The sequence below is a fragment of the Burkholderia sp. 9779_493 genome (genome assembly GCF_015712215.1).
Taxonomy (GTDB): domain Bacteria; phylum Pseudomonadota; class Gammaproteobacteria; order Burkholderiales; family Burkholderiaceae; genus Burkholderia; species Burkholderia cenocepacia.
Genome location: NZ_JACCQA010000047.1, coordinates 1 through 42215 on the forward strand (window position 1 = coordinate 1; position 42215 = coordinate 42215).

The following is a 42215-nucleotide window of genomic DNA, read 5'->3' on the forward strand; positions in this document are numbered from 1 at the left end:
CCCTCTTCGATTGCGGATCGACACACGTTCACATCGGTTTCGCCGCTTTTGGAACCGGTTCCAGTCAACTTGGCCGACGTTCACCTCTGTAAAACGAGGGTTATCCCGGATGCTGATGCCCGCTCAAATTTGTATGATGACCACATCACCTTACAAACCTGAGCATCATGTTCGAGAAAATTCCCGCCCGGGCGATGAGCGACCATGTCGCGCAGCAACTGCTCAAGCAGATCGAAGTGGGCAGCTTCTCGGCCACCGGCAAGCTGCCGACCGAGGCCGTGCTCGCGCAGGAATTCGGCGTGAGCCGCACCGTGATCCGCGAGGCGATCTCGCGGCTGAAGAACGAAGGCGTGGTCGAGCCGCGCCAGGGCAGCGGCGTGTTCGTGAACCAGCACGGCGCGATCCGGCCGCTGCGGATCGACTACGCGGAAGCCGTCGAGGCGAGCTCGCTGCCGCATCTGCTCGCGGTACGCCGCGCGATCGAGGCTGAGGTCGCGGCCGAAGCCGCGCTGCACCACACCGCCGACGACATGGCCGACATCGACGACGCGCTGCGCAAGATCGACGAAGCGGTGGCCGAAGGGCGCGACGGTGTCGCGGAAGACGTCGCGTTCCACCGCACGATCGCGGCCGTCACCGGCAACCCGTATTTCCTGAAGACGTTGCAGTTCCTGAACCAGTACCTCGAAGCCGGCGTGAAGGTCACGCGGCGCAACGAAGCGACGCGCGAGGACTTCTCGCGGCAGGTGCGCGAGGAGCACGCGGCGATCGCCGACGCGATCCGCGCACGCGACCCGATGGCCGCCCGCAACGCGGCGCGCACGCACATGTACAACGCCGCCCGCCGTCTCGCGGAAGCCGGCATCTGCTGAAAGCCGGCGGCGCGGCCGTTCCCGGCAGCGCCGCCGTCACGAACCTCCCCGAATCGATCAAGGTTGACCATGTCACGAAATGTTGGAGTCATCGGCCTCGGCGCGATGGGCCTCGGCGTCGCACGCTCGCTGCTGCGCGCCGGGCTGCGCGTGCACGCATGCGACGTGCGCGACACCGTGCTGCAGGCGTTCGCCGCCGAAGGCGGCATCGCGTGCGCGACGCCGGCCGAACTCGGCGCGCAATGCGACGTCGTCGTCACGCTCGTCGTCAATGCCGCGCAAACGGAAACGGCGCTGTTCGGCGAACACGGCGCGGTCGCGGCGATGAAGCCGGGCGGCGTCGTGATCGCGAGCGCGACCGTCGCACCCGAATTCGCGGTCGCGCTCGGCGCACGCATCGAGGCAGCCGGCCTGCAGATGCTCGACGCGCCCGTGTCGGGCGGCGCCGCGCGCGCGGCCTCCGGCGCGATGACGATGATGACGTCGGGCCCGGCCGCCGCGTATGCCGGCTGCGAGGACGTGCTCGCCGCGATCGCCGGCAAGGTGTACCGCCTGGGCGACGCGCACGGCATCGGCTCGAAAGTGAAGATCATCAACCAGTTGCTGGCCGGCGTGCATATCGCGGCGGCCGCCGAGGCGATGGCGCTGGGCCTGCGCGAAGGCGTCGATGCCGACGCGCTGTACGACGTGATCACGCACAGCGCCGGCAATTCGTGGATGTTCGAGAACCGTGTGCCGCACATCCTGAACGGCGACTACACGCCGCTGTCGGCCGTCGACATCTTCGTAAAGGATCTCGGCCTCGTGCTCGATACCGCGCGCCGCAGCAAATTCCCGCTGCCGCTGTCGGCCACCGCGCACCAGATGTTCATGAGCGCGTCGAGCGCCGGCCACGGCGGCGAGGACGATTCCGCCGTGATCAAGACTTTCCCCGGCATCACGCTGCCGCCCGCCCGCTGATTCGAACGACGCTTTTGCCATGACCGCTTCCGCTTCCCGTCCCCTGCTCGGCTGCATCGCCGACGATTTCACCGGCGCGACCGATCTCGCGAACATGCTCGTCAAGAGCGGCATGCGCACCGTGCAGACGATCGGCGTGCCCGCCGACGGCGCTGCTGCCGACACGATCGTCGACGCCGACGCGATCGTCGTCGCGCTGAAGTCGCGCACGATTCCCGCCGCCGACGCCGTCGCGCAATCGCTCGCCGCGTACGAATGGTTGCGCGCGCAAGGGTGCCGCCAGTTCTTCTTCAAGTACTGCTCGACGTTCGATTCGACCGACGCGGGCAACATCGGGCCGGTGGCCGACGCGCTGCTCGACGCGGCCGGCGGCGACTTCACGGTCGCGTGCCCGGCATTCCCCGAGAACGGCCGCACGATCTATCGCGGCCACCTGTTCGTCGGCGACGTGCTGCTGAACGAATCGGGGATGGAGAATCATCCGCTCACGCCGATGAAGGACGCGAACCTCGTGCGCGTGCTGCAACGGCAGACGCAGTCGCCGGTCGGCCTGATCCGCTACGACACGATCGCGCTCGGCGCGGCCGCCGTGCGCGCGCGGATCGACCAGCTGCGCGCCGAAGGTGCGCGTTTCGCGATCGCCGACGCGCTGTCGGACCGCGATCTCTACGTACTCGGCGAAGCGTGCGCAGGCCTGCCGCTCGTCACCGGCGGCTCGGGCATCGCGCTCGGCCTGCCCGCGAATTTCCGCCGCGCGGAGCAACTGCCCGAGCGCGACAACGCGGCGTCGCTGCCGCGCATCGACGGCCTGTCGGCGATACTCGCCGGCAGCGCGTCGAAAGCCACCAACGCACAGGTCGCCGCGTGGCGTGCGACGCGGCCGAGCTTCCGCATCGATCCGCTCGCGGCCTCGCGCGGCGAGCCCGTCGTCGAGCAGGCGCTCGCGTTTGCGCGCGCGCACCTGCCGCAGCCCGTGCTGATCTACGCAACGGCCACGCCCGACGAAGTGAAAGCCGTGCAGCAGGCGCTCGGCGTCGACGCGGCCGGCCATCTCGTCGAAAGCACGCTCGCGGCGATCGCCCGCGGGCTGCGCGAACTCGGCGTGCGCAAGTTCGTCGTCGCGGGCGGCGAAACGTCCGGCGCGGTCGTGCAGGCGCTCGACGTGAAGTCGCTGCAGATCGGCGCGCAGATCGATCCGGGCGTGCCGGCCACGGCCACCGTCGACGCGCAGCCGCTTGGCCTCGCGCTGAAATCCGGCAACTTCGGCACGACCGACTTTTTCGACAAGGCGCTGCGCGCGCTGGACGGAGCCGCACGATGAGCGACGAAGCCAAACTGCGCGAAGAGATCTGCGTGGTCGGCGCAAGCCTGTACGCGCGCGGCCATGCGGCCGGCAGCGCCGGCAACATCAGCGCGCGCCTGCATGACGGCTGGCTGATCACGCCAACCGACGCCTGCCTCGGCCGGCTCGACCCGAACGACATCGCGAAAGTCGGCGCCGACGGCCAGCCCGTCTCGGGCGGCAAGCCGTCGAAGACGCTCGCGCTGCATCGCGGCATCTATGCGCGCAACGCCGCAGCAAACGGCGTCGTCCACACGCATTCGACGCACCTCGTCGCATTGACGCTCGCGGGCGTGTGGCGCGACACCGACGTGCTGCCGCCGATCACGCCGTACTACGTGATGAAGGTCGGCCACATTCCGCTGATCCGCTACCGCCGCCCCGGCGACCCGGCCGTCGCGGCCGAAGTCGCGGCGCTGGCCGACCAGGTGCGCGGCGTGCTGCTCGATCGCCTCGGCCCCGTGATGTGGGGGCCGTCGGTATCGCACGCGTCGTATGCGCTCGAGGAGCTCGAGGAAACCGCGCGGCTGTGGCTGATGACGCAGCCGAAGCCGGAACCGCTGTCCGACGCCGCGCTCGACGAACTGCGCCAGACCTTCGGCGCGCGCTGGTAACGCGTCGCCGTCCGGATCACGCACCGCTTCCCATGCCCGCCGTGTGCGCGGGCCCTTCCGTCAGCACACACACGATCCGGCGGCGTACGCGCCGCCGGTACACGATAGTCCAGGAGACGACGATGACTGCTCTCGACGCGGCCGCAAGCCGCTCGCCCGCCGCGGCCGCCCAATCGGGCGAACTCGACCGCACCTACAAGAAAGTGTTCTGGCGCATCGTGCCGTTCCTGATGCTCTGCTACGTGGTCGCGTATCTCGACCGCGTGAACGTCGGCTTCGCCAAGCTGCAGATGTCGCAGGATCTCGCATTCAGCGAAACCGTGTTCGGGCTCGGCGCCGGGATTTTCTTCCTCGGCTACTTCCTGTTCGAACTGCCGAGCAACATGCTGATGCACCGCATCGGCGCGCGCATCTGGATCGCGCGGATCATGATCACGTGGGGGCTGCTGTCCGCGCTGTTCGCGTTCGTGAAGACGCCCACGCAGTTCTACGTGCTGCGCTTCCTGCTCGGCCTCGCGGAAGCCGGCTTCTACCCGGGCGTGATCCTGTACCTCACGTACTGGTTCCCGTCGCACCGCCGCGCGAAGATCATCGCGGTGTTCATGTCCGCGATTCCGGTGTCGGGCATCTTCGGCAACCCGCTGTCGGGCTGGATCATGGAACGCTTCCACGGCGGCTCGGGCTTCCACGGCTGGCAATGGATGTTCATGATCGAAGCCGTGCCGGCCGTGCTCGTCGGCATCGCGACGATCCTGTATCTCGACAACAGCATTCGCAGCGCGAAATGGCTCGACGAGCGCGAGAAGCAGTTGCTCGAAGACGAGATCGCCGCGCAGCCGCAGGAACAGCAGAAGCACGGCCATTCGCTGAAGGCCGTGTTCTCGGACCCGCGCATGTGGTGGATGTCGCTGATCTACTTCGCGTTCGTCACCGGCCAGTACGGGCTCACGTTCTGGATGCCGACGCTCGTGAAATCGACCGGCATCACCGATACGCTGCAGATCGGCCTGCTGTCGGCGATTCCGTTCGTCGTCGCGATCGTCGTGATGAACCTGTTCGGCCACAGCGCGGACAAGCGCCGCGAACGCCGCTGGCACCTGATCGTGCCGGCGCTGATGGGCGCGATCGGGTTTGCGGTCGCCGCGTCGTACTCGCACAATACGGCGGTGTCGATCGTGTTCCTGTCGCTCGCGGCAGGCGGCGTGCTGACCTGCGCACCGCTGTTCTGGTCGCTGCCGACCGCGTTCCTCGCCGGCTCCGCGGCCGCGGCCGGGATCGCGATCATCAACTCGGTCGGCAACCTCGCCGGTTTCGCGAGCCCGTACGTGATCGGCTACCTGAAGGACGTCACGCACAGCACGTCGTCCGGCATGTACGTGCTCGCGGCGATGCTCGTGCTCGGCGCGATCGCGGTATGGCTCACGCCGCCCAAGCTCGTGAACCGCTGATCCGCCGCCGGCCGATTCATCATTCGACGCGGGGCGCATAGCGCCCCGCTCCCTTCATTCACAGGACCCGCTGCCATGCCCCGCTTCGCCGCCAACCTCTCGATGATGTATACCGAGCATGCGTTCCTCGAACGCTTCGCCGCTGCCGCCCATGACGGTTTCAAGGCCGTCGAGTACCTGTTCCCGTACGACTTCGCGGCCGAGGACATCCGAGCGCGCCTCGACGCGCACGGCCTCGAACAGGCGCTGTTCAACGCGCCGCCGGGCGACTGGGCCGCGGGCGAACGCGGCATTGCGTCGCTGCCGGGCCGCGAGGACGAATTCCGCCGCGGCATCGACCAGGCGCTCGACTATGCGCGCGTGATCGGCAACAGGAAGCTGCACGTGATGGCCGGCATGGTCGCGCCGGGCGCCGACCGCGCGCGCCATCGCGACACCTACCTGGCGAACCTGCGTCATGCGGCGCAGGCGGCGGCCGCGCACGGCATCACGATCCTGATCGAGCCGATCAACCAGCGCGACATGCCCGGCTATTTCCTGAGCCGCCAGGACGACGCGCAGGCGATCCGCGCGGAAATCGGTGCACCGAACCTGAAGGTGCAGTTCGACTGCTACCACTGCCAGATCGTCGAAGGCGATCTCGCGATGAAGCTCAAGCGCGATTTCGCGGGCATCGGCCATATCCAGATCGCGGGCGTGCCTGAACGCCACGAGCCGGATGTCGGCGAACTCAACTACCCGTACCTGTTCGCGCTGATCGACGCACTCGGCTACGACGGCTGGATCGGCTGCGAGTATCGGCCGAAGGCCGGCACGTCGGAAGGCCTCGGCTGGCTCAAGCCGTACCTGTAATTCAAGCATTCCTCAGAGGGCAACCAACATGAAAGTACTGATCACCGGCGGCGCCGGCTTTCTCGGCCAGCGTCTTGCGCGCAAGCTGCTCGAGCGCGGCGAATTGACCGGCCCGGACGGTCGCAGCGAGAAGATCGACGAGCTGGTGCTGCTCGACGTCGTCAAGGGCAGCGATTTCGGCGATGCGCGCGTGACGTCGATCGTCGGCGACATCGCCGATCGCGCGGTGCTCGACAGCGCGATCGACACGCAGACGGGCGCGATCTTCCACCTCGCGGCGATCGTCAGCGGGCAAGCCGAAGCCGATTTCGATCTCGGCATGCGGATCAATCTCGACGCATCGCGCACGCTGCTCGAAGTGTGCCGCGCGCGCGGCCACCAGCCGCGTGTCGTGTTCACGAGCTCCGTCGCGGTGTACGGCGGCGCGCTGCCCGACGTCGTGCAGGACGACACCGCGCTGAACCCGCAATCGTCGTACGGTGCCGAGAAGGCGATCGCCGAACTGCTGCTGTGCGATTACGCGCGGCGCGGCTTCGTCGACGGCCGCGTGCTGCGGCTGCCGACCATCAGCGTGCGGCCCGGCCGCCCGAACGCGGCCGCGTCGTCGTTCGCGAGCGGCATCATCCGCGAGCCGCTGAACGGCGAGGAAAGCGTGTGCCCGGTGCCCGGCTCGACGCGGCTGTGGCTGCTGTCGCCGCGCGGCGCGATCGAAGCGCTCGTCGCCGGCTGTGAACTCGACAGCGCGAAGCTCGGCAACAAGCGCGTGATCAACCTGCCGGGGCTGTCGGTGTCGGTCGACGAGATGATCGCGGCGCTGCGCGACGTCGCGGGCGACGAGGTCGTCAAGCTGATCCGTCATGCGCCCGACGAACGCGTCGAGAAGATCGTCGGCAGCTGGCCGGGCCGCTGGGATACGTCGCGCGCGGAAGCACTCGGGCTGAAGGGCGACGCGTCGTTCGCGGACGTGATCCGCAGTCATATCGCGGACGAACGGCGCTGATTTGCGCCGGGCCGGGCCGGGCCGCGTCGACGCGGCCCGGCCGGACTTTCCGACGCGCCACGACGCGCGTCGCGTCCCGCCCGCGTGCCGGCCTACCCGGACGCTTCGCGTCGAGCGCGAGCGCCGGCATGAAGCACGCATCGGCGCCGGGACGACACCGCACCCCCGCTCCACACGATTCGTATCCGCGCGACCCGCAGCGCGCGCGCCTCGCTCTGTCGCGATGCCGGCGGTCTCTCGCAACACGGGGACATGTCGGCCCCTAGTTGCCGACCTGCGCCGGCATGCCGGATTCGGCCGCCGGCGTCGCCGACGCCGCCATGCGCGCCCGATCCTGCTCGGCGAGCTTCGCTTCCGCGGCCTGGATGTCGGCCGGATACTCGCCGTCGTCGCCCTTCGCCGGGTCGTACCCGGCCGCTTCGAGACGCATCAGTTCGTCGCGGACCTGCGCACGCGTCAGCGGGGCGGCCGCTTGCGCGAACGCCGACTGACCGGCGAGCGCACCGATCATCATCAGTAGTGCGACATATGTTTTCATCATGAACTCCTTCAACGTGATGTACCGATCAACCATGGGGCAGGCGTGAGCTGCGCATGCAGGCGGGTGGATCAGCTGCCGAAATAGATCGTGCAGAAGCTCGCGGGGCCGACGCATGCGGCGGTGCCCGGACGCGGCGACATCGCCGCCGGCTTGCCCGCTTCGGACGACAAGGCCGGATCGCTGCCGACCGCCGTGCTGGCCTGCCGCTGCGGCATCCGCTCGGCTTGATGCTGAAACAGCGGGCTCACATCCGGATACGACGTATCGGTCACGAAGCGCAACCCGTTGTTTTCGGCATCGATCAGTTCCTGCCGGACCTGCTCGCGCGTGAGCGCCTGTGCCGACGCTTGCGTCGCGACACCTGCGAGAGACATTGCCGCCACCGTGGCGGCCACCAGCCAGTGCGTATTCATGTTCCACTCCTTCATCGATCAACGAGACGACGTGCTACACCCGTATGACGACGGAGGGGTCGTGTTTATTCCCGGCTTGCCATTCGCGCCGGCCGGACATTCAACTGTCATTCATTCGTCAGCCGGCGTAACCTGACGTAACGCAATGCCCGTCGCGCTTCGGGCAGACTGACCAGCACTTCATCCGGACCGCCCATCGATCGCCCATGTCCGCCGCCTACGACCATGCAGCCGCCCTGCTGCGCACGCTGTACGACCGCCATATCGACAGCGGTGCGGTGCTCGACGCGGCCGCATTCCCGGATGCCGAGCGTTTCGTGCGCGCGTGGCCCGCGATCCGCGCGGAGGCGCTGGCGGTAGCACGCGACATGCCGCGCATCCCGCGCTTTCACGAAATCATGCGCGAGCAGTACGACATCTCGGCCAACGACGCACGCGACTGGCGCATGTTCATCATGCAGGCGTACGGGCAGCCGTTTCCGCGCAACCTGTCGCGCTGCCCGACCGTCGCGTCGCTCGTCGCGGCGTCGCCGGACGTGCTGTCCGCGTCGCTGTCGTTCCTCGCGCCCGGCAAGCACATCCCGCCGCATCGCGGGCCGTTTCGCGGCATCCTGCGCGGGTATCTCGTGCTGTCGATGCCGACGCGCGCGGACGGTACACCGGCCGCCGTGCTGAAGGTCGATGGGCACGAATACCGGCTCGACGAAGGCCGCTTCCTGCTGTGGGACGACACATTCACGCACGAGGTGTGGAACGACAGCGACGCGGTGCGCATCGTGCTGCTGCTCGATATCCGCCGTCGCGGGATGCCGCGCTGGCTCACTTGGCTGTCGAATGCGGTGATCGGCGTCGTGCGGCTGGGGATCCGGATCCGGGGGCGGTCGATTCCGGTGTAGCCGCCGCCACCCTGCACGGCGCCTTCAATGCACCTTTCGGCGCGCGCCGGATCGCCTACACTACAAGCCGTCCCTTCGTGCGGCTCCTGCCAGCTACCGCCATGGCGCACCTCTTCTTCGCCGCGTCGATCCAGCGGCATGTCGAAACGCCCGAGCGCGACATCGACGCGCACACGGTCGGCGAAGCATTCGACACCATTTTCAGCGAGCAGCCACGGTTGCGCGGCTACATCGTCGACGACCAGGGCGCGCTGCGAAAGCACCTGTCGGTGTTCATCGACGGCCAGCCGATCCGCGACCGGCAGCGCCTGTCCGATGCGCTCGGGACCACCAGCCGCGTGTATGTCGTGCAGGCGCTGACCGGCGGATAAAGGGACCGATGCACGGGCGCATCCCCATACCAAGTGCCGCCGTACCAAGGCGAACCATCCGGAGACATCGCACATGAACGATCGACTGCTCGTCGCCACCCGCAAGGGCCTGTTCGTCCTGCAACCGGACGGCAACGGCGGCTGGACGCCCGGCGAACCGCATTTCATCGGCGAGCCCGTCAGCATGGCGCTCGCCGATCCGCGCGACGGCACGCTGTACGCGGCGCTCAATCTCGGTCATTTCGGCGTGAAGCTGCATCGGCTGCGCGCAGGCGCCACCGACTGGGAGGAATGCGCGGTTCCGGTTTATCCGCCGCAGCCAGCCGATGTGTCGCCTGCCCGTGCCGACACGCGCGCAGGCAGCGGCGACACCGACGACGAGCCTGCCGGATCGCCGCAACCGCCGTGGACGCTGCAGCAAATCTGGTCGCTCGAAGCCGGCGGCGCGGACGAACCCGGCGTGCTGTGGGCCGGCACGATTCCCGGCGGCCTGTTCCGCTCCGACGACCACGGCGACTCGTGGGTCCTCAACCGCGCGCTGTGGGATCGCCCCGAACGCGCCGAATGGGGCGGCGGCGGGTACGACGCGCCGGGAATCCATTCGGTGATGGTCGATCCGCGCGACAGCCGGCACGTCACCGTCGGCGTCTCGTGCGGCGGCGTCTGGCAGACCGTCGACGGCGGCGCGACCTGGCGCGTCACGGCGGAAGGCATGGAAGCCGACTACATGCCGCCCGAGCGGCGCGGCGAGCCGAACATGCAGGATCCGCACCGCGTCGTGCAGTGCGCGGCCAACCCGGACGTGCTGTGGACCCAGCATCACTGCGCGATCTTCCGCTCGACCGACGGCGGCGAACACTGGCGGCGCATCGAGGCCGAGCCGTCGAGCTTCGGTTTCGCGGTGGCCGTGCATCCGCACGAACCGGATACCGCGTGGTTCGTGCCGGCCGTGAAGGACGCGTGCCGGATCCCGGTGAACGGCCGGTTCGTCGTCACGCGCACGCGCGACGGCGGCCGCAGTTTCGAGAGTCTGTCGAACGGGTTGCCGGCCGCGCCGGCGTACGACCTCGTGTACCGGCACGGGCTCGCGGTGGACGATTCCGGCAGACGCCTCGCGATGGCGTCGACGACGGGCGGATTATGGACGTCCGCCGATGGCGGCGAGCACTGGCAACAGATATCGGCGCACTTGCCGCCGGTCTATTGCGTCAGCTTCGGGTAGCGGCGCGGCGCTCATCGGGCGCGATCCGCGCCACCGCGTCGCGGGTCCGGGCGATTTCCGCTTCGAGCCAGTCGAGAAACCGCCTGACCTGCGGCTCGCGCTCCCGCCCCGGCCGGCACAGCGCGACGAAGCGCGCGCCGTCGAGCCGCACCGCGGGATCGATCGGCATCAATGCGCCGCGCTCGACATGCTCGGCGGCCAGCACGGAGCTGAGCAGCGCGACACCCTGCCCGTGCAGCACGGCCTGCAACGCGTAATGCTCGTCGTCGTAATGGCGAAACACCGCGCGTTCGAGCCACGCTTCCCGGCCCGCCGCACGGCACCACGACGCCCAGTCGACCGACACGGGCAGCGGCGTGTCCCACACGGTCTCGATCAGGTCGAGCGGCGCGTCCGTGCGATGCGCATCGAACCCGGCGGCCGCATACGCGCCGAAGTACTCGTCGATCAACGCAATCTCGTGCAGCGCGGGAAACTGGCGCGACGTCGCGCGAATCGCGAGATCGATCCGTGCATCGCGTTCGAGATCGACGAGCGCGTTTCCGGTTTCGACCTTGATGTGCAGATGCGGATCGACGCGGCGAAACGCACCGAGACGCGGAATCAGCCACATCGCGGCAAAGGCAGGCGTCGTGGTCAGCACGAGCGTGCGCTCGTCGGCCGCCTCCGGACGCACCGCGTCGAGCCCGCGGCTCAACGCCAGCAACGCATCGTGACTCGCGCGAAACAGCCGCTCGCCTTCTTCGGTCAGCCGCACGCCGCCCGCGCCGCGCTCGAACAGCAGCACACCGACGCGGCTCTCGAGCGCCTTGATCTGGTGCGACACGGCCGCCGGCGTCACGGACAACTCGTCCGCGGCAGCCTTGAACGTGCCGAGCCGTGCCGACGCTTCGAATACACGTAATGCGGTCAGGGGAATTTTCGAGAACACGGAGCCTCGCGGGCCGGATGCGGCCGGGTTGAATTGGATTCAATCCGGGTGAGATTAGGTGAATTGAAGCGGGTGCGCAACGCGGCTAGCCTTGCGGGACGTTGCGGCATGGCGCCGCCGTCGAACCGGAGGAACCCGTGCAAGGCCTACCGCGCAGGATCACGCAGGCGGTGCTCTACGAAGCGATCGCCATTTCCTGCATCTCGCCCGTGATCGCGGCGATCTTCAAGCAGGACCTCGTCTACTCGGGTGCGCTGTCGGCGACGATGTCGGCGATCGCGATGCTGTGGAACCTGATCTTCAACGCACTGTTCGAGCGCTGGGAAGCGTCGCGCCGACAGCCGGCGCGTACGCTCGGGCGGCGCATCCTGCACGCCACCGGATTCGAGGGCGGACTGATCTTCATCCTCGTGCCGGTCGTGTCGGGGTGGCTCGACATCTCGTGGTTCGACGCGTTCGTCGTCGACATCGGGCTGTTCGCGTTCTTCTTCTGCTACGCGTTCGTGTTCCAGTGGGCGTTCGATCGCGTGTTCGACGTGCCGGCGGCGACGAAGGGATCGTGAGTCGGGCGCTTACGCCCCCGCGGCAATTTTCGGCAACTGCCAGCCGAAGCGCACCGCCGCCATTCGCAGCGCAAAGCACGCGACGCCGCCCAGCACGGCCGCGACGACGGGCGGGCAACCGAGTCGCCGGCACGACACGACGACGACCGCACCGAGCAGCGCCGCGCTCGCGTAGATGTCGGTGACCAGCACGACCGGTATCCGTGCGAGCAGCAGATCGCGCACCACGCCGCCCCCGCAGCCGGTCACGGCGCCCATCAGCGTGGCGATGAACGGGTGGACGCGAAATTCCAGCGCCTTCACCGCGCCCGCGACCGCGAACAGCGCGAGGCCGGCCGCATCGAGCGCCGTCAGCAGCGACGGCGGGAACGACGCGACCCGCGCATGAAACACGAATGCGAACAGCCCGGCGGCGAACGCAAGCGCCGGATAACGCCAGTCGCTCACGGCGCTCGGCGGGCGGGCGCCGATCAGCAGGTCGCGAATCACGCCGCCGCCAAGCGCGACGACGAGCGACAGCACCATCACCCCGAACAGGTCGAGTCCGGCGCCGATCGCCGCATTGGCGCCCTCGATCGCGAACACCGCCGTGCCCGCGAGATCGGCGGCGAGCACGACTTGCTCGATGCGCTTCATGCGAATGAACGGCCGCGGTGCGGGATCGCCCGGTTGCAGCCAGCATCGACCGAAGCGGTCGCGCCATTCGGTCGCGTGGCGGCTGCCGATTGCCATCCGGATGTATCGAGCGTGCTGCGGGTCATTGCCGTCTCCTCGATCGGGATCGAGCAGTCTAGCGCATCGCCGGCCGGCGGTCGGGCCAAGCGCGAAGCGGGCAGCAAAAAACCGGCGCAAGCAGGGCACCCTGCTTGCGCCGGCTCATCATGCACGTCAGGTTTTGGGTCGCAACCGCCAAGCCCGACAGGTCACCGTCAATGCACGCCGAGGTACGCCTTCACCGCCGGCAGGCCCGGCTTGCCGTCGAGCGTCGTCACGCCCGCGAGCCACTTGTCGAGGGCTTGCGGATTCGCCTTCAGCCATTCGGCGGCGGCCTTGTTCGGATCCTGCTTGTTCATGATCGGCACCATCACGTGGTTCTCGATCGACGTCGTGAACTGCAGGTTCGACACGAACTTCGCGACGTTCGGGCAGCGCTGCGAGTAGTCGGGCGGCGTCGCCGTCAGCACCTTCGCCTCGCCGTAGTTCGGGCCAAACACGTCGTCGCCGCCGGTCAGGTAGTCGATCTTCATCTGCACGTTCATCGGATGCGGTTCCCAGCCGAGGAACACGATCCACTGCTTGTCGCGGATCGCGCGATTCACCTCGACCAGCATCCCGGCCTCGCTCGACTCGACCAGCTTGAACTTGCCGAGGCCGAACTGGTTGCCGTCGATCATCTTCTTGATCAGCGCATTGCCGTCGTTGCCCGGCTCGATCCCGTAGATCTTGCCGTTGAGCTTGTCCGCGTACTTCTGGATGTCCGCGAACGACTTCAGGCCGCCCTGGTACACGTAGTCGGGCACCGCGAGCGTGTATTTCGCGCCGGTCAGGTTGGGCGTCGCGAGCACCTTGATCGTGCCGGCCTTCGTGAACGGCTGGATGATCGGGTCCATCGTCGGCGACCAGTAGCCGAGGAACACGTCGATCTGCTTGCTCTTGATCCCGGCGAACGTGATCGGCACCGACGCGATCGTCTTCGTCGGGTTGTAGCCGAGCCCCTGCAGCATCGTCGACGCGAGGCCCGTGGTCGCCGCGATGTCGGACCAGCCGACATCGGCGAAGCGCACGTTCTTGCATACGGGCGGATCGGCCGCATAAACGGCCGACATCGGCGCGGCCACCCCGATCCCGCACACCGCTGCGATCAATAGGCGCTTCATCTTGCTTCTCCTCAAAGTGATGTCGTTTGCTTGAATGCGGGATCGTTTATTGAAGCCGCGCGCCGCGATCCCGGCGACGTCGCGGACCGAATGACCGCCCGTTCAGCGCCCCGGCAGCCGGCGCTCGTAGCTCGGCGCATGGCCGAACTGCGCGCGGTATGCCTTGCTGAAATGGCACGGCGAATGAAACCCGCAGACCGTCGTCACGCGCGCGATCGATGCATCGGTCGTGCGCAGCAGGTCGCGTGCGCGCTTCAGGCGCAGCGTCAGGTAATAGTGGGTCGGCGAAACGTTCAGGTACACCTTGAACATGCGCTGCAGATGCCGCTGCGACAGCCGCACGAGCCGCGCGAGTTCCTCGAGCGACAGCGGCTCCTCGATGTTCGCCTCCATCAGCCGCACGACCTCGATCAGCTCCGCGCGCGAGAAGCCCACCCGCGCATCGACCGGAATCGGCTGCGTATCGGTCGAACTGCGGATGCGCTCGAGGATGAACTGCTCGGATACCTGCGCGGCCAGTTGCTGGCCGAAGCGCATGCCGACGAGGTTCAGCATCAGGTCGAGCGGCGCGGTGCCGCCGGTGCAGGTGAGCCGGTCGCGATCGACGACGAACAACTCGTCGGCAAAGCCCACCCGCGGAAATTCGGAATGCAGCGCGGACAGGTTTTCCCAGTGCACGGTGCAGCGATAGCCGTCGAGCAACCCGCTCGACATCAGCGCATAGGCGCCCGTGCAGATGCCGCCGAGCGGCAGCCCGCGTTCGGCGAGCGCCGCGAGCGTATCGCGCGCGCCCTCGTCGACCACGTCGCGGATGCGGATGCCGCCGCACACGATCATCACGTCGGGCAGGTTGTCGTAGTCGAGCGCCTGCGTGGGCCGCACCGCGATGCCGTTACTGGCATGCACGGGCGCGCCGTCGAGCGAGTAGATCGACCACTTGTAGTGTTCCGCCCGCCCGACGTAGTTCGCCATCCGAAGCACTTCGACCGCGCTCGAGAACGCGATCATCGAGAAGTTCGGCAGCGTCAGGAAGCCGAAATGGGCGAGGGACGAAACCGGTGAAACGCAGGCGGCGGGCGCGACAGCGACGGCGGACGTCACATCGGTCTCCTGGCGAGGAGGTTGCAGGGGGCCAGCCCCGCGGCCGAAGCCGCGGGAACCGTTATCTATTCAGGGTGTGCGGCCAGGTCGCTCCTGGCCGCCGAAGATCAGGCCTGTGCGGGCGCGGCCTTCACGCGAAACAGCTGCTTGAGGCCGGAGAACAGCGGCGCCTTCACGGTGCCCGGTGCGCGGCCGAAGCTCTCGGTGATGCGGTCCAGAATGATCGCGAGCAGCACGACCGACAGACCGCTTTCGAAGCCGAGACCGATGTCGAGGCGCTGGATACTCGCGAGCACGTCGTTGCCGAGGCCGCCCGCGCCGACCATCGACGCGATGATCACCATCGACAGCGCCATCATGATCGTCTGGTTCACGCCCTGCATGATCGACGGCAGCGCGTTCGGGAACTGCACCTTGTACAGCAGTTGCCACGGCGTGCAGCCAAACGCCTGGCCGGCTTCGACGATCTCGCGGTTCACGTGGCGGATGCCGAGGCTCGTGAGGCGCACCGCGGGCGGCATCGCGAAGATCACCGTCGACAGGATCCCCGGCACGCGGCCGAGACCGAACAGCATCGCGGCCGGAATCAGGTAGACGAAGGCCGGCATCGTCTGCATCAGGTCGAGGATCGGGCGCACGATCGCGGCGACCCACTTGCTCTTCGCGGCCCAGATGCCGAGCGGAATGCCGAGCACGAGGCTGATGATCGTCGACGACAGCGTGAGCCCGAGCGTGATGACCGTCTGGTCCCAGAAGCCGGTCGCGAAGATCAGCAGCAGCGACGCGGTGGTGAACAGCGCGAAGCGCCAGCCCACCCGCCACAGCCCGACGCCGATGAAGATCGCCATCATCAGCCACATCGGGATCGCCTGCAGGCCATGCTCGACGAATGCGGCGAGCCCTTCGATCGCCTGACCGATCGCGTCGAACGTCTTCGCGTCGTGGTCGAGCAGGTAGTGAACGGACTGGTCGACCCAGCTACCGAGCGGAATCATTTCAGACATGGGAGCCTCGCGAACGCGTGATGGCCTTCAGGATGAGCGCGCGATCGACCGAGCCGCAGTAGCAGCCGTCGTCGTCGACGACCGGCAGTGCATTCGGGCTCGCGACCACGCGCGCGACGACATGGTCGAGCGACGCATCGCGCCGGATGCTTTCGATCGGCCGCACGGACGGCGTGTCCTGGCCGATCGCGTCGCGCGTGACGAAGCCGCGGATCTTGCGCTGGGCATCGAGCACGAACGCGTATTCGGCGCTGCCGTTCAGCGACGCCGCGACGTTCGCGGCATCGCACTTCGACACGAGCGGCACGGCGCCCGTCTGCATCAGGTCGCCGGCCGTGAGATAGCGGCTGGTGTCGATGCCGTCGAAGAACGCGCGCACGTAATCGTCGGCCGGGTTCGCGATGATGTCCTGCGGCGTGCCGACCTGCACGAGGCGGCCGCCTTCCATGATCGCGATGCGGTTGCCGATGCGCAGCGCTTCCTCCAGATCGTGCGACACGAACATGATCGTGCGACGCTGTTCCTTCTGCAGTTGCAGCAGCACGTCCTGCATTTCGCGGCGCTTGAGCGGATCGAGTGCGGAAAACGCCTCGTCCATGATCATCAGCGACGGGTTCACGGCCAGCGCGCGGGCGAGGCCGACGCGCTGCTGCATGCCGCCCGACAGCTCGGACGGCAGCTTGTGCGAAAACGGCGCGAGGCCGACCTGCTCGAGCACTTCCATCGCGCGGCGCTCGCGCTCCTTCTTGCCCATGCCCGCGACTTCGAGCCCGAACGCGGCATTCGACACGACGGTGCGATGCGGCATCAGCGCGAACGACTGAAACACCATGCTCATGTCCTTGCGGCGCAGCGCGGTCAGCGCCGAGCGGCGCGCCGACGCGACGTCGAGCCCGTCGATCAGCACCTTGCCGGCGCTCGGATCGACCAGCCGGTTCACGAGGCGGATCAGCGTGGACTTGCCGGAGCCGGACAGGCCCATCAGCACGAAAATTTCGCCTTCCTGCACATCGAAGGAGACGTTGTGCACGCCGACGACCTGACCGGTGCGCTTGAGCACATCGTCCTTCGTCGCGCCGGCGGCGAGCATGTCGAGCGCCTGCTGCGGATTGCTTCCAAACACCTTGCACAGACCTTCGACCACAACCTTGGGGGCATCCATCGAAACCTTCTCCTCGTGTAGCGGGGACTCGCGCTTGTCATAGCGTGCCTACATAGTTGCCAGAAAAAACCCCGGCCTGCCGACGAATTACGACAAACGCTTGCGCAAATACGACACAGCCTCCGGCCCCGTCCGGCGGGCCGCGCCGCCGATTGCGGCAGCGCAATACGCGCCCGGCCAGCAACGACGGGCATCGCCCGCCGGACTTGTGCGCAGCAGCGCGGCGAACGGCACATGAGGTTTTGCGTCAGGTCGCATCGGGCACGCGTCGTTTTGCGACAAATCGACGTCCGTTCCGGCGTCGATCTGCTCAGACGAAAGCGCGCATCCATTCGCCAGTAAAAAGCATGACCGTGCAAAAAGCCGGATGGCGACACCGAACGGCGCATGCCGCGATACCGCGTCACCCCCGGAATTCGGCGCGGGCACGCTGTGATACATTCCCCGCAAACACGCCGATCGCGACGATGCCGCGGGCCTTTCGCACGAGGGCCGAGCCGCACGGCGCGCGCATGCCGGTTCGCCTGCCGGCCGTGCTGAAACCGCCTCGATCCGGTGCGATCCGCGATCGAAGGACGATAACGATAGTGAGAGGGAGCAAGGCGTTGAACTGGGCATTCGCCGTAATCGGTTTCATCGTGGGCGGCATCGCTGCCTTGATCGGGGATTTCTCGGCCGGGAGCGGCTCGCTGCTCGGGGCCGCCGTCGGATTCTGCGTCGGGCACGCGCTGCGGCAACGCAAGCAGCAGAACCCGCGCGCCACGCCCGACGCGTTCGCGGTCTCCGCGACGCCGCCGCCCCCGTTACCGCTCGCCGATCGCGTCGCGCGCCTCGAAGCCACCGTCGACACGCTCACGCGCGAACTCGACGCGCTGCGTGTGCAACTCGCGGGCGCGACGGCCGGCGCGGCGACTTCCGGCGGCATCGCGCACACGGCTTCGGCGAGCGCCACATCCGCCCCGCTGCCGGCGCACTCCCCGACACCGCCCGTACCACCCGCGCAACCTGCTGTCGCACGGGCAGGTACATCGGCCTCCACCTCGGCACCGGCGCCCGCCTCGACGCTCGCGCCGGCAACCGCCGCGCGCCCGGCCGCATCCGCGCCTGCCCCCGTCGACACCACGACGATCCCCCCGGCCGCACCGGCCCGCGCTGTCCCGCCCGCACCCCGTGAACCCGGCATCGCCGAACGCGCATTCGGCGCCGCGCGCGACTGGCTGCTCGGCGGCAACACGGTCGTGCGCGTCGGGATCATCGTGCTGTTCTTCGGTGTCGCGTTCCTGCTCAAGTACGCGGCCGACAACGACATGCTGCCGATCGAGTTCCGCCTCGCGGGCACGGCGCTCGCCGCGGCCGCGCTGCTCGCGATCGGCTGGCGCGTGCGGGCGCGTCGCGCCGCGTACGGCCTCGTGCTGCAAGGCGGCGGCGTCGGCATCCTGTACCTGACGATCTTCGCCGCGACCAAGCTGTATGCATTGCTGCCCGTCGGCGCCGCTTTCCCGCTGATGGTCGCGGTCTGCGCGCTGAGCGCGTTCCTCGCGGTGCGGCAGAACGCGCTGCCGCTCGCATTCATGGGCAGCGCGGGCGGCTTCCTCGCGCCGATCCTGCTGTCGACCGGCCAGGGCAACCATGTCGCGCTGTTCAGCTACTACGCACTGCTGAACGCAGGGATCTTCGCGATCGCGTGGTTCAAGGCGTGGCGCCCGCTGAACCTGCTCGGCTTCGTGTTCACGTTCACGATCGGCTCCGCGTGGGGCGTGACCGCCTATCGTCCCGCGCTGTTCGCGAGCACCGAGCCGTTCCTCATCCTGTTCTTCCTGATGTATGTCGGCATCGCGCTGCTGTATGCGGTGAAACGCGAACTCGCGCTGCGACACTACGTGGACGGCACGCTCGTGTTCGGCACGCCGATCGTCGCGACCGCGCTGCAGGCGTCGCTCGTCAAAGGCATGCCGTTCGGGCTCGCGTGGAGCGCGGTCGCGCTGTCGGCGTTCTACGTCGCGGTCGCCGCATGGCTCGCGCGCCGCCGCGACCGCCTCGGCCTGCTGTTCGAATCGATGCTCGCGCTCGCGGTGATCTTCGCGACGCTCGCGGTGCCGCTCGCGTTCTCGGGGCCGACGACCAGCGCCGCGTGGGCCATCGAAGGCGCGGCCGTCGTGTGGCTCGGCGTGCGCCAGAAGCGCCTGCTCGCGTTCGGCTTCGGGCTGCTGATGCAGGTCGCCGCGGCCGGCGCGTTCTTCACGAGTCTGCTGGGCCCGGCCGACACGGCCGCGCTGCCGGTGCTCAACAGCCCGTATATCGCGATGCTGCTGATCGCGCTCGCCGGCCTGTTCACCGGCTGGTGGCTGCACGGGCGCGGCGAAGCGCGCGCGTGGCACGCGTGGATGCCGGAGATCGGTGTCGCGGCCGCCGCGTGGGGGCTGCTGTGGTGGGTCAGCGGCGGGCTGCACGAGATCCTCGTCTATGCGAGCCGCCATGTCGACCTGCATGCCGACCGCTTCGTCGTCGATACGACCGCGCTGTTCGCGGCCGGCACCGCATGGCTCGCGCACGTCGCGCGCCGCCGGCTCGCATGGCCGCTCGCCGAATGGCCCGCGCTCGCGCTCACGCCGGTGCTGGCGCTGCTCGCGCTGCGCGCGTTCGACGCGCACGAAGCGCCGCTGTCGGGCATGGGCGCGTTCGCGTGGCCGATCGCCGTCGGCGCGGGGCTCGCGCTGCTGTGGCGCCAGTCGCGCGGCACGACCGCCGCCGCCGCGAACGGCACGGCGTCCGCCGTTGCAGCAGGCATTCTCGCGCCGCTGCATACGCTGACGTTCTGGACCCTGTGCGGACTGTTGTCGCTCGAGGGTTTCTGGCGCCTGCGCACGTTCGTCCCGGAAGGCGCGTGGAGCTGGAGCGCATGGGCGTACGGCTTCGGCGCGCTGCTCCTGCTCGTATCGGGCCCCGGCTCGCGCCTGCGCTGGCCGGTCGCCGCGTTCCCGCGTGCGTATCAGGTGTGGGGAGCCGCGCCGCTCGCCGCGCTGCTGTGGCTGTGGAGCATCGCCAGCACGGCGAGCGACGGCGACGCCTCTCCGCTCTTCTGGCTGCCGCTGCTCAATCCGCTCGACGTCGCGCAGGGTCTCGTGTTCGTCGCGTTCGTCGCGTGGCTGCGTCGCCTGAAATCGCTCGGCCTCGCGTGGCATCCGCGCGTCGTCGACTATATGGCGATCGCGACCGTGTTCCTGTGGTTCAACGCGCTGATGCTGCGCACGCTGCATCACCGCTTCCACCTGGGCTACGACATCGATACCGTGCTGTCGTCGTTCGGCATCCAGCAGGTGTTCATGGTCGGCTGGAGCCTGTTCGCATTCGCCGGAATGTGGCTCACGCGCCGCGACGGCATCGCCCGCCTCTGTGCGTTCGCGTCGCTGCCGCTGATCGTCGTGATGTGGGCGTGGACCTTCTACGCGAACTTCACGCAGGACGGCGGAAGCTGGGCGCGCGTACCGCTGTTCAACCCGCTCGATCTCGTGCTCGCGGTCGTCTATGCGCTCGCCGCGTCGTGGTTCGTGCGTGCGCGCAGGCTCGGCTGGTCGTTCGACGCGTATCGCGTCGAGTTGCTGGGTGCGGCCGGCGCGACCGGGTTCCTGTGGCTGAACGCGATCCTGCTGCGCACGCTGCATCACTGGGCCGGCGTGCCGTACGAATTCGGCGCAATGGCGGAGTCGACGCTCGTGCAGGCGTCGGTGTCCGTGTACTGGACGGTCTGCGCGCTCGCGATCACGATCTGGGCCACGCGCCGCGGGCTGCGACCGCTGTGGTTCGTCGGCGCCGCGCTGCTCGCGCTCACGGTCGTCAAGCTGTTCCTGTTCGACCTGTCGCACGTCACCGGCATCGAGCGCATCGTGTCGTTCATCGGTATCGGCGTGCTGCTGCTGTTGATCGGCTATTTCTCGCCGCTGCCGCCGAAGGCCGCCGCGCAACAGGACGGCCAGCCATGAAACGACTCGCCGCCCTGTTCGGGCTGAGCCTGCTCGCGTCGTTCGCGGCAGCCGACGGCGCGCCGAACGCCGGCCGCGTCACGCAGCGCTTCGCGCTCGACCTCGACGGCAGCGCCGCGTATTACCAGCTCACCGTGCCGCAGCCCGTGTATGCGGCGAGCCGGCGCGACGACCTCGGCGACGTGCGCGTCTTCAACGGCGCGGGCGAGCCGGTGCCGTACTCGCTCGATGCACCCGCCGCGGCCGCATCCGGCGTGCCGCCGTCCCGCACGCCGGTGCACTGGTTCCCGCTGCCGCCCGTCCGCGCCGAACACGGCAATGCGCCGCTCGGCGTGACGGTCGGCCCGGACGGCGCGCTGCGCGCGGCCGTCGCGACGCCTTCGCACGGCAGGCACGGCGCGGATCTCGTCGACCTGTCGCATGCCGACGGCAGCATCGATGCACTGCTCGTGCACGTGAACGACGACAGCTACCAGGGGCGCGTGTCCGTCGAAGCCAGCGACGACCTGCGCAGTTGGCGAGCGCTCGGCAGCACGCAGTTGCTGAAGGTCGGCCGCGGCAACGACATGCTGGTGCAGGAGCGCATCGCGCTCGAAGGCGCGGCACCGCGCTACCTGCGGCTCGGCTGGCTCGACGGCGCGCCCGCGATCGCGTCGATCGACGTCGAGACGCATCCGCGCGACGCGCGCGGCACCGACACGGCGTCCGTGCCGCGCCAGTGGCGCGATGCCGTGCGGATACGCGCCGGCGGTGCGCCCGGCGAGTATCTGTTCGACACCGACGGCGCGTATCCGGTCGACCGCGTGCGCATCGACCTGCCGCAGCCGAACACCGTCGCGCGCGCGACGCTGCAAAGCCGCGCCGATGCGCAGTCGCCGTGGCGCGACGTGGCGTCCGCCGTGCTGTTCCGGCTGCAGGGCAAGGGCGGCGAGCAGCGCAATCCGCCGTTCGAGTTCGTCGCGAATACGGATCGCGCGTGGCGAATCGTCGTCGACATGCGCAACGGCGGGCTCGGCGGCGGCCAGCCGGCCGTCGCGATCGGCTGGCATCCGGCCGCGCTGACCTTCGTCGCGCGCTGCTCGCCGCCGTTTACGCTCGGCGTCGGCGATGCGTCGCTCGTGTCGTCGGCCGTGAGCCGCGACGCACTGCTGGTCGGCATGGCGCCGGAAGTGCGGCCCGCCCGCGTCGGCGCGGCGCTGCCGGTGTCCGCGGTCGCGCCGGCGGCAGCCGCCGATGCGGATGCCGGGCGCCGCTACGTGCTGTGGGGCGCACTGGTGATTGCGGTCGGCGTGCTCGGCGCGATCGCATGGCGCCTCGCGAAAGGCGGCGGCGAGACGCGCGACCGCGACGAATGACGCCGACACGCGTTTGCGTGCCGCTCGACGCGGCGTTCATCGAGCAGGTTCGTTCCTTCGGCCATCGCGGCGCGTGACCACACCGGTTCATCGAGCGATCCGCGCCCCGTCTTCGCGGGAAGGCCACGCGACGCGCCTGCGGCACGAGCAGGCGCCCTGCCCGCCGCTATCGCGCCACGAAGCGGCCGTGCTGACGCGGCCGCCACGGCGACGACCGACGACTGGCCGCACCGGCCGCACCGGCCGCTCGGCGCGCCGCGAAACGTCCGGCGCGACGCCAGCCCGACTCGCGCCGGGCCATCGCGACGATGCGCGGCGCCCACGCCTGCATGACACGCCGCACCGCCGCCACGCGCGCAGCCAGCCGCGCTGCCGGCAACACGCGGCGTGCCGCACGTGCAACGGGCCGTTTGCACAGGATCGCGCTGTCGTAGCACTTGCCGGCGAAACGCATCACGTCGACCACCTCGAAACCCTGCGCGCCATAGAACGCCAGCAGGTGCGCAGCAGGATGCGGCGTATCCAGCGCGAGCAGCGCATAGCCGCGCAACGCGGCCCACTGCTCGGCGAACGACAGCAGCAACGCGCCGATCCCGCGACTCTGGCAAGCCGGGTCCACCGCCACCTGACGCACGCTCGCGACGCCTTCGCGCCGGTACAACGAGCAGGCCGACGACGGATCGGTCGCATACAGCGTGGCCGTGCCGACGACACGCCCGCCGCACACGGCGACATAGCATTCGCCCGCTTCCGCGCGGCGGCGCGTGACGTCTTCGTCCTGATCGACGCACGTACAGTTGAGCCCCATCGCACCGAGCCGCGCGAACGCGCGGTGCAGCATCGGCGTGAGTTGTGCATAGCTGTCGACTGCCGGATCGAAACGCCGGACGATCACCCGATCGGCACACACCAAAGGCGGTGCGGCAGGGGTGCGTTCGGCGATCGCGTTCCAGGGTATCGACATGGCCAGGCTCCGTGGTGAAGATGCACGAAGTCTAGGAGCGCGCCGGCAGCCGTCGCAAGAAAAAATGTCGTAAAAATCCCGGGGTAGCGCGGGTGGCGGAGGACCCGATGGAGACGGTGCGTTCCGATGCAGCGTGCGCGTCTTGGCGAACGCATCGAAGCACCGGTCGTTGTTCGCGCAAGCAACCGAGCACGCCATGAAGTCGCGCGGCGAGGCCCGTCCCCGGCGCGCACGCCGTTGACACGTGCCATCCCACACTCCAGACTCGCTGCTCCGTCACCGCATCGCGAGCGCCCATGATCACCTGCTTCCTTCGCTACGTCGTCGATCCGTACAAACTCGTCGAATTCGAAACCTACGGCAAGATGTGGATTCCGCTCGTCGAGCAGTTCGGCGGCACGCATCACGGCTATTTCCTGCCGTCCGAAGGCGCGAGCAACATCGCGCTCGCGATGTTCTCGTTCCCGAGCCTCGCCGAATACGAGCGTTACCGCGAACGCTCGAAGGACGATCCGGCCTGCCAGGCCGCGTTCCGCTACGCGGAGGAAACGCGCTGCATCGTCAGCTACGAGCGCAGCTTCTTCCGGCCGGTGTTCGAGTAACGGGCGGCGCCGCCGCGCATCGCACCCCGTTTTCCGGTCGAGGACGAAAAAAAAGCCCCGCCTGCATCCGCGCGGCGGGGCCAACCCATGTCAGTAGAGACATCATGGAGGAGACGAGCCCATCTTATCGACCGTGGCGCACCGTCCCAACCAAGCATTTCTGCTATCGATCTGCGCGGCCGCGCACACGATTGCCCCCGCCACGCGGCATATCGATAGAACGAAAAGTCGTTTTCAGAGTGGCGACGGGGTCGTTACCATCTGGTTTTAAGCCTGTGCTTAGCCGGGCAAGCCAATCCCAGGAGCGCCCCTTGACTGCATTCGATCAACACCGCCGCCCGTTCGTCGTCGGCATCGGCGGGACCACCCGAGCCGCATCGTCCACCGAACGCGCACTGTCGTTCGCACTGCGCGGCGCGCAGGCCGCCGGCGCACGCACGCGCCTGTTCGACGGCCCGTTCCTGCATACGCTGCCGCACTACGCCCCCGAACACAAAACGCTGACCGACGCGCAGCGCGAGCTGATCGACGCCGTGCGCCAGGCCGACGCGATCATCATCGCGACGCCCGGCTATCACGGCGGCGTGTCCGGTCTCGTGAAGAACGCGCTCGACACGCTCGAGGAACTGCGCGCGGACGAACGCCCGTATCTCGACGGCCGCGCGGTCGGCCTGATCGTCACCGCGTACGGCTGGCAGGCGGCCGGCACCGTGCTGACGTCGCTGCGCTCGATCGTTCATGCGCTGCGCGGCTGGCCGACGCCGTTCGGCGCAACCGTCAACACGCTGGAAACGCGCTTCGAAAGCGCCGACAGCTGCTCGGATCCGAAGGTGGTGGCACAGCTCGAGACGGTCGGCGCGCAAGCGGCCGAATTCGCGCTCGCGTTCGCGTCGCATCGTGCGGCCTCGCACGCGGCCTCGGTCGATGCGCTCGCGCCCGTACTGAAGGTCGCCAACCAGTAACCTCCGCATTCCGCCGCGCGGCCCTGATCGACAAGATTCGACAGGGCCGCGCGGCGCGTCTTCCCGCGCATGGCGATGTGCCGGACGCGCCGTCTTCGCCTCTCGCACATACCGTTTCCGCGTACCACCCCGATAACGATTCAGCCCGCTGCGTGATTTGCATTGGCCGAAAGATTGGTTCACGCCGCCGGCAGGTTTTCGTACGCTGAAAGTCCGAACTTTTTCCGCGCACGCCATGAACCGTACGATCCGCTACAAGGGCTATGAAGTCGCTCCCGCTGCCGCCCGGTTGCCGAACGGGCTGTTCGCCGCCAACCTGACCATCGAACGCGCGAGCGGCGGGCCGTCGCCGCGCTCCGTGTCGTTCGACGCCATCGATTTCTTCTTCGAGGAAGAACACGCCCTCGCCTACGCGTCGCGCTGGGGCCGCCTCTGGGTCGACACGAACGCGTGACATCCGCGGGGCCGGCGTGCCCATGGCCGCTCGAAAATACGCGATGACGGAAGCTGTGCAAGAATCTTTCGATCCGTAATCGCATAACAATAGCCATGACTGACACGCTGCAGGAAGAGCATGCAGCCGCAGATCACGCGATGCGCAACTGGACCTTCGAGAGGCAAGGTTCGGTCCGGATCGGTTCCGATGCGCACAAGCAGATGTTCTGTCGGATGCTGCTCGACACACACAACCCGTACAAGCCGGCCGTGATCGACTGGCCGGCACTCCAGCCGGCCGAACTCAGGCGGCTCACGTCGCTGCCGATCTGGGACATCGCGGTGCAAACCGAAGGCCGCGCGTCGATCCGCGTGGCGACCTACGCCGCGACGGTCGACGATCCGCTGCTGCGCCGCGCGCTCGAGATGGACGGCGGCGAGGAAGCCCGCCACAAGGTCGTGCTGTCGAAGCTCGTCGAGGCGTACGGCATCCAGTTGGCGCCCGAGCCGCCCTATCCGGCACCGAAGGACCCCGAATGGTCGTGGATGATGACGGGCTTCAGCGAATGCATCGACAGCTTTTTCGCGTTCGGCCTGTTCCGCTCCGCGCAGCGCTCCGGCTATTTCCCGCCCGAACTGGTCGAAACCTTCGAGCCCGTGATCCAGGAAGAAGGCCGCCACATCCTGTTCTTCGTGAACTGGTACGCGTGGTACTGGCGCACGATGCCGTGGTGGCGCCGGCCGTGGTTCTTCGCACGCGTGGCGGCCGTGTGGGTGCAACTGATCCGCGACCGCATGAGCATCGCGCGCGGCATCGATGCCGACGGCGCCGCGCGTGACGCGAATTTCCCGGCTACCGGCACCGCGGACATCGGCGATGCGCTGAACCCGCGCGAGCTGATCGAGCTGTGTCTCGCGGAGAACGACCGGCGGATGGCCGGATACGACAAGCGCCTGCTGCGCCCGATGTTCGTGCCGCGGATGGCGCGGTTCGCGCTGCGGTTTCTGAAGAAGTGAAGTCGAAGGCTTGCCGCCGGTCATGCGGCAAGCCCCCGATTGGGTCCACGCCCGTGGACCGAATGTGGCGTGCGCGATACATTCGATCAATCCCTATTTTTCTTCGACACGTCGAGCCGCCGATGGCATGACGGACAAATTGCCGCACCCTCGATCTGACATTTCGACCGCCGCCGACCCGACGCCGACCTGCGGTCTTTGACGACCTGTCGACACCCCGCGAAACAGCCGCTCCCCCTGCCTACTCGACTTCCGGCGTCCGCACCGATTCCGCCTAAACACCGATACCAACGCGATCGTCAATAGGACAAATCCGATAAATTGCCGCGAATTGTTTCATTTGTTGCCCTGTAGCAATTTTTTACAACTTCGATGGGCCGGGCAGCCCGGAACGCCCGTCGCACGGGCCCTCGCGCCGGGCGGGTTGCGCAGATCGGCACAACCCAATGCGCCTCGTGCCAGGTAAATTCGATTATAAAATAATCTCCAAACACAAAAACCAATTCAATTCACACCAAACATTTAACAAGTTAATAATTAGGCAAAGATATTATCTCGTCATAGCCAAACAATCCTTACGGAAATGAAAGAATGCAGGGTTGCGCAAACGTTTGCTATTTCATTTGTCTTACTTTTGAGGCGATTCTATTTGTTGCTCATCGCACACAACGATCATAAGTCGTTGATTTTTATAGATAATACAGTGTCTCGCCAGAAAAATTCAAACCCTACACGACACATTCTTACATCTTTCAAATTCATTCACATCCAGTACATCAAAACTCGATGCATTAACCATTCTTTAACTTTCAAAACAGTTCATTTATCACTGTTTGTCAATCTCTAAAATCCTCCTCCAATAAACTCCGCCCATCAATTTTGAGATTCGCGCGAGCGCACGGAGTAACCCTCTAACAAAAGAGACCGGTGTGTGGCGTGCACATTTGGAGGTAGCAGGACATGAACCGCACATACCGCTCGATCTGGAACGAAGCGCTTGGCGCCTGGGTCGCGGCATCGGAACACGATTCGGCACGGGGCAAGCCGAACAAGTCGGCCGTCACTGCCGCAGTATTGGCCGCCGTCGCAATGCTCCCGTCGCTCGCCGGCGCCAATACCTTCGTTCCAGGCACGACCAACGGTAGCCAATTCACCGTTTCGTCGTGTACGTCGAGCGGTGGCAACGGCACCGTCGGCCGCACGACGACAGGCAACACCAATGCCTATCCCGTCGACGGATCCGGCACTTACTCCACGGTTGCGGGCTGTAACTCCAGCGGCAACAACAATCTCGCGGCCACGGCTTATGGGGCATTCGCGCAAGTCACCGGCACCGGCGGTACGGCGACGGGCTTCCTGTCATCTGCCGCGCTCTGGGGCACGTCCGCCGGTCTCGAGTCGACCGCCAGCGGCGCCGGTTCTACCGCGCTCGGCTTCGGGGCAACGGCCAACGCATTGAATTCGGTCGCGATCGGCGGTGCAGCCGGTAATGGCACCACCCCGCTTTCATATGCGAACTCGACCATCGCTTCGGGCGCCGGCGCGGTCGCAATCGGCAGCAACGCGACGAAGGGCGCGCAGTCTGCCGCGTCGGATGGCATCGCGATCGGCGGGCAGTCGTCCGTCGCGTCGGCCGCCACGTCGGGTATTGCAGTTGGCCGTGGTGCGACGGTCAATGGTGCGTATGGCATCGCGCAAGGCGACGGCGTCGTCTCCGGCGCAACGGGCCGAAACGTGGCAATCGGCTCGTCGGGCACGACGGCGAACAGCGCGACCTCGGCCGGCGGCGCGGTCGCGATCGGCCGAGGCCAGAGCGCAAGCGGCGACGGCGCCGTTGCGATCGGCGATCCGAACAGCGCCACCGGTACGGGCGCGCTGGCAATCGGCGCGAACGACACGTCGAACGGCTCCGGCGCCATCGCGCTCGGCAACAGCAACTCGGCGAGCGGCACGGGCTCCGTGGCGCTCGGCAACAGCAGCACGGCGACCAACAGTTCCGTCGCCATCGGCAGCTCGGCCTCGGCGACGGGTACCAACGGTGCGATTGCCGTCGGCAATGCGGCAACCGCGAACGGCACCGGCGCAATCGCGCTCGGTAACGTCGGCAGCTTTGCCGCCAACTCGATCGCAAGCGGCACGGACGCACTCGCGCTCGGTAACGGCTCGACGGCCAGCGGCAGCGCCGGCGCGGTCGCCGTCGGTGCGGCAGCCGTGGCGTCCGGAAGCTACGGCACGGCACTCGGTTCGAATTCGACCGCGAGCGTCGCAAACTCGGTCGCCCTCGGCTACAACGCGCTGACGACCAGTGCGGCAACGGCGACGTCCGGCGGCACCACCACCGTCAGCAGCGCCACGATCGGCGGTCAGACGTTCGGCAACTTCGCCGGCGCCAATTCGGCGGGCGGTGTCGTCAGCGTCGGGCAGTCGGGCTCGGAACGCCGTATCCAGAACGTCGCGGCGGGCCTCGTCACGGCCACCAGCACCGACGCGATCAACGGCAGCCAGCTCTATTCGGTTGCGAGCACGACGACGTCGAGCATCACGAGCCTGTCGACGTCGGCTTCGACGGGTCTGTCGTCGGCTAATAGCTCGATCACGTCGCTGTCGACTTCGACTTCGACCGGCATCAATTCGCTGTCCACCGGCCTCAGCTCGGCAAACAGCTCCGTTACGTCGCTGTCGACTTCCACGTCGACGGGTCTCTCCTCGGCTAATAGCTCGATCGGCTCCCTGTCGACCTCGACTTCGACCGGCATCAACTCGCTGTCCACCGGCCTCAGCTCGACAAACAGCTCGGTTACGTCGCTTTCGGCTTCCACGTCGACGGGTCTCTCCTCGGCTAATAGCTCGATCGGCTCCCTGTCGACCTCGACTTCGACGGGTATCAATTCGCTGTCGACGGGCCTCAGCTCGGCAAACAGCTCGGTTACGTCGCTGTCGACTTCCACGTCGACGGGTCTCTCGTCGGCCAACAGCTCGATCTCGTCGCTGTCCACGTCGACCTCGACCGGCATCAACTCGCTGTCCACCGGCCTCAGCTCGGCAAACAGCTCCGTTACGTCGCTTTCGACTTCCACGTCGACGGGTCTCTCGTCGGCCAACAGCTCGATCTCGTCGCTGTCCACGTCGACCTCGACCGGCATCAACTCGCTGTCCACCGGCCTCAGCTCGGCAAACAGCTCGGTTACGTCGCTTTCGACTTCCACGTCGACCGGCCTCTCCTCGGCTAACAGCTCGATCTCGTCGCTGTCCACGTCGACCTCGACCGGCATCAACTCGCTGTCGACGGGCCTCAGCTCGACAAACAGCTCGGTTACGTCGCTTTCGACTTCCACGTCGACCGGCCTCTCGTCGGCTAATAGCTCGATCTCGTCGCTGTCCACGTCGACCTCGACCGGCATCAACTCGCTGTCCACCGGCCTCAGCTCGACAAACAGCTCGGTTACGTCGCTTTCGACTTCCACGTCTACCGGCCTCTCGTCGGCTAACAGCTCGATCTCGTCGCTGTCCACGTCGACCTCGACCGGCATCAACTCGCTGTCCACCGGCCTCAGCTCGGCTAACAGCTCGGTTACGTCGCTGTCGACTTCCACGTCGACCGGTCTCTCGTCGGCTAACAGCTCGATCTCGTCGCTGTCCACGTCGACCTCGACCGGCATCAACTCGCTGTCCACCGGCCTGAGCACGGTCTCGACGAAGACGGACAACCTCGGCAGCAGCACCGCCTCGGCACTTGGCGGCGGTTCGACGTACGACCCGACGACAGGCAAGGTTTCGGCCCCGTCGTACACCACATACAACGCGAACGGCACGACGTCGACCGCCAACAGCGTCGGCTCGGCGATCAACAACATCAACAGCCAGGGCATCAAGTACTTCCACGCGAACTCGACCGGCGCCGACAGCACCGCAACGGGCACCGACGCTGTCGCCATTGGCTCGGGCGCCGTCGCCAGCACGATCAACTCCGTCGCCATCGGCCTCGGCGCGGTCGCCAGCACAGACGACTCCGTCGCACTTGGCGCCGACTCGAAGACCGTCGCGGCAACGCCCACGAGCAGCGCGACCGTCAACGGCGTGACGTTCAGCGGATTCGCTGGCGCCAAGCCAGTCGGCGTCGTCAGCGTGGGTGATGCCGGCAAGGAACGACAAGTCACCAATGTCGCCGCGGGTCAAGTGACCTCCACCAGTACCGACGCGATCAACGGCAGCCAACTGTATTCGGTCGCCCAGCAAGTCGGTACTGCGACCAGCGCCATTTCGTCGCTGTCCACTTCGACCTCGACCGGTCTGTCGTCGGCTAACAGCTCGATCACGTCGCTCTCGACCTCGACCTCGACCGGCCTGTCGTCGGCCAACAGCTCGATCACGTCTCTGTCGACCTCGACTTCGACGGGCCTGTCGTCGGCTAACAGCTCGATCACGTCACTCTCGACTTCGACCTCGACTGGCCTGTCGTCCGCAAATAGCTCGATCACTTCGCTCTCGACTTCGACTTCGACGGGCTTGTCCTCGGCTAACAGCTCGATCACCTCGCTGTCGACCTCGACTTCGACCGGCTTGTCGTCCGCTAACAGCTCGATCACCTCGCTCTCGACTTCGACCTCGACTGGCCTTTCGTCCGCGAACAGCTCGATCACCTCGCTGTCGACCTCGACCTCGACGGGTCTGTCGTCGGCCAACAGCTCGATCACTTCGCTCTCGACCTCGACTTCGACCGGCTTGTCGTCCGCGAACAGCTCGATCACGTCGCTGTCGACTTCGACCTCGACCGGCTTGTCGTCGGCCAACAGCTCCATCACGTCGCTGTCGACCTCGACCTCGACGGGTCTTTCGTCGGCTAACAGTTCGATCACCTCGCTGTCGACTTCGACCTCGACCGGCCTGTCGTCCGCAAATAGCTCGATCACGTCGCTCTCGACTTCGACTTCGACCGGCTTGTCGTCCGCGAACAGCTCGATCACGTCGCTGTCGACTTCGACCTCGACCGGCCTGTCGTCCGCAAATAGCTCGATCACGTCGCTCTCGACTTCGACTTCGACGGGCCTGTCGTCCGCGAATAGCTCGATCACTTCGCTGTCGACTTCGACTTCGACGGGCTTGTCGTCGGCTAACAGCTCGATCACGTCGCTCTCGACTTCGACCTCGACGGGCCTGTCGTCGGCCAAAAGCTCGATCACCTCGCTGTCGACCTCGACCTCGACGGGCCTGTCGTCGGCCAATAGCTCGATCACGTCGCTGTCGACCTCGACCTCGACGGGCCTGTCGTCGGCCAATAGCTCCATCACGTCGCTGTCGACTTCGACCTCGACCGGCCTTTCGTCGGCTAACAGCTCGATCACGTCGCTGTCGACTTCGACCTCGACCGGCCTGTCGTCGGCCAACAGTTCGATCACCTCGCTGTCGACCTCGACCTCGACGGGTCTTTCGTCGGCCAATAGCTCGATCACGTCGCTGTCGACCTCGACTTCGACGGGTCTGTCGTCGGCTAACAGCTCGATCACTTCGCTCTCGACCTCGACGTCGACCGGCCTGTCGTCGGCTAACAGCTCGATCACGTCGCTCTCGACCTCGACCTCGACGGGGCTGTCGTCGGCTAACAGCTCGATCACCTCGCTGTCGACCTCGACTTCGACCGGCTTGTCGTCCGCGAACAGCTCGATCACCTCGCTGTCGACTTCGACCTCGACGGGTCTGTCCTCGGCTAACAGTTCGATCACGTCCCTGTCGACTTCGACCTCGACCGGTCTGTCGTCGGCTAACAGCTCGATCACCTCGCTGTCGACTTCGACCTCGACCGGTCTGTCGTCGGCTAACAGCTCGATCACGTCGTTGTCGACCTCGACTTCGACGGGTCTTTCGTCCGCGAACAGCTCGATCACGTCGCTCTCGACCTCGACTTCGACCGGCCTCTCGTCGGCAAACAGCTCCATCACGTCGCTGTCGACTTCGACGTCGACCGGCCTCTCGTCGGCAAACAGCTCGATCACGTCGCTGTCGACTTCGACTTCGACGGGCCTGTCGTCGGCTAACAGCTCGATCACCTCGCTGTCGACTTCGACTTCGACCGGTCTGTCGTCGGCCAACAGCTCGATCACGTCGCTCTCGACCTCGACTTCGACCGGTATCAGCTCGCTGTCCACTGGCCTGAGCTCGACCAACAGCTCGGTGTCGTCCCTGTCGACCTCGACGTCGACCGGCCTGTCCTCGGCCAACAGCTCGATCAGCTCCCTGTCGACCTCCACCTCGACGGGTCTGTCGTCGGCCACCAGCTCGATCACGTCCCTGTCGACTTCGACCTCGACCGGCATCAGCTCGCTGTCCACCGGCCTGAGCAGCACGGACAGCACGATCCTGTCGCTGTCCACCTCGACGTCGACCGGCATCGGCTCGCTGTCCACCGGCCTGAGCAGCACGAACAGCTCGGTGTCGTCGCTGTCGACCTCGACCTCGACCGCGATCAACGCCGCGAAGACGCACTACTACAGCGTCAACGACAACGGCGTGCAGCAAGCCAACTACGACAACACCGGTGCAACCGGCACCAATGCCCTCGCCGCCGGCGTGAACGCCAGCGCGGCGGGCGCGAGCAGCGTGGCAGTCGGCGACGGCTCGAACGCGCAGACGGCAGGCGCGGTCGCGATCGGCCAGAACGCATCGGCAACGGGCGGCAAGGCGGTATCGATCGGCTCCGGCAACACGGCATCCGGCGATGGCGCGGTCGCGATCGGCGATCCGAACGTGGCGACGGGTACCGGCGCCGTGGCGATGGGTGCGAACAATACGGCGACCGGCGACGGCGCGGTGTCCCTCGGCAACCAGAACACGGCAACCGGCGCCAGCGCGCTCGCCCTCGGCAGCTCGAACCAGGCCACCGCGGACAACACGATCGCGCTGGGCAGCCAGGCCACGGCCAGCGCCACCGGCGCACAGGCCTACGGCTCGGCCGCCAAGGCCACGGCCGCCGACGCGCTCGCCTTCGGCACGAACGCGCAAGCGAACGTCGCGAACTCGATCGCACTCGGCGCGAACTCGGTCACGGCCGCGGCGGTCGGCACCTCGAGCGCCACGATCGGCGGCGTCACGTACCCGTTCGCGGGCGGCTCGCCGGTCGGCGTGGTGAGCGTCGGCGCACCGGGCCAGGAACGCCAGATCACGAACGTCGCCGCGGGTCGGATCTCGGCCACGAGCACGGACGCGATCAACGGCAGCCAGCTGAACGCGACGAACAACGCGATCAACACGCTGTCGACGTCCACCGCGTCGAACGTCGCATCCCTGTCGACCGGCATCAACTCGCTGTCGACCGGCCTGAGCACGACGAACAGCAACGTGGCCTCGCTGTCCACGTCGACCTCGACCGCGATCAACTCGCTGTCGACGGGCCTCAGCACGACGAACAGCAACGTCAACTCGCTGTCGACGTCGACTTCGACCGGCATCGGTTCGCTGTCCACCGGCCTGAGCACGACGAACAGCAACGTGGCATCGCTGTCGACCGGCGTGACGAACATCAACAACCAGTTGAACCAGTTGTCGACGTCGATCAACAACAACACGACGCGTGCAGCCAACAACAACGGCATCGCGGCCGACATGAACGGCAAGGGCACCGACGTCCCGGTCGTCACCGCCGGCTCGAACTCGGTGGCGATCGGCGCGGGTTCGAACGACGGCGGTCGCTCGAACGTGGTGTCGGTCGGCAGCGACCAGCAGCAGCGGCAGATCACGAACGTCGCGCCGGGTACGCAAGGCACCGACGCGGTGAACGTGAACCAGCTGACGCAGGTGCAGACGACGCTGTCGACGGCACTGTCGGGCCAGCAGGCGCAGATCAACTCGCTGGGTTCGCAACTGCAGCAGACCGACCAGATGGCGAAGCAGGGTATCGCGGCCGTCGGCGCGATGGCGTCGATCCCGCAGCTCGATCGCGACGCCAACTTCGGGATGGGCGTGGGCACGTCGACCTTCCTCGGCCAGAAGGCGATGGCGGTCAACATGCAGGCGCGCATCACGGAGAACCTGAAGGCGTCGATCAACGGCGGCTTCAGCGGCGGTCAGAAGGTGATCGGCGCCGGCATGCTGTATCAGTGGAAGTAATGCGTCGCGCCGCCCGGCCGTCCGGCTCGCCAGCCGGGCGGCCCGCGGCTCCGACGGCAGGACGAGCCCGCCGCGTACCGCGCGGCGGGCCTCGGTCAACCCAAGCTTTAAGGACGTCACCGTGAACAAACTCGCTCTTGCGCTCGCGCTTTCCGCAACGGCCCTCGCCGCGTGCTCGACCGCATCCGGCCCGACCTTCAGCGCCTCCGAACTGCAGCCGCGCAACGGCGTGCGCACCTTCCAGGTGGACTGCCACGGCCTGCTGTCGGGCCCGCAGACCTGCATGAAGGCCGCCCGCAAGATCTGCGGCGACGAGCCCGTGCGCGCCGTGGACTCGGCCCGCGCGCTGCGCGACAAATCCGATCCGGCCACGCTGGTCTTCCAGTGCGGCGCCGCACCGGCCGAAGCGGCCTCGGCCTCCGAGCCGGCCGCCGCCGTGGTCGAACGCGTGAACCTGTCGGGCGACGCGCTGTTCGCCACCGACCACGCGACGCTCGCGCCGACCGCGCGCGAATCGCTGGACCGGCTGCTGAGCGAGCGCGCCGACCGCACGTACTCGCAAGTGACGGTCACCGGCTTCACCGATTCGGTGGGCAGCGACGACTACAACCTCGCGCTGTCGAAGCGCCGGGCCGAATCGGTCGCCGCCTATCTGAAGGCGCACGGGCTCAAGACCGACTCGATGACGGTCTCGGGCCGCGGCAAGGCCGATCCGGTCGCATCCAACGCGACGCCGGAAGGCCGCGCCAGCAACCGCCGCGTCGAAATCCGGCTGCAGCACTGAGCCGCCTGCGGCCGCGCGATCCGGCGTGCCGTCCGCGCCGCGCCGGCACGCCGCCGGACCACCGGGCGCCGCAACGCCTGCGCCCGTTTCCGTTGGCCGGCGGCTATGTCAAAGTTCGTCACGTCCTGCCAAAACCGGCGGTTTCCATGCCACAATCGCCGCAGACAGTCGCCGGGGCAGCCTGCCCGACGCGCGCCGTGCCAGGCGTGCCCGACGACACGCCGGAATCCGGCTGCCGCCCGCGCGAATCTCGTCGCCCGATTCGTGCACCGCGGCGCACCGGCGCGAATCCAACCATGACGATCCACGGCGCGCCGCTGCCGGCCATACGCTCGACGCGATGCCCGGACGCATGACGCCGCAGAGGAAACCAACCGGTGACGGACATCAATGAAGCCGCCGCGGGCGGCACCCGCAAGCAACGGCCGGCGGTCGGCATCTCGCTGTTTGCGCGCGACGGCCAGGCGATCTGGGAAAACGGCATTCACCAGAACATCGCGTTCCTCGCGATGATGCTCAAGCGCTCGGATCGCGTCGGCCCCGTCTATTTCCTGAACGGCGGCGACGCCAACGCGCTGCCGGCCGGCCTCGAACTCGACGGCCTCGACATCCCGCTGGTGAAACCCGCCGACGTCACGCACGAACTCGACGTCGTGATCGAAATGGGCGCGCAATTGCCGGTCGAGTGGCTGCGGCACATGAAGGCGCTCGGCAAGAAGATCGCCGCGTTCTTCTGCGGGCACGTGTATGCGGGCCTGTGCGAAACGCCGATCTTCGGGAAACCGTCGGGGCACGTGTTCAACGGCGCACCGTTCGACGAAGTGTGGCTGCTGCCGCAATACGACAAGACCGCCGCGCCGATGCTGCAGACGATCCTGCGCGCGCCCGTCCATCTGATGCCGCACATCTGGTCGCCGTACTTCCTCGAGCGCCGCGTCGCCGCGATCGCCGGCGAAGGGGCGACGTTCGGCTATCAGCCCGGCGCCCGCCCGTGGCGCCTCGCGATGCTCGAACCGAACATCTCGGTCGCGAAGTCCTGCCACTACCCGATGCTGGCGTGCGACGCGTTCTACCGCGCGCGGCCGGACGCGGTGCAGCACATGTTCGTCGTCAACGCGATGCACATGAAGGAACATCCGACCTTCGTGCACTTCGCGAACAGCCTCGATCTCGTGCGCCAGCACAAGGCGACCTTCGAACCGCGCCTCGACCTGCCAGGCTTCATGGCGCGCCATGCGGATGCGGTCGTGTCGCATCACTGGGAAAACGGGCAGAACTATCTGTATTACGACGTGCTGTACGGCGGTTATCCGCTGATCCACAACTCGACGCTGATCGGCGACGCCGGCTACTACTACCCGGACTTCGACTCGGCCGCGGGCGGCCGCGCGCTGCTCGAAGCGTGGCTGCATCACGACGAACGCCTCGACGACTACCGCGCGAAGGCCGGCCGGCTGCTGCAGTCGGTCTCGATCGACAACCCCGCGAACCTCGACGCGTTCGTCTCGCGTCTGGTCGCCTGAACCGGAGCATACGCATGTCGGACTCCAATGCCCGTCAAGCGCCCGGCGAGGGCAAGCGTCTCGTCGTCGGCGTGTCGCTGTTCGTGCGCGGCGCCGGCCAGTCGCTGTGGGAAAACGGCATTTTCCAGAACTGCCTGCTGCTGATCCTGCTGCTGCGCCAGTCGCCGCTCGTCGCGGATGCCGTGATGGTGAACGGCGGCGAACAGGTCGCCGATCCGCAGATGATGCTCGGCGAATGGAACGTGCCGCTGCTGTCGATGGACGAAGCGCTCGAGCGCTGCGACGTGCTGATCGAGATGAGCGCACAGTTCGGCGCGGACTACCTGCGCGCGTTCCGCGAGCGCGGCGGCAAGGTCGTCACGATGCGGGTCGGCAACGACTACGTGATCGACATCGAACGCGCGATGTTCGACAAGCCGTCGGGCTTCCTGTTCTCCGGCGCGCCGTACGACGCGGTGTGGACGATTCCCGAGTTCGAGCGCTCGTGCCTGCACTACTACCAGACGGGCCTGCGCGCCCCGGTCACGATCGTCCCGCACATCTGGCATCCGATGCTGTTCGACAAGGCGCGCGCGACGCTCGGCGCCGGTTTGTCGTTCGGCTATCAGCCCGGCAAGCCGCGCTGGCGCGTGACGATGTTCGAGCCGAACATCTGCATGGTGAAGACGAGCATCATTCCGATGCTCGTGACCGAGGAAGCGTATCGCGCGAAGCCCGAGTTCCTCGAGTTCGTGCGCGTGTGCAACACGATTCACCTGAAGGAACATCCGACGTTCGTGCACTTCGCGAAGAGCCTCGACATCGTGAACCACGGCATCACGACGTTCGAAAGCCGCTATGCGGTGTACGAGTTCATGGCCGCGTACGGCGATGCGGTGGTGTCGCACACGTGGGAGAACGCGCAGAACTACCTGTACTACGAGCTGCTGTACGGCGACTATCCGCTGATCCACAACTCGCCGTTCCTCGGCAAGGCCGGGTATTTCTATCCGGACTTCGACTGCCAGGCGGGCGGCCGCGCGCTGCTGCAGGCGTTCGCCGGGCACGACGCGAATCTCGACGCGTATCGCGAGCAGTCGAAGCACGTGCTCGACTCGGTCAGCATCTACAACCCCGAGAACGTCGCGGCCTATACGGACGCGATCGCCACCCTCTATCGCGACGCGTGACGCGCCGCCCTTTCCGGACCCCGCCCATGAACGCACGCCCGACCCTCACCCGCGCAAAATGGCTGCTTGGCTGCGCCGCCGCATCGATCGCGATCGGCGCGCATGCGCAAGCCGCCGGCGAATCGGCCGACACGCTGCTGCGCGACTCCGATGCGGTGTTCAAGCAGCTCGACGCCGGCCAGTACGGCGCGGTATGGACCGACGCTGCACCGTTCGTCAAGGCGCGCTTCAAGCAGGACCAGTTCGCGGCGCAGATGCAGCAGGCCCGCCAGTCGGTCGGCACGGTCAGCCATCGCGGCTGGGCGCAGGTCACGCGCATCCGCTACGAGCGAACGGCCGGGATGCCCGACGGGCTCTATGCGAACGTCGATTACGCGACGACGGTGGCGAGCGGCGCCACGATGTTCGAAAAGCTGAGCTTTCGCCTCGAAACCGACGGCCGCTGGCACCTGACGGGCTACGTGCCGCGTCAGACGCAAAACGCCGCGCAGTAAGCCGCGCACTGCCCGCCCTACGGAGCCGATCCGATGAAACTCAATGTCGCGATAACGATGAACGTGCAGCGCGACGCGACGCAGTCGATCTGGTACAACGGTGCGAACCAGCACTGCGTGTACCTGTACATGCTGCTGAAGCAGTCGCCGTTGATCGGCGAGGTCTGGCTCGCGCACGACAACGGCATCACCGAGTATCCGCAGGCGCTGATGATGGACGCGTTCGGCGACGCGCTGCGGCCGCTGTCGGCCGTCGTTCACCAGACCGACCTGCTGATCGAGATGAACGCGTTCGTCGACCCGTCGCACACGGACGTCGTGCGCCAGCGCGGCGGCAAGTGCGTGTCGTATCGCTTCGGCAACGACTACGTGATCGCGGTCGAGACGATCAACTTCGAGAAGAACGACTGGCGGCCGAACCCGCACCGCGTGCAGTTCGACGAGATCTGGACCAATCCGCAGCACATGCACACGTGCGCCGCGTATTTCCAGGCCGTGTACCGTGCGCCGGTAATCGAGCTGCCGCATATCTGGTCGCCGTATTTCATCGAGCGCAGCCTCGACGCCGATCCCGAACTGAAGGCGCGCTTCGGCTATCGCAACCACGGCCCGGCCAAGCGCATCGCGTTCTTCGAGCCGAACCTGAACGTCGTGAAGAGCGCGATCGTGCCGATGCTCGCCGCGAACGCGTGCTACGTCGAGCATCCGGAGCTCATCGAGCACGTGTACATGACCAACACGTTCGACAAGAAGGAAAACGTCGCCTTCAAGCATCTCGCGCTCGGGCTCGAAATGGTGCGCGACGGCAAGGCCACCGCCGACGTGCGCGCGCCGTTCGTCGCGTGGGCCGCGCATCACACCGACATCGTCGTGTCGCACCACTGGGAAAACGGCCTGAACTATCTGCTGTACGACGCGCTGTACGGCAACTACCCGCTCGTGCACAACTCGCCGTTCCTGCGCGACGTCGGCTACTACTATCCGGACTTCGAGATCTTCGATGCGGCGCGTGCGATCGCGACCGCCGCGCAGACGCACGATGCACGGCTCGACGATTACGCGGCGGCCGCCCGTCGCTGCCTGCACCAGGTCGACACGCTCGCCGAGCACAACGTCCGCGCCTATTCCACGCAGATCCAGCATCTGTTCGCCGGCCGCCCGCTCGGCTGATTTCCTTCGCCCGCGCCCCTGCCCATGAATCAGACCGTCCGCAATTTCGTCGTGATCGATTCGATCCACGGCCCGTTCGTCATCAACCGGCACTGCGCATTGCAGGCCGAGGCGCTGATCAAGACCGGCCGGCCGCATATCCAGGGCGAACTCGACACGATCCTGCACGTGATCGACCAGTTGCCCGACGGCGCCATCGCCGTGGACGGCGGCGCGAACGCGGGGCTCGTCTGCGTGCCCGTCGCGCAGCGGCTGCGCGAGCGCGGCGGCCGCGTCTATGCGTTCGAGCCGCAGCGCACGCTGTTTCACGCACTCGGCGGCACCGTGGCGCTCAACCAGCTCGACAATCTCCATCTGCTGAACATGGGGCTGGCCGCCGCCAACGGCACGATGAAGGTGCCCGACGTCGACTACGGGCAGGATGCCGACTTCGGACAGGTCTCGCTCGTCGACGCGCAAGCGTCGGGCGGCACGCCGACGCCGGTCGTCCGGCTCGATTCGCTCGGCCTGCCGCGGCTGGATTTCCTGAAACTCGACATCGAAGGAATGGAGATCGACGCGCTGCGCGGCGCACGGCAGTTGATCGAGGCGCATCTGCCGTGGTGCTGGATCGAATACTGGAAAGTCGGCGAGGCGCCGATCATCGACACGTTCGCCGGTCTCGACTACACGTTCTACCGGATCGACGGGCTGAACCTGCTGTGCGTGCCGAACCCGCGTTGGGACCGGCAGCGCCTGTTCATCACGGGCGAACCGCTCGACGTCGGCGCGACGGCCGAACACGGCGCGGCGCCAGCGACGGCCGCGGTCGCCGATGCCGACGCGCCCGAAACGGACTGGAACCGCGCGCTCGAGCATGAATCGCGCGGTGAGTGGGGGCATGCGATCGACCGCTGGCGGCGCGCACGCGGCCGCGGGCTCGACGACGAGGCGATCGCGCTGCAGCTCGCGTCATGCTACGGCTTTGCCGGCATGCCCGAAGCCGGGCTTGCGGCGCTCGACCCGTTCGGCGATCCGGCCGCGCTGCCCGACGCGGCGCGCGGGCGCATCCAGCTCGCGCGCTCAGCGCTGCTGCTGCGTGCCGGCCGACGCGACGAGGCCGCACGCGCCACGATCGACAGCGAAAACGTATTGACGGCCGCGCAATTCGGGCTGGCGACGGAGCGGCTTTACCAGGGCCAGCCGCTGCACGGCAAGCGGCTGCTCGTCCTCAGCTACGGCGGTGTCGGCGATCAGCTTCAGTACGCGCGCTATCTGCATGCGCTCGACGCGTTCGGCTGCGCCGGCGTGACCGTGGTCGTCCCCGACGCGCTGACGGGCCTGCTGCGCCAGACGTTCCCGCGCATCGAATTCGTCGGCGCGCACGGCGCGTGGGTCGACACGTCGCATCTCGCCCACGACTACTGGTGTTCGTTCCTGGTGCTCGCCGCGCAGTTCGGTTACGCGCCGGCGCCGGAAGGCGTGCCGACGCCCTACCTGACGGGCCCGCCCGCGCATGCGGCCACGTGGCGCGAGCGTGTGTCGCACGACGGCCATGCGCCCGGCACGCGCCGCATCGGGCTGAACTGGCGCGGTCGCGACGAAAGCGATGCACGCTTCCATCGCGCGGCCAGCCTGCGCGATTTCGCGCCGTTCGCGCGGATGCGCGGCTACGCCGCGTACTGTCTCAATCGCGACCTGTCCGCGCAATCCGAGCAATCGGACCTGCCGGTCACCTTCCCGCATCGGGCCATCGGCGACTTCAGCGATCTGGCCGCGCTGATGCTCGCGATGGACGCCGTGGTGACGACCTGCACCGCGCACATCCATCTCGCCGGCGCACTCGGCGTGCCGGCCGTGCTGCTGCTCAGCCCGAAAGCGGACGCACGCTGGGAAACCGGCTCGCGCACCGCGCTCTACCCCGGCATCCGGATCGTGCGCGCCGCGCACGTCGGTCGATGGGACGATGCGATCGACCGCGCGATGGCGCTGGTGCTTGGCGGTTTCGGGAAGGATTGAGATTCGACGGGCCGCGCGAGCGGGCCGCAGCACCGGGCTCGCTCGCGCGCCGGTTGCGTTACACCAGCACCCGGTCGCCGCTTTGCGCGGCGAATGCGCGGCCATGCCGCCGCCCCATGCGCGCGAGCAGCGCGAAACAACGGGCTGCCGGCCGGCCTGCACCGCCCGATTGCCGGACGAGGCTGTCGGATACGCCGCGCGCGATCGCCGACTCGTCGCCGCACGCGCCGGCGATGACGCCCGCGTAGTAGTGCCGGGCCGCCAGCTCGCGGCCGCCCGCGTCGAGCAGGCTCATCCGCTGAATGCGGCGCGCGACGATCGTCAGGCCGTCGAGATAGGGTGCGACGTCGATCGGCGCATCGGTCGATTCGGCGCCCAGTTGCCACAGCATGTCCGCCAGTTCGGCGAGCGCGACCAGGTCGCGCACGTCGGTCGCCTGCGTGCCCGTTCCGCCTCCGGCTTTCGTTCCCGCCATGCCCACGCCCCTTTGCGA

34 protein-coding genes and 1 pseudogene are annotated in these 42215 nt (G+C 67.4%); 24 read left to right on the forward strand and 11 right to left on the reverse strand.

Translation table 11 applies throughout. The annotated features are described in order from the left end of the window. The first annotated feature begins 167 nt into the window (after positions 1-167). The 7 genes from H0X95_RS31685 to denD all read left to right on the forward strand — a co-directional run bounded on the left by H0X95_RS31685 (position 168) and on the right by denD (position 7088). A complete protein-coding gene (locus tag H0X95_RS31685; RefSeq protein ID WP_059720692.1) occupies positions 168-872 on the forward strand; it encodes a FadR/GntR family transcriptional regulator in 705 nt (234 codons plus the stop codon). Between the two features lie 69 nt (positions 873-941). Next, positions 942-1832, forward strand: coding sequence for an L-threonate dehydrogenase (ltnD, locus tag H0X95_RS31690; RefSeq protein ID WP_196446345.1), 891 nt, complete (start codon positions 942-944; stop codon positions 1830-1832). Positions 1833-1851: 19 nt separating this feature from the next. Then, a complete protein-coding gene (gene otnK, locus H0X95_RS31695) occupies positions 1852-3153 on the forward strand; it encodes a 3-oxo-tetronate kinase (RefSeq protein WP_059720690.1) in 1302 nt (433 codons plus the stop codon). Then, positions 3150-3788: a 3-oxo-tetronate 4-phosphate decarboxylase gene (otnC, locus tag H0X95_RS31700; protein WP_059720689.1), complete on the forward strand. Its 639-nt coding sequence runs from the start codon at positions 3150-3152 to the stop codon at positions 3786-3788. The genes otnK and otnC overlap by 4 nt, the downstream gene beginning before the upstream one ends. Before the next feature lie 122 nt (positions 3789-3910). Next, positions 3911-5236 (forward strand): MFS transporter, encoded by a 1326-nt coding sequence (locus H0X95_RS31705; RefSeq protein WP_006489121.1) that lies wholly within the window; start codon positions 3911-3913, stop codon positions 5234-5236. A gap of 75 nt (positions 5237-5311) precedes the next feature. After that, a complete protein-coding gene (otnI, locus tag H0X95_RS31710; RefSeq protein WP_006496822.1) occupies positions 5312-6088 on the forward strand; it encodes a 2-oxo-tetronate isomerase in 777 nt (258 codons plus the stop codon). Positions 6089-6116: 28 nt separating this feature from the next. Then, entirely contained in the window at positions 6117-7088 is a 972-nt protein-coding gene (gene denD, locus H0X95_RS31715; RefSeq protein ID WP_006489120.1) for a D-erythronate dehydrogenase, read from the forward strand. Positions 7089-7350: 262 nt separating this feature from the next. On the opposite strand, the gene H0X95_RS31720 is transcribed toward denD, so the two are convergent. Together H0X95_RS31720 and H0X95_RS31725 are read right to left on the reverse strand one after the other, a co-directional pair. Continuing rightward, a complete protein-coding gene (locus tag H0X95_RS31720) occupies positions 7351-7626 on the reverse strand; it encodes a DUF4148 domain-containing protein (RefSeq protein WP_048989543.1) in 276 nt (91 codons plus the stop codon). A 71-nt stretch (positions 7627-7697) separates the two neighbouring features. Then, a complete protein-coding gene (locus tag H0X95_RS31725) occupies positions 7698-8042 on the reverse strand; it encodes a DUF4148 domain-containing protein (RefSeq protein ID WP_006496820.1) in 345 nt (114 codons plus the stop codon). Positions 8043-8248: 206 nt separating this feature from the next. Between H0X95_RS31725 and H0X95_RS31730 the strand changes: the two genes are divergently transcribed. From H0X95_RS31730 to H0X95_RS31740, 3 genes are all read left to right on the forward strand, one after another. Then, a complete protein-coding gene (locus H0X95_RS31730; protein WP_006489133.1) occupies positions 8249-8938 on the forward strand; it encodes an aspartyl/asparaginyl beta-hydroxylase domain-containing protein in 690 nt (229 codons plus the stop codon). A gap of 101 nt (positions 8939-9039) precedes the next feature. Continuing rightward, positions 9040-9309, forward strand: a complete 270-nt coding sequence (locus H0X95_RS31735) for a MoaD/ThiS family protein (protein ID WP_006489119.1) — start codon at positions 9040-9042, stop codon at positions 9307-9309. Between the two features lie 73 nt (positions 9310-9382). Further along, positions 9383-10531, forward strand: a complete 1149-nt coding sequence (locus H0X95_RS31740; RefSeq protein WP_006496819.1) for a WD40/YVTN/BNR-like repeat-containing protein — start codon at positions 9383-9385, stop codon at positions 10529-10531. On the opposite strand, the gene H0X95_RS31745 is transcribed toward H0X95_RS31740, so the two are convergent. Then, positions 10518-11462: a LysR substrate-binding domain-containing protein gene (locus H0X95_RS31745; RefSeq protein ID WP_006496818.1), complete on the reverse strand. Its 945-nt coding sequence runs from the start codon at positions 11460-11462 to the stop codon at positions 10518-10520. The genes H0X95_RS31740 and H0X95_RS31745 overlap by 14 nt on opposite strands. Before the next feature lie 137 nt (positions 11463-11599). On the opposite strand from H0X95_RS31745, the gene H0X95_RS31750 reads away from it, so the two are divergent. Continuing rightward, complete coding sequence (locus tag H0X95_RS31750; RefSeq protein ID WP_012493547.1) at positions 11600-12025, forward strand: PACE efflux transporter; 426 nt, start codon at positions 11600-11602, stop codon at positions 12023-12025. Positions 12026-12034: 9 nt separating this feature from the next. On the opposite strand, the gene H0X95_RS31755 is transcribed toward H0X95_RS31750, so the two are convergent. The 6 genes and pseudogenes from H0X95_RS31755 to H0X95_RS31780 form a co-directional block, all read right to left on the reverse strand. Next, complete coding sequence (locus tag H0X95_RS31755) at positions 12035-12661, reverse strand: trimeric intracellular cation channel family protein (RefSeq protein WP_034178320.1); 627 nt, start codon at positions 12659-12661, stop codon at positions 12035-12037. Between the two features lie 293 nt (positions 12662-12954). Beyond that, positions 12955-13902 (reverse strand): choline ABC transporter substrate-binding protein, encoded by a 948-nt coding sequence (locus H0X95_RS31760; RefSeq protein ID WP_006489128.1) that lies wholly within the window; start codon positions 13900-13902, stop codon positions 12955-12957. 102 nt (positions 13903-14004) lie between these two features. Further along, on the reverse strand, positions 14005-15003 hold the full coding sequence (locus H0X95_RS31765; protein WP_006489109.1) for a GlxA family transcriptional regulator: 999 nt from the start codon (positions 15001-15003) through the stop codon (positions 14005-14007). Positions 15004-15110: 107 nt separating this feature from the next. After that, positions 15111-16007, reverse strand: a complete 897-nt coding sequence (gene choW / locus H0X95_RS31770; protein WP_006491873.1) for a choline ABC transporter permease subunit — start codon at positions 16005-16007, stop codon at positions 15111-15113. Beyond that, positions 16000-17291 (reverse strand): annotated as a pseudogene (locus tag H0X95_RS31775) (quaternary amine ABC transporter ATP-binding protein); the annotation flags it as partial. The pseudogene H0X95_RS31775 and the gene choW, both read right to left, overlap by 8 nt. Further along, positions 17257-17610: a hypothetical protein gene (locus H0X95_RS31780; protein WP_006489122.1), complete on the reverse strand. Its 354-nt coding sequence runs from the start codon at positions 17608-17610 to the stop codon at positions 17257-17259. The gene H0X95_RS31780 and the pseudogene H0X95_RS31775, both read right to left, overlap by 35 nt. Positions 17611-17774: 164 nt before the next feature. On the opposite strand from H0X95_RS31780, the gene H0X95_RS31785 reads away from it, so the two are divergent. Further along, on the forward strand, positions 17775-21149 hold the full coding sequence (locus H0X95_RS31785; protein ID WP_059720688.1) for a DUF2339 domain-containing protein: 3375 nt from the start codon (positions 17775-17777) through the stop codon (positions 21147-21149). Further along, positions 21146-22504 carry a DUF3999 domain-containing protein gene (locus H0X95_RS31790; protein ID WP_196446346.1) on the forward strand — a complete coding sequence of 453 codons (1359 nt, stop codon included), beginning with the start codon at positions 21146-21148 and terminating at the stop codon, positions 22502-22504. Before H0X95_RS31785 ends, H0X95_RS31790 begins: the two co-directional genes overlap by 4 nt. Before the next feature lie 166 nt (positions 22505-22670). Here the strand turns inward: H0X95_RS31790 and H0X95_RS31795 are convergent, their stop codons facing one another. After that, positions 22671-23468 (reverse strand): GNAT family N-acetyltransferase, encoded by a 798-nt coding sequence (locus H0X95_RS31795; RefSeq protein WP_006496810.1) that lies wholly within the window; start codon positions 23466-23468, stop codon positions 22671-22673. Positions 23469-23764: 296 nt separating this feature from the next. Between H0X95_RS31795 and H0X95_RS31800 the strand changes: the two genes are divergently transcribed. The 11 genes from H0X95_RS31800 (at position 23765) to H0X95_RS31850 (ending at position 41722) form a co-directional block, all read left to right on the forward strand. Beyond that, positions 23765-24070 (forward strand): NIPSNAP family protein, encoded by a 306-nt coding sequence (locus H0X95_RS31800; protein ID WP_006490913.1) that lies wholly within the window; start codon positions 23765-23767, stop codon positions 24068-24070. Positions 24071-24381: 311 nt separating this feature from the next. Further along, complete coding sequence (locus H0X95_RS31805; protein WP_006490914.1) at positions 24382-25032, forward strand: NADPH-dependent FMN reductase; 651 nt, start codon at positions 24382-24384, stop codon at positions 25030-25032. A gap of 235 nt (positions 25033-25267) precedes the next feature. Next, on the forward strand, positions 25268-25486 hold the full coding sequence (locus H0X95_RS31810; protein WP_006480563.1) for a hypothetical protein: 219 nt from the start codon (positions 25268-25270) through the stop codon (positions 25484-25486). Positions 25487-25581: 95 nt separating this feature from the next. After that, on the forward strand, positions 25582-26484 hold the full coding sequence (locus tag H0X95_RS31815; protein WP_006490910.1) for a hypothetical protein: 903 nt from the start codon (positions 25582-25584) through the stop codon (positions 26482-26484). A gap of 960 nt (positions 26485-27444) precedes the next feature. Then, entirely contained in the window at positions 27445-34584 is a 7140-nt protein-coding gene (locus H0X95_RS31820) for an ESPR-type extended signal peptide-containing protein (protein ID WP_196446348.1), read from the forward strand. A 121-nt stretch (positions 34585-34705) separates the two neighbouring features. Further along, entirely contained in the window at positions 34706-35368 is a 663-nt protein-coding gene (locus H0X95_RS31825; RefSeq protein ID WP_196446347.1) for an OmpA family protein, read from the forward strand. 377 nt (positions 35369-35745) lie between these two features. Beyond that, on the forward strand, positions 35746-36891 hold the full coding sequence (locus H0X95_RS31830) for a DUF2827 domain-containing protein (RefSeq protein WP_034203301.1): 1146 nt from the start codon (positions 35746-35748) through the stop codon (positions 36889-36891). Positions 36892-36905: 14 nt separating this feature from the next. Continuing rightward, on the forward strand, positions 36906-38060 hold the full coding sequence (locus tag H0X95_RS31835) for a DUF2827 domain-containing protein (RefSeq protein ID WP_048987821.1): 1155 nt from the start codon (positions 36906-36908) through the stop codon (positions 38058-38060). Between the two features lie 26 nt (positions 38061-38086). Then, complete coding sequence (locus tag H0X95_RS31840) at positions 38087-38554, forward strand: DUF4019 domain-containing protein (protein ID WP_006482018.1); 468 nt, start codon at positions 38087-38089, stop codon at positions 38552-38554. 33 nt (positions 38555-38587) lie between these two features. Next, on the forward strand, positions 38588-39724 hold the full coding sequence (locus H0X95_RS31845) for a DUF2827 family protein (protein ID WP_034203298.1): 1137 nt from the start codon (positions 38588-38590) through the stop codon (positions 39722-39724). Positions 39725-39748: 24 nt separating this feature from the next. Beyond that, on the forward strand, positions 39749-41722 hold the full coding sequence (locus H0X95_RS31850) for an FkbM family methyltransferase (RefSeq protein ID WP_059720878.1): 1974 nt from the start codon (positions 39749-39751) through the stop codon (positions 41720-41722). A 58-nt stretch (positions 41723-41780) separates the two neighbouring features. On the opposite strand, the gene H0X95_RS31855 is transcribed toward H0X95_RS31850, so the two are convergent. Next, entirely contained in the window at positions 41781-42197 is a 417-nt protein-coding gene (locus H0X95_RS31855; protein WP_059720879.1) for a hypothetical protein, read from the reverse strand. Positions 42198-42215 lie beyond the last annotated feature (18 nt).

What these genes read in the sequence shown, in the direction of transcription:
- H0X95_RS31685 (WP_059720692.1), top strand. Translation starts at nt 168, where the DNA reads ATGTTCGAGAAAATTCCCGCCCGGGCGATGAGCGACCATGTCGCGCAG.
- ltnD (WP_196446345.1), top strand. Translation starts at nt 942, where the DNA reads ATGTCACGAAATGTTGGAGTCATCGGCCTCGGCGCGATGGGCCTCGGC.
- otnK (WP_059720690.1), top strand. Translation starts at nt 1,852, where the DNA reads ATGACCGCTTCCGCTTCCCGTCCCCTGCTCGGCTGCATCGCCGACGAT.
- otnC (WP_059720689.1), top strand. Translation starts at nt 3,150, where the DNA reads ATGAGCGACGAAGCCAAACTGCGCGAAGAGATCTGCGTGGTCGGCGCA.
- H0X95_RS31705 (WP_006489121.1), top strand. Translation starts at nt 3,911, where the DNA reads ATGACTGCTCTCGACGCGGCCGCAAGCCGCTCGCCCGCCGCGGCCGCC.
- otnI (WP_006496822.1), top strand. Translation starts at nt 5,312, where the DNA reads ATGCCCCGCTTCGCCGCCAACCTCTCGATGATGTATACCGAGCATGCG.
- denD (WP_006489120.1), top strand. Translation starts at nt 6,117, where the DNA reads ATGAAAGTACTGATCACCGGCGGCGCCGGCTTTCTCGGCCAGCGTCTT.
- H0X95_RS31720 (WP_048989543.1), bottom strand. Translation starts at nt 7,626, where the DNA reads ATGAAAACATATGTCGCACTACTGATGATGATCGGTGCGCTCGCCGGT.
- H0X95_RS31725 (WP_006496820.1), bottom strand. Translation starts at nt 8,042, where the DNA reads ATGAATACGCACTGGCTGGTGGCCGCCACGGTGGCGGCAATGTCTCTC.
- H0X95_RS31730 (WP_006489133.1), top strand. Translation starts at nt 8,249, where the DNA reads ATGTCCGCCGCCTACGACCATGCAGCCGCCCTGCTGCGCACGCTGTAC.
- H0X95_RS31735 (WP_006489119.1), top strand. Translation starts at nt 9,040, where the DNA reads ATGGCGCACCTCTTCTTCGCCGCGTCGATCCAGCGGCATGTCGAAACG.
- H0X95_RS31740 (WP_006496819.1), top strand. Translation starts at nt 9,383, where the DNA reads ATGAACGATCGACTGCTCGTCGCCACCCGCAAGGGCCTGTTCGTCCTG.
- H0X95_RS31755 (WP_034178320.1), bottom strand. Translation starts at nt 12,661, where the DNA reads ATGAAGCGCATCGAGCAAGTCGTGCTCGCCGCCGATCTCGCGGGCACG.
- H0X95_RS31760 (WP_006489128.1), bottom strand. Translation starts at nt 13,902, where the DNA reads ATGAAGCGCCTATTGATCGCAGCGGTGTGCGGGATCGGGGTGGCCGCG.
- choW (WP_006491873.1), bottom strand. Translation starts at nt 16,007, where the DNA reads ATGTCTGAAATGATTCCGCTCGGTAGCTGGGTCGACCAGTCCGTTCAC.
- H0X95_RS31780 (WP_006489122.1), bottom strand. Translation starts at nt 17,610, where the DNA reads ATGTATCACAGCGTGCCCGCGCCGAATTCCGGGGGTGACGCGGTATCG.
- H0X95_RS31790 (WP_196446346.1), top strand. Translation starts at nt 21,146, where the DNA reads ATGAAACGACTCGCCGCCCTGTTCGGGCTGAGCCTGCTCGCGTCGTTC.
- H0X95_RS31795 (WP_006496810.1), bottom strand. Translation starts at nt 23,468, where the DNA reads ATGTCGATACCCTGGAACGCGATCGCCGAACGCACCCCTGCCGCACCG.
- H0X95_RS31800 (WP_006490913.1), top strand. Translation starts at nt 23,765, where the DNA reads ATGATCACCTGCTTCCTTCGCTACGTCGTCGATCCGTACAAACTCGTC.
- H0X95_RS31810 (WP_006480563.1), top strand. Translation starts at nt 25,268, where the DNA reads ATGAACCGTACGATCCGCTACAAGGGCTATGAAGTCGCTCCCGCTGCC.
- H0X95_RS31815 (WP_006490910.1), top strand. Translation starts at nt 25,582, where the DNA reads ATGACTGACACGCTGCAGGAAGAGCATGCAGCCGCAGATCACGCGATG.
- H0X95_RS31820 (WP_196446348.1), top strand. Translation starts at nt 27,445, where the DNA reads ATGAACCGCACATACCGCTCGATCTGGAACGAAGCGCTTGGCGCCTGG.
- H0X95_RS31835 (WP_048987821.1), top strand. Translation starts at nt 36,906, where the DNA reads ATGTCGGACTCCAATGCCCGTCAAGCGCCCGGCGAGGGCAAGCGTCTC.
- H0X95_RS31840 (WP_006482018.1), top strand. Translation starts at nt 38,087, where the DNA reads ATGAACGCACGCCCGACCCTCACCCGCGCAAAATGGCTGCTTGGCTGC.
- H0X95_RS31845 (WP_034203298.1), top strand. Translation starts at nt 38,588, where the DNA reads ATGAAACTCAATGTCGCGATAACGATGAACGTGCAGCGCGACGCGACG.
- H0X95_RS31850 (WP_059720878.1), top strand. Translation starts at nt 39,749, where the DNA reads ATGAATCAGACCGTCCGCAATTTCGTCGTGATCGATTCGATCCACGGC.
- H0X95_RS31855 (WP_059720879.1), bottom strand. Translation starts at nt 42,197, where the DNA reads ATGGCGGGAACGAAAGCCGGAGGCGGAACGGGCACGCAGGCGACCGAC.